Genomic DNA, 57,671 nt, shown 5'->3' on the forward strand with positions numbered 1-57,671 from the left:
CCCTGCGCAATGGCTTTACGGCTTATGCCGTGATCTCCCCGGAGACGAGTTCTTGGTTGACTCCGTCGCTGCCGTTCAGCTCTCGCCTAGCCGACGGCTTGACGCCAGCAACGGGCGCCAGGACCACACGGTTTTGCCGTACGCTAAATCCACGCTGTCGTCTCAGCGTAAACCAGCGTCCACCGCAACCCGCCCAACGTCCGTGACGACGGCCGACGCCCTTCTGAGTAGGACGGGATGGCCAAAGGTATGCACCTGATTTTGGTTCTGTTAAACCGAAATATTTTTGATTCTGGGGCTTGACACGAATTCTGTAAATCGGAACTGATTTGCCCGTCGGGTTGTTTTGTCGCAGGCGACAACGACATTTGTCATTGCGGGCGATGCGACTCAAGGCGGAAGCGACACCACTCGTCGTCGTCCCTGCGAACGCAGGGACCCATACTCCGCGGCCGTAATAATACGGCAAGCCAGCAGAGATTCTTCCAACAACAAACTGCGGTGGTTATGGGTCCCTGCGTTCGCAGGGACGACGACGGAGTGTTGGACTCACGCCGCGCGGATGTTCGCCATGAAGCGGTCGAGTTCTTCGCGCAGCCGGGTGCTTTCGCTCGACAGCGTGCGCGCCGAATGCAGCACCTCTTCCGAGGCCGTGCCGCTCGGTCGCGCCGCGGTTGACCTGCATGATGCTGGCGGCGGCTTCCTCGGTGCCTTGCGCGACGTTCTGGACGCTGCGCGCGATTTCCTGCGTCGCCGTACTCTGCTGCTCGACTGCGTCCGCAATCGTCGTGGCGATGTCGGAGATCTTGCCGATGGTGCCGCCGATTTCCTTGATCGCGGCGACCGATTCCTGGGTCGCGCCCTGCATGCCCGAGATATGATTGGAGATCTCGTCGGTCGCCTTCGCGGTCTGGCTGGCGAGCGATTTGACCTCGGAGGCGACGACGGCAAAGCCGCGGCCGGCATCGCCGGCGCGGGCCGCCTCGATGGTCGCGTTCAGCGCCAGCAAATTGGTCTGCTCGGCAATCGCCGTGATCAGCTTGACCACGTCGCCGATTTCCTGTGCTGCGCGCGACAGTTTTCCGATGCGGTTATCGGTCTGTTCGGCCTGGCGCACCGCGGCTTCCGCAATCTGGCTGGATTCCTTGACGCGGCGGCCGATCTCGTCGACGGAGGCCGACAGCTCCTCGGTCGCGGATGCCACCGATTGCATGTTGCCGGAGGCTTGTTCCGAAGCGCCGGCAACCTGGCTCGACAGGCTCTGGGTGGTTTCCGCGGTTCGCGTCAGCGTTCCCGCCGAGGCTTCCAGCTGCACGGCCGAGGCCGAAACGTTGGAGACGATGGCGCCCACCGCGGTCTCGAATTCGTCGGCAAAGCGAATCAGTTCGGCGCGGCGCGCGGCGCTGCTCGCCTTGTTCTGCGCCTCTTGCGTGGCGGCGTCGCGTTCGGCCTTGGCGATCGCCTGGACCTTGAACTCCTCGACCGCGCTGGCCATTTCGCCAAGTTCGTCCTTGCGCCCGAGGCCGGGCAGCACGACGTCGAAATTGCCGGCGGCGAGTTCACGCATCGCCTTGCACATCGCCGTCATCGGCCTGGAAATGCCCTTGCCGAGCAAGAACGCCCAGACACAGCCGAGCAGGAAGCCGCCGGCCGCCAGGATCAGGATCAGCCGTTCGGTATCGCCAATGCTCGCGTTCGACTCGGCCTCGAGCCGCTTCTGATCGGCCAGCAGGCTGGACTTCATGGCGGCGGCGCCCTTGCTGATCGCGGTGACGGAATCCGTCATGTCGAGCGTCAGATCGTCGATTTCCTTGGCGTTGTGGATCAGCTTGGCGAGCGCCTCCCGGTAGGCTTCCAGAAGTCCGGCGGACTCCTTGAGGTCAGCCACCACCTTTTCATTCTTCGAGGAAATCGACTTCAGCGAGTTCTCGACGAATTTCAGACGCGCCAACGCGCTGGCGGCCACCGCCTTGTCGGCATTGATGACAAACGTGTTGACCAGTGCGGTGACGGCCTGAAACTGCTCGTAGACCTTCTTCGCACCGAGACTGACGACCTGCTGCTCGGACTCGTCGGCGTTGCTAGGGAGATCGTCGAGCTTGTAGTGCAGCGACATGCCGCTGCGGGTGAGCTGGTTCTGGGTGATCCGCGCGCTCTCGTCCTTGACCTTGACGACGTCGGCAAAGATCTTGGCAAAGGCGCGGAATTCCCGCTCCAGCTTGGCGAGCTGTTCGAGCCGGCCTGGATCGGTGGTGCCCTTCATCGAGGCGATAATGGCCGCCTTCAGGCTGGCTTCGGCCGCCAGCGTCGCCTTGCCATCCTCTTCCTTGGCCGTGACCACGAAATAGCGGGCGAGCGAGCTATAGGAAATCAGCTCGCGGTCGATGTCGCGCGCCAGATCGGCTTCCTGCACGCTGCGCCGGTAGGCGTCCACGCCTCCGGAAACGTGTTCAAATCCCATATAGGCAATGCCCATGCTGACCGCCGAGATCGCCAGCGTCACGGCAAAGCCAAGCATGATCTTGGCGCGGAATCGAAAGGTTGGGAGTTTGATCGAGAACAAGCCCGTACGTTTCTTAAGTCCCACCTCAAGCCCCCCGTTTTCATTCTGAAAACCCGGATCGGGAGGCGCCCTGCCCCCGATCCAGTGCGCAAAACTAAGGCACAATGGATAAGGCTGGGTAAATTCCGGCCCCACTCCCCCTGGGTTGCAGGACCGGAAGCACGCTTTTTTTGTCCTGGTCCCCTTCGGCCCGGACGATCTCCGCAAGTATGATGCGGTGCGGGGTAGACGAGGCCTCACCCCGTCAATCGACCTTCCGTCTCGCGCAGCGCTTTGGCTGCACCTCGACCCGCCCGCTCGAGGACGGCGCCGAAGAATCGGCTGACCGACGCCGCGTCGCCGCGAGGATGTCATCACAATGACAGGGGCGACCAAAATCCTAGTTGCAAGTTCCCCCGCCCGTGTTTCTAATTGGAATAATTATAAAACATCGGGAGGTATCACGCGTGTCTACCATCAAATTGACGGTGAACGGCAAGGCTGTCTCAGCCGACGTCGAGGACCGGACCCTCCTCGTCCATCTCTTGCGCGAAAACCTGAACCTGACCGGCACCCATGTCGGCTGTGACACCAGCCAGTGCGGCGCCTGCGTCGTCCATATCGACGGCCGGGCGGTCAAATCCTGCACCGTGCTGGCGGGCCAGGCCGCCGGGTCCAACGTCACCACCATCGAGGGCATCTCGAAGGGCGACGAATTGCACCCGATGCAGTTGGCGTTCCGCGACAATCACGGCCTGCAGTGCGGCTATTGCACCCCGGGCATGATCATGTCGTCGATCGATATCGTGCACCGTCATGGCGGCAAGCTCGACGAGGAAACCGTCCGGCAGGAGCTGGAAGGCAACATCTGCCGCTGCACCGGCTACCACAACATCGTCAAGGCGGTGCTCGACGCGGCCGGACGCATGAAGGTCTCGCAGGCGGCCGAATAGCTGCCGCAGGCCACCAAACCAGCATTCAAAGGCCGCTTCGTTTCGATGGAAATGGCGGAAACAATAACTCCGGTCGGGAGGACAGGACATGGGCGTTGAAGGCATTGGCGCAAGCGTTGTGCGCAAGGAAGACCGCCGTTTCATTACCGGCAAGGGCCGTTACGTCGACGACATCAAGATTGTGGGCCTGACCCACGCGCACTTCATCCGCAGTCCTCACGCCCACGCCAAGGTAAAGAGCATCGATACGTCAGCGGCAAAGGACATGCCCGGCGTGGTCGGCATCCTGACCGGCCAGCAGATCGTCGACGACAAGGTCGGCAATCTGATTTGCGGCTGGGCCATTACCTCGAAGGACGGCACCGGCATGAAGATGGGCGCATGGCCGGCGATGGCGCCGGAGATCGTGCGCTTTGTCGGCCAGGCGGTCGCGGTCGTGATCGCCGAGACCAAGAACCAGGCCAAGGACGCCGCCGAAGCCGTCGTCGTCAACTACGAGGAGTTCCCGGCCGCCGCTGATATTCGCGCGGCCATCAAGCAAGGCGCGCCGCAGCTTCACCCCGAAGCGCCCGGCAACGTGATCTACGACTGGACGATCGGCGACGAGGCCGCCACCGAAGCCGCGTTCAAAGCGGCGGCGAACGTGGTTTCGCTCGACATCACCAACAACCGCCTGGTGCCGAACGCCATGGAACCGCGGGCGGCGATCGGCGAATATAATGAGGCGGAAGAGCACTTCACGCTCTACACCACCTCGCAAAATCCGCATGTCGCCCGTCTTGTGCTGTCGGCGTTCTATAACATCGCCCCGGAGCACAAGCTGCGGGTGGTGGCGCCCGACGTCGGGGGCGGCTTCGGCTCCAAGATCTTCATCTACCCTGAAGAGATGGTGGCGCTGTGGGCCTCCAAGAAGGTGGGGCGTCCGGTGAAGTGGACCGGCGATCGCACCGAGGCCTTCCTGACCGACGCCCACGGCCGCGATCATTTGACCAATGCCGAACTGGCGCTCGACGCCAACAACAAGATCACCGGCTTGCGGGTCAAGACCTATGCCAATCTCGGCGCCTACATGTCGCTGTTCTCGTCGTCGGTGCCGACCTATCTCTACGCGACGCTGCTGTCGGGCCAGTACAACATCCCCAACATCTTCGCCGAGGTGATCAGCGTCTACACCAACACCACCCCGGTCGACGCCTATCGCGGCGCGGGCCGGCCCGAAGCGAGCTTCGTGGTTGAACGGCTGCTGGAGACGGCGGCGCGGCAGCTGAAGGTCGATCCGGCGGAATTGCGCCGCAAGAACTTCATCACCCAATTCCCGCATCAGACGCCGGTCATCATGGCCTACGACATCGGCGATTTCGGCGCCTCGCTGGACTCGGCGATGAAGGCGATCGACTACGCCGGCTTCCCGGCCCGCAAGGCGAAGGCCAAGTCCGAAGGCAAGCTGCGCGGCATCGGCCTGTCCTGCTACATCGAGGCCTGCGGCATCGCGCCGTCGAAAGCGGTCGGCAGCTTAGGGGCCGGCGTCGGCCTGTGGGAATCCGCTGAGGTCCGCGTCAACCCGGTCGGCACCATCGAGATCCTCACCGGCTCGCACAGCCACGGCCAGGGCCATGAAACCACGTTCTGCCAGCTGGTGGCCGAACGCCTCGGCGTTCCCATCAGCCAGGTGCAGATCGTCCATGGCGACACCGACAAGGTGCAGTTCGGCATGGGCACCTACGGTTCGCGCTCGGCCGCCGTCGGCCTGACCGCGATCCTCAAGGCGATGGAGAAGGTCGAGGCCAAAGCGAAGAAGATCGCAGCCCATGCGCTCGAAGCCTCCGAAAGCGACATCGTGATCGAGAACGGCGAGTTCAAGGTCACCGGCACCGACAAGTCGATCGCGCTGCCGATCGTCGCGCTCGCCGCCTACACCGCGCACAATCTGCCCGACGGCATGGAGCCGGGCCTGAAGGAGGGCGCGTTCTACGACCCGACCAACTTCACCTTCCCGGCCGGCGCCTATATCTGCGAACTCGAGGTCGACGCCGCCACCGGCAAGACCTCCTTCATCAACTTCGTGGCGGCGGACGATTTCGGCCGGCTGATCAACCCGATGATCGTCGAAGGCCAGGTTCATGGCGGCCTCGCCCAGGGCATCGGCCAGGCGCTGCTCGAAGGCGCGGCGTATGACAGTTCGGGTCAGCTGCTGACGGCGTCATTCATGGATTACGCCATGCCGCGCGCCGACGATCTGCCGTCGTTCAAACTGAACCACACCACGACGCTGTGTCCGGGCAATCCGCTCGGCGTCAAGGGCTGCGGCGAGGCCGGCGCGATCGGTGCATCGGCCGCCGTGATCAACGCGATCACGGATGCGATCGGCAACAACAAACTCGAAATGCCGGCGACGCCCGATCGCGTCTGGCACGCCATTCACGGTTGAGAGGGAGAGAATTATGTACGAGACAATCTATCATCGCCCCTCCTCGGTCGACGAAGCCGTGGCGCTTTTCGGCAAAGGCTCGGATTCGAAATATCTCGCCGGCGGCCACACGCTGATCCCCGTGATGAAACAGCGGCTGGCCGCGCCGTCCGACGTGATCGATCTCGGCAAGATCAAGGAACTGATCGGGATCGAAGCATCAGGCGATACCCTGACCATCAAAGCGGCCACGACCTATTTCGACATCATGCAAAGCGCCGATGTGAAGAAGTCGATCCCGGCGATCGCCTACCTCACCTCCGTGCTCGGCGATCCCGCAGTCCGCTACCGGGGCACGATCGGCGGCTCGATCGCCAACAACGACCCGGCGGCGGATTTTCCCGCGGCATTGGTCTCGCTCGGCGCCACGGTGAAGACCAACAAGCGCTCGATCACGGCGGATGATTTCTTCAAGGGCCTGTTCACGACGGCGTTGGAAGACGGCGAGATCATCACGCAGGTGTCGTTCCCGGTGCCGGCCAAGGCCGGTTACGAGAAGATGCGCCATCCCGCTTCGCGTTTCGCGCTGACCGGCGTGTTCGTGACCAAGACCAAGGCCGGTGACGTCAGGGTCGCCGCAACAGGGGCATCGCAAAACGGCGTCATGCGGGTACCGGTGATCGAGACAGCGTTGAAGGCGAACTGGTCGGCCGCCGCGCTCGACAGCGTCAAGGTCTCCGACAGCGGCATGCTCGCCGATATCCACGGCTCCGCCGCCTATCGCGCCAACCTGGTGAAGGTGATGGCGCAGCGTGCGGTGACTGCGGCGGGGTAATAACGTCTAAACACAAGTTCCAACGCAAGCGGCGCGTGCGAGCCCGGTTCTGATTTAATCAGAACCGGGCTCTGCTCTTTGTTTTGACGCGTTTTCTTCGCGCGAACCGACCCACCCCGGATCAAGTCCGGGGCAGGCTTTCGCTCAAAAACGCTATGGGTATGCGCGCCGCACTGCATTTGGTCAGATTCTCAAGCAAAGAATGCTTGCCACGCGCAGCCGGAGGCGAGACAATTTAGCTAATCAGCTAATTAAAAATACCTCTTTGGGAGAACAAGACGTGCTCGACAAACCCGCCGCCCAATCCGCAGTTCGCGCCTCCGGCCCGCTCGCAGGCTTTCGCATCGTCGAGTTCGCGGGCATCGGGCCGGGTCCGTTCGCCTGCATGATGCTGGCCGACATGGGCGCGGAGGTCGTGACGCTCGACCGCGTCGGCGCCAGGAAGAATTTGAAATCGGTGGCGGGCCGCGGCCGCAAAGTCGTCGAACTCGATCTGAAGGACAAGGCCGCGGTCGCGAGCGTGCTCGATTTACTCGCCAATGCCGACGCGCTGATCGAAGGTTTTCGTCCCGGCGTGATGGAGCGGCTGGGGCTCGGGCCTGACGTCGTGATGGCGCGCAATCCGCGCCTGGTGTTCGGCCGCATGACCGGCTGGGGCCAGGAAGGTCCGCTGGCGCGGGCTGCCGGCCATGACATCAATTACATCTCGGTCACCGGTGCGCTCGCTGCGATCGGCACAAAGGAAAAGCCGGTGCCGCCGCTCAATCTGGTCGGCGATTTCGGCGGCGGCGCGCTCTATCTCGTGGTCGGCATCCTCGCTGCGCTGCTGGAAGCGTCGAAATCCGGCAAGGGCCAGGTGGTCGATGCCGCGATGTGCGACGGCGCGGCGTCGCTGATGTCGATGTTCTTCGACATGACCGCAATCGGCCGCTGGACCGAAGGCCGCGATCAGAATTTCCTCGACGGCGGCGCGCATTTCTACGGCGTTTACGAATGCTCCTGCGGCAATTTCATTTCGATCGGATCGATCGAGCCGCAGTTCTACGCGCTGCTGCGCGAACACGCCGGCCTGACCGACGCCGATTTCGACGCCCAGATGGACCGCAACGCCTGGCCGGCGCTGAAGGAAAAACTCACAAAAGTGTTTAAGAGCAAGAGCCGCGAAGACTGGTGCAAGATCATGGAAGGCACTGACATCTGCTTCGCGCCGATCCTGACCATGGCGGAAGCGCCGAAGCATCCGCACAACGCGGCAAGAAAGATCTTTGTCGAGCGCCACGGGGTCACCCAGCCCGCGCCCGCGCCGCGCTTTTCGCGGACGCCATCGGCGATCCGGGATGCGGAGAAGGCGGATATTGCGGAGTTGACGAAAGAGTGGAAGGCGGGGCGGTAGCCTCCGCTGTCGTCCCGGCCTTGAGCCGGGACCCATACGCCGCGGCTCCTCGGTTAAGAACGGCTGTTCGTCGACCTTTCGTCTCACGAACGACGGTGGTTATGGGTCCCGGCTCAAGGCCGGGACGACACTGAGTTTGACGAACGAATTACGCCGCGTCCACCTTCAACACGCCCCTGCGAATCTGATCCTCCTCGATCGATTCGAACAGCGCCTTGAAATTACCCTCGCCGAATCCATCGTCGCCCTTGCGCTGGATGAATTCGAAGAAGATCGGCCCGATCGCGTTGGCCGAGAAGATCTGCAGCAGCACCTTGGTGTGGCCGCCTTCGACAACGCCCTCGCCGTCGATCAGGATGCCGTCGCGCTGCAGCCTTGCGACGTCCTCGCCATGGCTGGGCAGCCGTGCGTCGATCTTCTCGAAATAGGTCAGCGGCGGTGACGGCATGAACGGCAAGCCGTCGGCGCGCAGCGCCTCCACCGTGCCGTAAATGTCCCGCGCGCCGCAGGCGATGTGCTGGATGCCCTCGCCGCGATAGGTGTTGAGATATTCCTCGATCTGGCCGGAATCGCCGGCGTCCTCGTTGATCGGAATCCGGATCTTGCCGTCCGGGCTGGTCAGCGCGCGCGAGAACAGGCCGGAAGCGCGGCCTTCGATGTCGAAGAAACGGATCTGGCGGAAGTTGAACAGTTTTGCGTAGAAGCCGGTCCAGACATCCATGCGACCGCGATGAACGTTGTGGGTGAGGTGGTCGATATAGAACAGCCCGGCGCCGGCGGGACGCGGGTCTTTGGCGCCGAGCCATTCGAACTCGCGCTCATAGGCCGAGCCCTTGGCGCCGTAGCGGTCGACAAAATAAAGCAGACTGCCGCCGATGCCCTTGATGGCGGGAACGTCGAGCGTCTTCTGCGCTGACGGGATATCCGCGGGCTCCGCGCCGAGTGAAATCGCGCGTTCATAGGCCAGCTTCGCATCGACCACGCGGAACGCCATCGACGGCGCGCAGGGACCGTGGGCGGCCACGAAATTAAAGCCGTGGGTGCCGGGTTCTTCGTTGACGAGGTAGTTGATGTCGCCCTGGCGATAGACCGTGATGTTCTTGGCCTTGTGGCGGGCGACCGGCACATAGCCCATCAGCTTGAACAGCGCGTGCAGCTCTTCCGGCCTCGGATGCGCGTATTCGACAAATTCAAAACCGTCGGTGCCCATCGGATTGTCGGCGCTCACGGTGGCGGCCGGCGCGTCATGCGGAAATGGACCCATGGCGGAATCTCCTTCTTGATTTGATCCATGGAGTTTCCGCCAGATCAGGCGCAATGTGCATGCAAATGGCGGCGGGATAGGCTATAGTCATGCACAATTCGTGCATTAAATGGACATTTCGCGCATGATTCCGGTAGACGCTTTCGACCTCAAAATGCTGGCCGCGCTGCAGGACGACGGCCGGCTGACCAACCAGCAGCTGGCCGATCTGGTCGGCCTGTCGGCATCGCAATGCTCGCGGCGGCGGATGCGGCTCGAAGAAGAAAAAGTGATCGCGGGCTATCACGCCGATCTCGCCAGCGAGGCGCTCGGCTTCAACCTGATCGCCTTTATCCACATCACGCTGGCAACGCATTCGCCCGACAACGCCAAGAAATTCCGCGCGCTGGTGGGCCGCGTCGACGCGATTCAGGAGGCCTATTCGCTGACCGGCGATGCCGATTATCTCTTGAAGGCCGTGCTGCGCGACCTCAAAAGCCTGTCCGACATCGTCAACAACGTGCTGATGCCGCACCAGAGCGTGGCGCATGTGCGCTCGTCGATCGTGCTGGATCGGCTGAAGGAAAGCGCCAAGCTGCCGCTGAAGGAATTGGCGCGGTAGAGTTTGAGGGAGATGGCCGAAATCGAGGGGTATTCGCCATTCGCTTTCGACAGCCAGTTTGCGATGATCCCCTCCGAACCAACGCGAAGAGACGTTCATGGCGCTGCAACTCCGGCCGAACTGCGAATATTGCGACAAGGATCTGCCGCCGAACGCAACGGAAGCGCGGATCTGCTCCTATGAGTGCACGTTCTGCGCTGATTGTGCCGACAACAAACTCCACAATGTGTGCCCGAACTGCGGCGGCGGCTTTGCGCCGCGGCCGATCCGGCCCGCGCAGGAATGGCGGCCGGGCGTCTGCGTTGTAAAGCAGGCACCGTCAGACAAGCGCGTGCATCTGAAATTCAGCGTCGAGGATTGCGCGGTGCATTCGGCGCGGCTGAGGGATATCCCGCCGCAGAACCGCTGAACTCTCCTCGCAATGACGTGGAGAGAGCATCACCCCGCCGGCGTAATCGTGCCCTCGACCTCGCCGAAACCGACGCGGTAGCCGTCGCCCTGGCACCAGCCGCGCATCACGAGCGAATCGCCGTCTTCCAGGAACGTACGCTTGACGCCGCCGGGCAACTCGACCGGCTCGGTGCCGTTCCAGCTGATCTCGAGGAGACTGCCGCGCTGATCCTTCTCCGGGCCGGAGATGGTGCCGCTCCCTAGGAGATCGCCGACATTCATGGCGCAGCCGGATGAGGCGTGGTGCACCAATTGCTGCACCGACGACCAGTACATGTATTTGAAATTGGTGTGGCAGATGCCGGCGGCCGCGTTCATGGCGCCGGCGCGCAGGGCGACGTCGAGCTGCATGTCGTAATTGTTCGGCTGCGCCTGGCGCAGATATTCCAGCGGCTGCGGATCCTGCGCGGGACCCTGGACGCGGAACGGCTCCAGCGCCTCGCGCGTCACGATCCACGGGCTGATCGAGGTCGCGAACGCCTTGGCCTGGAACGGCCCGAGCGGCACATATTCCCATTGCTGGATGTCGCGCGCGCTCCAGTCGTTGAGGATCACAAAGCCGAAGATCATCTCCTCGGCCTGTTTTTCAGTCAGCATCTCGCCGATCGCTGAGGCCTGCCCTACGACGACCCCCATCTCCAATTCGAAATCGAGCCGTTTGCACGGCCCAAAACTCGGCACATCGGCTGTCGGCGGCTTCAATTGCCCGCGCGGCCGGCGCACCCTGGTGCCGCTGACGACGACGGTGGACGCGCGGCCGTTGTAGCCGATCGGCATATGCAGCCAGTTCGGCTGCAGCGCATTGTCCTTGCCGCGGAACATGACGCCGACATTGGTGGCGTGCTCCTTGGAGGAATAGAAGTCAGTGTAGCCGGAAATCGCGATCGGCAAATGCAGCGTGACATCCGCCATCGGCACCAGCGTGCGCTTGCGCAGTTTTTCATTGTCGCGCAGTTCGGGATGATCGTGGCGCAACAGCTCGCTGATCCGCGCCCGCGTCCGCGACCATACCTCGGGCCCGAGCGCCATGAACGCGTTGAGCGATGCGTTCGCGAACACGCCGGGTTCGACGACATCGATCCGGCAATCCTGCGCGAGCTGCCAGAGATCGAGCACATAGTCGCCGATCGCGACGCCAACGCGCGGGGCCAGCCCGTCCTTGGCGGAGAACACGCCGTAGGGGAGATTCTGGATCGGGAAATCCGAGGTCGGATCGACCGGGATGAAGGATTTCAGCTTGGGATCGTTGGGGTGGGGCACGGTGTTGTCCTGCGAATGACATGGCGAACTCTAACGTCATTCCGGGATGGTCCGAAGGACCAGACCCGGAATCTCGAGATTCCGGGTTCGTGCTTCGCACGCCCCGGAATGACGGAGGCTACGGCTTGTTCGGATCGAATCGCTTCTCCAGTCCCTGCCAGCAATCCGCGTAGTCGTCCTGCAAGGTCGCCGACTTCGCTGCGTGCGCGGTGACGCGCTGCGGGTAGCGGGTCTCGAACATGAAGGCCATGGTGCCTGTCAACTTAACCGGCTTCAGCTCGCCATTGCTGGCGTGATCGAAGGCCTGGCGATCCGGACCGTGCGGCAGCATCATGTTGTGCAGGCTGATGCCGCCGGGCACAAAGCCTTCCGGCTTGGCGTCGTAGACGCCGTAGATCAGCCCCATGAACTCCGACATGATGTTCATGTGGTACCATGGCGGACGGAAGGTATTTTCCGCGACCGCCCAGCGCTCCGGGAAGATGACAAAGTCGATGTTCGCGGTGCCTGCGGTTTCCGACGGCGAGGTCAGCACCGTGAAGATCGACGGGTCCGGATGGTCGAAGCCGATGGCGCCGACCGGCGAGAAGGTACGCAGGTCGTATTTGTAGGGCGCGTAATTGCCGTGCCACGCCACCACGTCGATCGGCGAATGCGGCAGCGTGGTCTTGAACAACGAGCCGCCCCACTTCACGAACAGTTCGGTCGGCGTGTCCTTGTCCTCATACGCCGCCACGGGGGTGAGGAAGTCGCGCGAATTGGCCAGGCAATTGGCGCCGATCGGACCACGTTCGGGCAGCGTGAAGGCGCCGCCATAGTTCTCGCAGAGATAGCCGCGCGCCGGGCCATTTGTCAGTTCGACACGGAATTTGACGCCGCGCGGGATCACGACGATCTCGCCGGGCTCGGCGTCGATGCGGCCGAACTCGGTGACAAGGCGCAGATTGCCCTGCTGCAGCACGAACATCATCTCACCATCGGCATTGTAGAAATGCTGATCGACCATCGATTTGGTGATGAGATAGACATGCGCGGCCATCCCGGCCTGGGTGTTGGCATCCCCTGCGGTCGTCATGGTCTGCACGCCCTGCAGGAAGGTGGTGTCCTCCTTCGGGATCGGCGCCGGATCCCAGCGCAATTGCGCGATCGGCAATTCATGTTCATGACACGGCGCGGTACGCCACAATCCGGCGTCGGCCTTCTCAAAACGTCCCGAGTGCCTCACCGAGGGGCGACTGCGATACAGCCAAGATCGCTCATTGGTGCCGCGCGGGGCGGTGAAGGGCGAGCCGGAAAGCTGCTCGGCATAAAGGCCATAGGCACAGCGCTGCGGCGAGTTGCGGCCGATCGGCAGCGCGCCGGGCAGCGCCTCGGTTTCAAAGCTGTTGCCGAAGCCGGACATATAGCCCGGCGTGACACCAACGGTGCTGCGCGAGATCGCATCTGGCGAGGTGTTGATATTCATGGTCATCCTCCTTCATCTTGCGCGTGATCTTGTCCGAAAACCGGTACCCACTTTTCAGGATCATGCGCCTTGCAGGGCGGCCCACATTTCCTGATCGCGCTTGTCGGTCCAGATCACGGGATCGTCGATCCCCGAAGCCTCGTCGAACGCGCGCGAGACGTTGAACGGCAGGCAGTGCTCATAAATCGCAAAGCTGGAGAATTTCGGGTCCATCACCTCACGCGTCGCCGCCATCGATTCCTTGAGGTTGCGGCCCCTGGCGACGGAGGTTTCAGCGGCGCCATAGAGCGAGGTGACAAAATCGCGAGTCATCGCGATCGCGTCGCGTCCGGTCGAAAGTCCCTTGAGCGCGTCGCCGCGGCCGGGCGCGATCGCCTTGGGATTGAAGGCGCGGATTTCGTTCAGGGTCGTCGGCCATTCGCGCAAATGCGCATCGCCGCAATAACAGGCCGAATGGTATTCGATGAGGTCGCCGGAGAACATCACTTCGGCATCGGGCACCCAGGCCACGATATCGCCAGACGTGTGCCCCGCGCCGAGCTGCATCAGCCGCACCTCGCGCTTGCCGAGATAGATCGACATCTCGCCTTCAAAGGTCAGCGTCGGCCAGGTCAGCCCGGGAATGCTCTGGGCATCCTGGAACAGGCGCGGGAAGCGGCCATACTCGGAATCCCAATCCTGCTGACCGCGCTCCTCGATCAGGCGATGGGTTTCCGCCGAGGCGACGATGCCCTGAGCCTTGTAGGCGGAAGCGCCGAGCACGCGCACGGCGTGGTAATGCGACAGCACGACATATTTGATCGGCTTGTCGGTGACGGTGCGCACCCGTTCGATCACCTTACGCGCCATCGCCGGCGTCGACTGCGCGTCGAACACCATGCAGCCATCGTCGCCGACGATGATTGCCGAGTTCGGATCGCCTTCGGCGGTGAAGGCGTAGAGATCAGTACCGATCTCGGAGAAAGTGATCTTCTTCTCCGCCATATCAGTGGTGGACGCGAAACCCTTGGCCATCAATCTAATCCTTTTCGATAACTCTATCTTCCGTCATTGCGAGGAGCGAAGCGACGAAGCAATCCACACTTGCTTTGCTGCTCGATGGATTGCTTCGCTGCGCTCGCAATGACGGCATGTTCGTACTTCTACTGTTGTTGCTGCTGTTGCTGCTGGCTGGCATCCAGCATCCGACGCTTGGCGAGCGCGATGGCTTCGTTCAGCACCGCGATGTCGCCGATATGGTTGGCGAGCACCAGAACCAGCGCGGCGTCGAGATCGGCGCTTTGCGCATCGCTTAAGCCCCGGTGCGCCTCGACGATGGCGCGGAAGGCGTCGTCGGGCTTTACAAAATTCGAACTGGTGGACAGCGTCATGACAGTCCTCGATTGAGACCGGCCGCGCGCGCCAGCGCCGCATCGAGCGCCGGCCGGGTCGGATGCCGGAAGCGCGCCGCGACATAGCCGTCGGGCCGCAGCAGATAGGCGGTGCCTGGCTCGGCGTCGTAGCGCGCACCCGCAAGACCCCTGGTGTCGGCAAGGCCGTCGTCGCCGCCGATGCGAATTGTTTCCACGCCTTCGGGCGCATCAATCGCGGCACCGTTGCCAAATTCCAGCAATGTGAATTGCGCTCCCTTGCCAACGAAGGCTTCGGTCAGAAACATCGACTGGCCGCTCGCTGCCGCAATCGGCGCATCCGGCATCGACGCGCCAGGTCGCGGGCCACCGCGCCATGCATCGCGATCGGCGGTCGACAGCGGCGTGTCATAGGTGGAAGGCACCGAGAGCCGTCCGCCATTGACCATGCGCTTGCCGAATTCGGTTTCCTTGGCCAGCGACAGCACCGCCTTGCGCAGCCGCGCCTCCTGCTGCGACACCGGCGCCATGAAATCGGTCGAGCGCGTGGACTCGCGGATGTTCTCGTCCGCCGCGGCGCTGCGCTCGGTGTGGTAACTCTCGAGCAGCGCTTCCGGCGACGACCCGCGCAACACGCGATCAAGTTTCCAGGCAATATTTTCTGCGTCTTCGAGGCCCGAATTGGCGCCGCGGGCGCCGAACGGCGAGACCTGATGCGCGGCATCGCCGGCAAAGATCACGCGGCCGTGCAAGAACTTCTCCATCCGCCGACACTGGAATTTGTACAGCGAGATCCATTCGAAATCGAACTTGTCATGGCCCAGCATGCGCGCGATCCGCGGCCGTACGTTTTCCGGGCGCTTCTCGACGACAGGATCCGCATCCGGATGCAGCTGCAGGTCGATGCGCCAGATGTCGTCCGGCTGCTTGTGCAACAACGCCGAGCGTCCGGCGTGGAACGGCGGATCGAACCAGAACCAGCGCTCGGTCGGGAACGCCGCCGTCATCTTGACGTCGGCGATCAGGAACTGATCCTCGAACACTTGCCCGGCGAATTCCGCGCCCACCATCTGCCGCAACGACGAGCGGGCGCCGTCGCAGGCGACGACGAAGCCGGCATGCAGCCGATACGGTCCGTCAGGCGTTTCGATCGTCAGCAGCACATGGTCGTTGCGCTGTTCGAGGCCGGTCACCTTGTTGCGCCAGCGCAGGTCGATGCCGGAAAGTTCCTGGACCCGATCGACCAGATAGGCCTCGGCATAGAACTGCTGCAGGTTGATAAAGGCCGGCCGCTTGTGGCCCTCCTCCGGCAGCAGGTTGAACTGGTAGAGCTGCGAGGCGCCGTGAAAGATCTTGCCGACGCTCCAGACCACGCCCTTGTCGACCATGCGCTGGCCGACGCCGAGCCGGTCCCAGAATTCCAGCGAACGCTTGGAAAAGCAGATCGCGCGCGAGCCCTCGCCGATCCGGTCGGCATCGTCGAGCAGCACCACGGATTGGCCGCGCTGCGCCAGATCGATCGCCAGCGACAGCCCGACCGGCCCGGCGCCGACCACGACGACGGGATGTTCGGCCGCAGCAGCGCCCGCCCGATCCTGGTCGGGGTGCCTGCGGTAGCCGAACTGGGTTTTGGTCTGGACCATTGGAGTTTTACTCTGGCCAAGGGTGCGCGGATTTGCTAAATTAGTCGCACCTGCAACTATCTTAAACCCGCTGGCGCCCCCGGCGTCAACTCAAATTGGAGCGATTTTGGCCAACGCGTCGTCCAGCGAGAACAGCGCCCGATCCCGATCCGCGCCCGACAGCGGCACGCGCAAAGACGGGGATAAGGACGGAACGCCATCAAAGATCGCAAAAAACGGCGGACGTCTCGACCTCTTCAAATTCGTGCCGTTCCGGCTGAACCGTCTGGCGGCGGAAGTCTCCTCGGCGCTCTCGGCCGAGTATCAGGCGCGGTACGGGCTCGACATTCCGGAATGGCGCGTGCTGGCGACGCTGGGTTTTCGCGATCACGCCTGCAGCGCGCAATACATCGCCCATTGCACCCGCACCCATAAATCGACCATCAGCCGCGCGGTCACCACGCTGATGAAACGGCAGATGATCGAGCGCGTCGAGAACGAAGAGGACCGCCGCGAATTCCGGCTGCGCATGACCGGGAAAGGCAAGGCGCTGTACGAGGAGCTGATCCCGCGCCTGCTGCGCCGGGAACAGGAGATTTTGTCGTGCCTCTCCGCGCCGGAGCGAAAGGCGCTGGCCGCGCTGCTCGGCAAGATCGAGGCAAGTCTCGACCTCGTGCAGACCAGCGCGGAGGCCGACGCGAAGGAAGCGTATTAATCTTCAACCCTCATGGTGAGGAGGCGCTCTTGCGCCGTCTCGAACCATGAGGCCACTGACGGGCCTGCATCCTTCGAGACGCTTGCTACGCAAGCTCCTCAGGATGAGGGTCTATCAGCACGGCAGCGCGCGCCCCGGAATGACAGCGGTGGCAAATTCGTCACTTCACCGCCGTCACCACGATTTCCACAATATGCGGCGGTTCGAGCTCGACGCCGAGGCAGGCGCGCATCGGCGGGTTACTCGTGTCGACCCATTCATCCCAGGCGCGGTTCATCTCGCTTTTGCGCTTCATGTCGGAGATGTAGACGATCGCTGACAGGATTTTGCTCTTGTTCGAGCCGCATAGAGCAAGGCTCTCGTCGATACGTGCAAGCGCCTTGACGCTCTGCTCGTACATCGAGGGAGAGACAGGATCGGGCGCGACCGCGACGGTGAGCACCAGATCATCGTGAACGACGGCGCGGCTGCGGGTTGGCGTGAGGCCGGGAAAGCGCTCGATCATGGCGTGCTCCTACTTCACGAATGATCGCGACGGCGCCAGATGCAAGGCAAACGCATCGACCTTGTCGCTGGCGCGCGGATAGATCTCGCTCACGATCGGATCATGGCCGGGAATGAAACGATCGGGGTGGCCGGCCAGCTTTTCGACGATCTCCCAGCCCTGCACCATGTCGCCGACATTGTAGACGATCGGAAACGGGCTGCGCTTCTGCAGGTTGGCGTAGTAATGCGCAGCGTCCGAGGCCAGCACCACCGGCCCGCGCGCGGTCTCGACCCGCACCACCTGCAAACCGTCGGAATGGCCGCCGACGCGATGCACGGTGACGCCGGGCGCGATCTCGCCATCACCATTGTGGAAGGTGACGCGCTCGCCATAGACATGGCGCACCATCAGCGTGACGTGTTCGACGGAGAATGGATGGCGGATCAGGCCGTTGCACATGCAGCGCCCGGTCGCGTAGCTCATCTCGCGATCCTGCAGATGAAACCGGGCGCCGGGGAAACGATCGAGATTGCCGGCATGGTCGTAATGCAGATGGGTGACGACGACGTCCTTGATGCTTGACGCCTTGACGCCGAACGCTTCCAGCGCGTCGACCGGATTGAGATTGAGCTTGCGCGACCGCGCCTTGGCTTCCTCGGCGTTGAAACCGGTATCGACCAGGATCTCGCGGCCGTGGCCGCGGATCAGCCAGACGAAGTAGTCGAGGTCCTGCGCCGTGGTGTCGTGCGGATCCGGTATCAGGAAGTTCAGATGAGGGGTGCGCGGCGACATCGTCGCATAGCGCAGTGCGTAGATTTCGTAGGCATTTCCCATCGGTGTCACTTTTCTTGAGGTTTGAGTTTTGGCCGACGTGCACAACAAGCCATCGTCATCCGCAAAGGTCAAACCGGCAGTGCCAATGACCATCCATAACAGGGCGGCACACCCAATGTGAGACCGGTTACGCCGACAGTGGCCGGCCGCGCACCAGAGGCCACGGCTGGTCCTGGGGAAGGGCTCACGCAACCACCGGATGATCATGCACCGCAACGTCACGACGAACGGGATTTATTCCCCTTCAATCCTCAGGGTTCGTCGCGGTGAATTGTCGCAATTAACGACGCCTTCGCAAGTGGTTGACGGCCTGCGGGGCTCGTTTGATAATGCGGTTTGCGTGGAGTATGGTCGCCGAGGCGCAAGCTGGGATCGGCGCTTTTTTGGCTGGACTGCGGTGATAATGAAAATCCGCCTTGCATTGCTTCTCACCTTGATTTTTTCCGTGGCGTCGATCGCCCCGTCATTCGGGGCCGGCGAGCGTTTTGCGCTGGTGATCGGCAATTCGAAGTATCCGGACGCCGAAGCGCCGCTGAAGGAGCCGATCAACGACGCGCGCGATGTCGCCGAAGAACTCAAGCGCGATGGCTTCAACGTCGATATCGGCGAAAACCTCACCGGCGACGGCATGCGCCGGGCTTTCGAGCGCCTGTACGGGAAGATCAAGCCCGGCTCGGTCGCCCTGATCTTCTTCTCGGGTTTCGGCATCCAGGCGAACCGCCAGAGCTACATGATTCCGGTCGACGCGCAGATCTGGGCCGAGGCCGACGTGCGCCGCGACGGCTTCAGCCTCGAGATGGTGCTGGGCGAGATCAACAGCCGCGGCGCCGGCGTCAAGATCGCCCTGGTCGACGCCTCCAGGCGCAATCCGTTCGAGCGCCGGTTCCGCAGTTTTTCCGCCGGACTTGCGCCGGTCATTGCGCCGAACGGCTCGCTGGTGATGTATTCGGCAGCCCTTTCGTCGGTCATTTCGGATAATGGCAGCGATCGCAGCCTGTTCGTGCGGGAACTGCTCAAGGAAATCCGCACCCCCGATTTGATGGCCGAGGAAACTTTGAATCGCACCCGGGTCGGCGTCACCCGCGCCTCGCGCCAGGAACAGGTGCCGTGGATTTCGTCGTCGCTGGCCGAGGATTTCTCCTTCATCCCGGGTGGTGGCACAGGGCCGAAGCCTTCGAGTCCGCCGCCGGCGCCGCCTCCGGTTGCCGCGACCCCCTCCCCGCCGCCGGTCGCCGCCGCTCCGACACCTCCTCCCGCTCCGACACCGGCGCCTGCTCCGGCGCCTCCTCCCGCCGGCGCCCAGGTGGCCATTGCGACGCCGGCGCCGCCGCCTGCACCGCCGCAGCCTCCCGCTCCGCCGCAGCCGCCCAAACAGGTCGAAGTCACAATCCCGCCGCCCGCTCCGCCGGCCAAGCCGCCCGAGAGCAACACGGCGATCGCGGCGCTGGCCGATGATCCGACCATCAAGAGCCTCACCGCCAAGCTCAACGACAACCCCGACGATGGGGCCGCGCTGTATCGGCGGGGCCAGGTCTATGCCAGCAAGGGCGCCTACGAACTCGCGATCAAGGACTTCAACAATTCGCTGCGGCTCAACCCGAAGGATGTGGAAGCCTACAACAATCGCTGTTGGGCCCGCACCGTCATCGGCGACCTGCAGGCCGCGCTGAAGGATTGCAACGAGGCGCTGCGGCTGCGGCCGAATTTCGTCGATGCGCTGGACAGCCGCGGCCTGGTCAACCTCAAGAGCGGACAGACCAAGAATGCAATTGCCGACTTCGACGCCGCGCTGAAGATCAACCCGAGATTGACCTCGTCGCTGTACGGACGGGGCATTGCCAAGAAGCGCAACGGCTCGATCCCGGAAGGCGATCTGGATATCAGCAACGCCAAGGCGATGGATCCGAATATCGTTAAGGAATTCGCCGATTACGGGGTACAGTGACGAATATTTGACGATAAGTGGCGGCCTCCTCGAACCGGCAGGCGGGCGGCTAGACTAACCGTAATAGGCCGCGACCGGATTGGTCCGGCAGCTCATTTGAATCACGTTTTGGAACCACGCGCAGGAGGGACTGGTAATGTCACAGAGCTCTGGAACAAGGACCCTGACCGGAATCCTTTCGATCGCGACGCTCGGCGCCGCCCTCTGCTTTGGCATGACGGGCGCGGTTGCCGAGGAGAAGGCCAAGAACGTGACCGAGGATCAGATCCTCCGCGCGCTGGCGCCGGAAAAGAAGCCGCTGACCCGCGGCCTGTCGGTCGGTCCGCAGCAGGTTGATCAGGCCGCAGTCGCCGCCGAAGGGCAGTTCGTCCAGAAGATCCGCGGCCGCTCGACGCGGTCGCTGACGTTCACCGAGCGTGAAGAGATCGCCGCGATCGTCAAGGACAAGCCCAAGATCGATCTGGAAATCAACTTCGACTACAACTCGGCCGATATCAGCCCGAGATCGCTGGCATCGGTTCAGGCGCTCGGCCGCGCCTTGTCCAGTTCCGACCTGAAAGGCTCGACCTTCGTAGTCGCAGGTCATACCGACGCAGCCGGCGGCGAAGGCTACAACCAGGACCTTTCGGAGCGGCGCGCCGACGCGATCAAGCGCTATCTGGTCGACAAATACAGCATCAACGGCACCGATCTGGTGACCGTCGGTTACGGCAAGAGCAAGCTGAAGGACCCGAACCAGCCGATGGCCGAAGCCAATCGCCGCGTGCAGGTTGTGAACATGGAAAACAAGGCCACTGCGTCCAAATAGCCTGTTCAAGTAGGGCGTGGCGTTGACCTAGATTTTCCGGCTACAATGCGTCCCGCAGCACCCTTGCGGGACGCATTTTGTTTTGGGTTCATTGTGATTTTTCGGTGAACCGGATGCACCCCGCTTCATTTGACTCCCAGTCTGGATTGATCCGGCGATGAGACTCTCCGAATACCTCAAACCTGCGCTCGGAGTAGCGTTCGTTGTTGTTGTGGGTGGCTTCTACTACTGGTTCGAGCACCGCTCCCGTCCCGAGCCCAAGGATACGCCCAGCCAGGCGCTGGTGATCGTGACCAAATCCACCAATGCCTGCTTCTCCGACATGGTGCGGGTCACCGGATTTATCGTGCCGCGCCGCGAAGCGCAGGTCGGCGTCGATCAGGAAGGCTCCAGGGTCACCGATGTCTTCGTCCGCGAAGGCGACATGGTGACGGACAATCAGGAATTGGCACGCCTGACCGCGCCGCCGCTGCAGCCGGGAGCTCCGGGCGGCAGAACCGGACCGATATCGCTGCGCACGCCTGGCCCAGGCCTCGTTACCGAAGTCAGGACCGCCGTCGGCGCGCCGGCCTCGCCGCAGGCCGGACCGATGTTCCGGATTTCGGTCAACAACGAGATCGAGCTGGAGGCCGAAGTGCCGAGCGTCCATCTGCTCAAGCTCAATCCCGGCGCCACGGTGCGGATCAGCCGCGACGACGCGCCCGATCTGGTCGGCAAGATCAGGCAAATCTCGCCGCAGATCGACCGCGCCACCCAGCTCGGCAAGGTCAGGATTTCGCTGAACAACAATCCCTCGCTCAAGGTCGGCATGTTTGCCCGCGCCAATATCGACGCCAAGCGCAGCTGTGGCGTCGCGGTGCCGCGTACCGCCATCGACCGCCTGACCCTACAGGTGGTCAAGGAGAACAACAGGATCGAGACGCGAAAAGTCCGGGTCGGCCTGACATCGGATACCTCTACGGAAATTCTTGAAGGCCTCGCCGTCGGTGAAACCGTCGTGGCCGATGCTGGAACCTCGCTGCATGACGGCGACCAGATCAAGACCATGTTTGCCGACGAACTCGAGCGCACGCGGACACGATAATGGCTTTGAACATCTCGGCATGGTCGATCCGGAACCCGCTTCCGTCCATCGTCTTTTCGATCATCCTTCTGGTGCTGGGATGGGTCAGCTTCACCAAGCTCGCGGTCACGCGGCTGCCGAGCGCCGACATCCCCGTGATCTCGGTGGCGGTCTCGCAGTTCGGCGCGGCGCCCTCGGAGCTTGAATCTCAGGTCACCAAGACGATCGAGGACGGCGTATCCGGCGTCGAGGGCGTGCGGCACATTTCGTCGTCGATCACCGACGGCCTGTCGCTGACCACGATCCAGTTCGCGCTCGAAACCAACACCGACCGCGCGCTGAACGACATCAAGGACGCCGTCACCCGCGTTCGCGCCAGTCTGCCGCAAAACGTCACCGAGCCGCTGATCCAGCGCGTCGACGTGATCGGCCTGCCGATCGTCACCTATGCCGCGATCTCTCCAGGCAAGACGCCGGAGCAGCTGTCCTATTTCGTCGACGACGTCGTCAAGCGCGCGCTGCAGGGTGTCCGCGGCGTCGCCCAGGTCGAGCGCATCGGCGGTGTCGAGCGCGAGATTCTGGTCTCGCTCGATCCCGACCGGTTGCAGGCCTCGGGGCTGACCGCCGTCAATGTCAGCCAGATCCTGCGCGGCACCAATGTCGACCTCGCCGGCGGCCGCGCCGGTATAGGCAACAACGACCAGGCGATCCGCACGCTCGCCGGCGCCAAGACGCTGAACGAACTCGCCGGCACCATGATCCCGCTGTTCGGCGGCGGCGAGGTGCGGCTCGACGATCTCGGCACCGTCACCGACACCATCGCCGATCGCCGGACCTTTGCCCGCTTCAACGGCGAGCCGGTGGTCGCGCTCGGCATCAAGCGCTCGAAGGGCGCCAGCGACGTGGTGGTTGCCGCCGCCGTGCAAAAACGCATCGATGCGCTGAAGGCGGCCTATCCCGATGTCGACCTGAAGATGATCGACACCTCGGTCGATTTCACCAAGGGCAATTACGAGGCGGCGATCTCGACCCTGTTCGAGGGTGCCATTCTCGCCGTCGTCGTCGTGCTGCTGTTCCTGCGCGACATCCGCGCCACGATCATCGCAGCGATCTCGCTGCCGCTGTCGATCTTCCCGGCGTTCTGGGTGATGGATCTGCTCGGCTTCTCGCTCAACCTCGTCAGCTTCCTCGCCATCACGCTGTCGACGGGTATTCTGGTCGACGACGCCATCGTCGAAATCGAAAACATCGTCCGCCACATGCGCATGGGCAAGACGCCCTATCGCGCGGCGCTGGAAGCCGCCGACGAAATCGGCCTCGCCGTGATCGCGATCTCGCTGACCATCATCGCGATCTTTGCGCCGGCGAGCTTCATGTCCGGGATCGCCGGGCAATTCTTCAAGCAGTTCGGCATCACCGTGTCGGTGCAGGTGTTCTTCTCGCTGCTGGCGGCGCGCTTCGTCACGCCGGTGCTGGCGGCCTACTTCCTCAAGGATCATCCGCATGAGGATCCGCCGCCCGGGCGCTTGCTGAAGGCTTACACCAGGCTCGTGACCTGGTCGGTGAAACACTACTTCATCACCGTGCTGGCCGGACTTGCGATATTCGCCGCCTCGATCTGGAGCATCTCGCTGCTGCCGCAGGGCTTCCTGCCGGCGCAGGACACCGCGCGCTCGCTGCTGGCGATGGAGCTGCCGCCAGGCTCGCAACTCGCCTACACCGAGAAGGTGACGGAAGAAATCGTCCAGCGCCTGCGCAAGCGCCCGGAGATCAAGAGCATATTCGTCGATGGCGGCCGGGTGCCGCCGGGTACGCAGGAAGTGCGGCGCGCCGCGCTGATCATCAACTACACGCCGAAGAAAGACCGCGACAGCAAGCACACCCAGCGCCTGCTCGAGCTCGATATCAGCAAGGAACTGGAAAACGTCCCTGACATCCGGTTCTGGTTCCTCGATGAAAACGGCCTGCGTGCGATTTCGCTGGTCGTGACCGGCATCGACAGCAACATCGTCGGCAACGTCGCCAACGAACTCGCGACCCAGATGAAGCGGATTCCGATCATCGCCAACGTGATCTCGGAAACCTCGCTCGACCGACCGGAGCTTCGGATCCGCCCAAGGGCCGAACTGGCGGCACGGCTTGGCGTCTCCACCGAAAGCCTCTCACAAACCATCCGGGTCGCCACCATTGGCGACGTCGGCCCGGCGCTCGCCAAGTTCGATGCCGGCGACCGCCAGGTGCCGATCCGCGTCCAGCTCGAGGACAGCGCGCGCGGCGACCTGCAGATGCTGCAGCAATTGCGGGTGCCGCTCGGCCAGCGCGGCGAGCGCGGCGGCGTGCCGCTGTCTGTCGTCGCCGACATCCAGCTCGACCAGGGTCCAACCAGCATCAACCGTTACGACCGGGAACGGCAGGCCACCGTCGCTGCCGACCTCGTCGGCACCGCGGCGCTGGGCGACGCGACCAAGATGATCTACGACCTACCGGTGATGAAGAGCCTGCCGAAGGGCGTCAAGGTCAGCCCGTCGGGCGACGCCGAAAGCCTGGCCGAATTGTCGGACGGCTTTGCCACCGCCATCACCGCCGGGCTGATGATGGTCTACGCCGTGCTGGTGCTGTTGTTCGGCACCTTCCTGCAGCCGATCACCATCCTGTTCTCGCTGCCGCTTTCGATCGGCGGTGCCATCGCAGCCTTGCTGCTGACCGGCAAGCAGCTGACCACGCCGGTGTGGATCGGCATCCTGATGCTGATGGGCATCGTCACCAAGAACGCCATCATGCTGGTGGAGTTCGCGGTCGAGTCGATCCGCGAAGGCAACAAGCGTGATTTTGCGATCATCGACGCCGGCATCAAGCGCGCCCGCCCCATCATCATGACCACCATCGCGATGGCGGCGGGCATGATGCCGTCAGCGCTGGCATTCGGCGCCGGCGGCGAGTTCCGTTCGCCGATGGCGCTGGCCGTGATCGGCGGCCTGCTGTTCTCGACGGTGCTGTCGCTGGTGTTCGTGCCGGCGATGTTCATGATGATGGACGATCTCGGCGCGCTGATCTGGCGCTACGGCAAGCTGCTGCTGGCCTCGGAAGCCGAAAGTGACGATGTTCCGCCGGGCGGCCATCACGCCCCGCCGCCTCCAGCCAAGGGACCGCCGCCGGTCCCGCCGGCGATGTCGCCCGCAGCGAAGTAAGGCGCGCTACTCGTTGCGCGCCACCGTCGTCAGCTTGTTCAGGTTCTGCAGCAGGATGCGCCCGCGCTGCAGGTCCAGGATGCCGTCCTTGCGCCAGGCCTGCAGTTGACGGTTGACGCTTTCGCGCGCGGCGCCGACGAACACGCCGAGCTGCTCCTGCGAAATATGCACTTCCGATCCGAAATCGGCAGCCAGCGCCACCAGCCGTCGCGCCAGCCGCACCGGCAGCGGCTGCAGCATGGATTCTTCCATCCGCTCGCTCTGCCAGCGGATGCGCTGGCACAGCAGCGTGATGATCTTGATGGCAACCTTCGGCTCACGTTCGAGGAAGGCGAGGAAATCCTCACGCCGGAGCACGAACAGTTCCGTCGCCTCGCCGGCGGTGGCGTCCGCGGTACGGCTTTGGCCGTCGAGCACGGCGACTTCGCCGAAGAGATCGCCCGAACCCATGAAGTTCAGGGTCAGGCGGCTGCCGTCGGAGGCGCCGGTCTCGATCCGGATCTGGCCGCGGCGGACCCCGTAAAGGGCGTCGCCGGGGTCCCCCTTCTGGAACAGCATCTCGCCGAGCCCCAGTTGCTGGGTGTGGCAGAGTCCGGAGATTCGCTGCAGCTCGTCGGCGCCAAGGTCCGCGAACATCGGGTTCATCTTCAAAATGACCGCAAATTCGGCCTGTTTGCTCATTGGTTTGCCTTCCAGTTCGATCCAAAACCGTCCCCAAAGGCCCTAGCAAGATTCACCCCGACCGAAGTGTGTCATAAGTCACATAGCATTGCAGCAGGCTTGGAATAATTTTGGCTTCTTTGAGCGATGTCCCCTTCCGGGATAAGCTCGCTTGTCCGGCTGTGCCCCATCGGGCGCGGCCGAAACCTATGCCGTTTGCCCGGCCTGGAAAGTCGAAATGAGAGCATTGAAATTCGCCGGGGCCGCCATCGGCGCCGTGATCGTCATCATCGGGCTGCTGCTCGTGATCGGCATCCCGTCCGGCTTCATGACGTCGCAGATCCAGGAACGGGTCGAGCGCGAGACCGGCTATAAGCTCACCATCAACGGCGGAACCAGGGTCGGGCTCTGGCCGTCGCTCAACATCACGCTGAACGACGTTGCGCTGCAGGATCCGAAAGATCGCGACATCAACCACCGCCTCACCGCGGTCAGCATCCAGGCCGACGTGACACTGGCGAGCCTGTGGTCCGGCAAACCGCAAGTGACCGAGCTCGTCATCGTTCGTCCGGTGCTGAACCTGCCGCTGCAGCGCGAACGCATCAAGGATATCCATCCGCCGTCGAAACCGGCCGCCGCGATCAAGGGCGAGGCCTTTACGATCGAGCATGTCAGCGTCACCGGCGGCACGATCGTGTTTTCCAATCTGCGCGACCGCGTCGAGAACAGGATCGAGACCATCAACGCCGACATGACGATCGATGCCGACCGCAAGATCCGGGCGACCGGCAATGCGCGCGCCGGCGAACACGCGCTGAAATTCGACATCAAGGCGGTGGCCCCGGCGCCGCCGCTCGAACGCCAGAACATCCCGACCGAATTCAAGATCGACGCACCCGGCTTCCTGCACGGGCAGCTGTCGGGCAAGGCGGAAGTCCGGCTCAACGGCCCGGTGGTGATGGTCAACGGCCTGACCGGAACGCTCGGCGACGGCGCGTTCAATGGCTGGGCCTCGGTCGATACCGCAAGCAAGCCGCTGGTGAAGCTCGATCTCGATTTCCAGCGGCTCGATGTCGCGATCGGCCGTGGTGACAGCGGTTCGGCGGCGCAGCCCTGGAGCAATGCGACGATCAATCTCAATGGCCTCAATTATGTCGACGCCCAGGCGCGGATCTCCGCGGCGGCGCTCAATATCGGCGACGCGCGTTTCGCGCCGGCGGCGATCGACGTCACGCTCAACAGCGGCGTGCTGAAGACGCAGGTTTCCAATCTCGGCGCCTATGACGGCAACACCAATGGCGATCTCACCATCGATGCCTCGACCGCCATTCCTTCGTTTGCGCTGCGGGCCGATCTCACCGGCGTGCGCGCACTGCCGCTGCTGAGGAGTCTGGCCGATTTCGACAAGCTCGACGGCAAGATGCAAGCCAAGATCAGCGTGCGTTCCACCGGCAACAGCCAGCGCGCGATCATGGCGGGCCTGCAAGGCACCGCGTTCGTCGTGTTCCAGGACGGCGCCATCAAGGGCCTCAACGTCGCCCAGATGATCCGCTCGCTCACCTCGGGCACCCTGTCCGGCTGGCAGGAGGGGCAGGAACTGAAGACGGATCTGTCGCAGCTTTCGGCGTCGTTCAAAATCGACAAGGGGCAGGCCGTCACCACCGATCTCAACCTGGTCGGCCCGCTGGTGCGGATGACGGGCGTCGGCACCATTGCGCTCGACACCAAGCAGATCGGGTTCCGCGTCGAACCAAAGCTCGTGATGACCACCGAAGGCCAGGGCCGCGCCAGCGAGCCGGTCGGGTTCGGTATCCCCGTGATGATCGAGGGGCCGTGGGGCGCGCCGAAAATCTATCCGGACATGCAGGGCATTCTGGATAATCCCGACGCCGCCTATGCCAAGCTCAAGGAGATGGGCAAGGGGCTGTTCGGCCCCAATGGCGGCGGCCTCGGCTCCGCCCTCGGCGGCCTGCTCGGCGGACAACAGGGTGTTCCGGGTGGACAACCGGGCGGACCGGGTGGCCAGCAAGGCAGCGGGCTTGAGGGGATTCTGGGTGGACTGCTCGGCGGCGGCCAGCCGGCGGGACAGGGTGGCCAAGGTGGCCAAGGCGGCGGCAGGCCTAACGATCCGCTCGGCGGCCAGCTGGGCGAGGCCATCGGCAATCTGCTGCAGCAAGGCCTGAATGGCGGTCAAGGCGGTCAGGGCAGACCCGCTCAAGGGAGTGCCGGCCAAGCCGCGCCGCGGCCGAACAGCCCGCGCAGCATTCCGATTCCCGGCCAGCAGCCCGCGGATGCCGAGCCCGCGGCGCCCGCCGCCCCGACGGCGCAATATGACGCAGCTCCGCAAGCTGACAGCCAGCCGATGAACGACGTCTTGCGGCAGCTGTTTAATCGCTGAGGCGTCCGTCATGGCCGGGCATAGCCGTCGGAGGGACGGCGTCGCTTCCGCTCGCCTATGCCCGGCCATCCACGTCTTCCTTTCCAACGGCGCAACAAGACGTGGATGCCCGGGACAAGCCCGGGCATGACGGGAATCCCGGGTTATCCGCCTAAAATCGGGGCTAACCATGTGTGGGATAGGCCACCTGCTCGGCCCCGCAAATCGTGCTAAAAAGGCCCAACCGCGGCGGCTCCCTGGCCAGGGATTGCTGCCACCGACACACCGATGCGCGCACACCACGCGTGAGCGCATGAGGGTTACGGATGTGAGCGCCGTCAAGGACAAAGTCAGGTTCCTGCGTGAGGGCCTGTTCGCGAAATACGTCGTCGCGCTGGTCGGCCTCGTCGTGTTCGTGCTCGCCGTCAACGGCGCGATGGAAATCTGGATCAGCTATCGCGGCATCAAGTCTTCGCTGACCGACGGCATGTCGGAGAAGGCGGAAGCCACCGCCAAGCGCATCCAGCAATCGATGTCGGACCTCGAACGGCAGATCAACTGGGTGACGCGGACCTCTTCCTACAAGATCGAGGACCGCCGCGCCGACTATGCACAATTGCTCACCCAGGTGCCCTATGTGAGCCAGCTGACGCTGCTCTCAGCCCAGGGCCGCGAGCAGCTCCGCCTGACGCGCCAGACGGTCCATTACGGCAGCAACGCCGATTTCTCCCGCGACCTGCGCTTCACCGAGTCCGCTTCCCGCGGCACCAGCTTTGCGACGCCCTATTTCCGGGACGGGCGGCCGTTCACGTCGATCTCGTTGCCGCATTCGGATTCCCAGGTCACGGTCGCCGAAATCAATCTTGGCTTCCTGCAGGATTTCTTCGGCGATACCGAGGTCGGCAGGACAGGCTTTGCCTATATCGTCGACAGCAAGGGCCAGGTGCTGGCGAGTTCGTCGAAGGGCCCCGAAATCGGCAAGGACGTCTCGAGCCTGCCGCAGGTCGCCGCCATCAAGGGCTCGCTGCTGTCGGAGGGCACCGACATTGCCGGCAACGACGTGCTGACGGCGGTGAGCGCGGTGCCGCGGATCGGCTGGTTCGTGTTCTTCGAGCAGCCGACGGCGCAGGCGCTGACGCCGATCCGCGAGCAACTGTTGCGCATCGCGCTTTTGATCGCGATGGGCCTCGTGACCGCGATCATCGCCGGCACCGTGATGGCGCGGCGGATGCTGGTGCCGATCAACGCGCTGCGAGCCGGCGCACATCGGCTCGGCGGCGGCGATTTCAGCCACCGCATCGAGGTGAAAACATCCGACGAGCTGGAAGAGCTCGCCGACCAGTTCAACGGCATGGCGAGCCAGCTTGCGGAAACCTATTCCGGCCTCGAGGCCAAGGTGAAGGAGCGGACGCGGGATCTGGCGCAGTCGATCAACGAGCTGAAAGTGCTGGAAGAGGTCGGCCGCGCGGTGTCGTCCTCGCTCGACCTCAACGCCGTGCTGCCGACGGTCGCCGCCCGCGCGCTCGAGATCACCCATGCCGATGCGGTCTTGATTTACGGCTATGACGCCGCGAACCGCCAATTCAACCTCACCGAATCGATCGGCATCGACAAGGCGGCCGAAGGCAAGCACCTTGCGATCGAGGCCGACAACTCGCCGCTCGGCGAAGCCGCAGCAAAGGGCGAGCCGATCGCGATCCCCGATCTCGACGCGACGGCGGATCATCCGCTGCGCACCGTCGTCATGGAAGCCGGTTTCCATTCGGTGCTGGTGGTGCCGCTGGTCGACCAGCAGGGCATCCTGGGATCGCTGGTGGTGCTGCGGCAAAACGCCGGCGAGTTTTCCGACAACCTCATCGGCCTGATGAAGACCTTTGCGCACCAGAGCGTGCTCGCAATGCGCAACGCGCGGCTGTTCAGCGAAGTCGACCACAAGAGCCGCGAGCTGGAGATGGCGAACGCCACCGTGCGCGAGCAGGCCGACAAGCTGCTGGAGCAGACCGACCAGCTCAAGGACTGGAACAAGTCGCTGGAGGAGCGGGTCGAGACCCAGCTCGGCGAAATCGAACGCATCCGCCGCCTGGAGCGTTTCCTGGCGCCGCAGGTGGCGCAGCTGATCGCCTCCGGCGACGGCCATGAAGGCCTGCTCGACAGCCACCGCCGCGAGGTCACCGTCGTGTTCTGCGACATGCGCGGCTTTACCTCGTTCACCGAGACTACCGAGCCGGAAGAGGCGATGAACGTGCTGCGCGAGTATCATGCAGCATTGGGCGCGCTGATTTTCAAATACGAAGGCACGCTCGACCGCTATGCTGGCGACGGCGTGATGATCCTGTTCAACGCGCCGATCCAGTTCGAGGACCATGTCAAGCGCGCGGTGAAGATGAGCGTGGAGATGCGCGACACGGTGGGCGCGCTGACCGAGAAGTGGCGCAACCGCGGCCACAATCTCGGCTTCGGCATCGGCATTGCGCTGGGCTATGCGACGCTCGGCCAGATCGGCTTCGAGCAGCGGCTGGAATATGCTGCGATCGGCAGCGTCACCAACCTTGCCTCTCGCCTGTGCGACGAAGCCAAGGCCAACCAGATCGTGGTGTCGAGGCGCGTCTACGGCATGGTCGAGCAATGGGTCGAGGGCCGGCCGATTGATGATCTCAATTTGAAGGGCTTTAACCATCCGATTCTGGCGGCGGAAATTACGAGCTGGCGGGAAGAGGTGGATAACGTCGTGGATGCGGCGTCTGCGGCGCGAAGGCAGAAGAAGTCGTAGCGAAGTCGCCTCCTCGTCATTGCGAGCGAAGCGAAGCAATCCATAGCCCGGCATAACGGATAGATGGATTGCTTCGTCGCTTCGCTCCTCGCAATGACGGGGCGAGACTGCGTTCCCTCCCCCCTTGCGGGGGAGGGTTAGGGAGAGGGGTGACGGCATCGGGACTGCCCGTGTGGCCCCCTCTCCCCAGCCCTCCCCCGCAAGGGGGGAGGGAGCCGACCATCCGTGCGGCACGGTCCCAACTCCCAACCGACAAATCGTCGCAGCACGCAAAAACATCATTCCTCATCCACCTCGCATAGAACCCGGTGCCCGCTGGATGCGACAAACGGCGGTCAGTTCGCATTCGAGGTCGCGGCCTGGACAGTCCCCAAACACCAGGAGCTTCCCGATGCTTTCCCGCGCCACCTATGTATCCGTCATCACCCTTGCCGCCGCCGCAGCCAGCCTTGCCACCGCTTCGGTCGCGCAGGCCGGGATGATCGGCAATTCCAACTTCGCCGGCTCGAAAACCGTGATCAACCGTCCGATGCCGACGCCGCCGCGCGTTCAGCCGACGCGGCCGATGATCAATTCGAATCTCAAGCTGCATTGCCATAAGTACGTCGATCGTACCACCAATCCGGGCCACCCCGTGATGGCCACCACCTGCCACTAGGCGATCCAGAACGACAGACGACATGGAACGATCATGCTCCATGTCGTCGTCGGCCCGTCGTGACGAAGGTCAAAAGTTGCACTTCGCCGCGTTGACGACCTTGATGCCACCGGTCTTGGGATCGAACTTGGCCTGCTTGCCGACGACGCAACCCTTGCCGTCGAGCTTGCCGTCATCGAACAGCTTCTTGCCGTTCGAATCGTAGATCGCCATGCGGTGCTTGCCCCTTGCGTAAGCGCCCGAGGAAGCGGTGAGCGCGACGGCAACGGCAGCGGTGAGGATGAGAGCTGAGCGGAACATTGGTGTAGACCTTTCGTGTTGAAAATCTCCCCATCGGAGACAGCGCAAACGTAAGGTGCTCTGTCGTTCCGCACTGTGCGTGGAGTCACATCGGGTGTGTGTCGCTCGTTAGTTTCCCCGTCATTGCGAGCGAAGCGAAGCAATCCATCGCGCCGCATGCGGAGGAATGGATTGCTTCGTCGCTTCGCTCCCTTGCACAAACGCTTCGCGTTTGTTGCAGGCAATGACGGCTGAACATAAATTCGCGTTCTCGCGACGCATTGCGCCCGAGCTTTGCCTGGAAGTTCCTTACCCTCCAATAAGAGGGCGCAGGGAAGACCGGGTGCGCGCTGCACCCGCGGTCTCGCGTGCGGTTTGCACAAAAAAATGTGCACGCGAGCATACAGGTCCAGCGGAGAACACCCGGCCTTCCCTGCGCAGTGGCTTTACGGCTTATGCCGTGATCTCCCCGGAGACGAGTTCTTGATTGACTCCGTCGCTGCCGTTCAGCTCTCGCCTACCCGACAGCTTGACGCCTGCAACGGGCGCCAGGACCACACGGTTTTGCCGTACGCTTAGTCCACGCCATCGTCTAAGCGTAAACCAGCGTCCACCGCAACCCGTCCAACGTCCGTGACGACGGCCGACGCCCTCTGAGTGGGACGGGATGGCGATAGATGCGCACTGATTTGGGTCGGACGACAACAGAAATATTTTTGATTTGCAGAAATTTTCTGCTTGACACGATTTCCGTAAATCGGAAGTGATTTGCCCGTCGCGCCAATTTGCCGCGCACCCTCCGTTCCCTCTCCCCTTGCGGGAGAGGGTTAGGGAGAGGGGTGGCGTCATCGACTGCCCGTGTGAACCCCTCTCCCCTACCCTCCCCCGCAAGGGGGGAGGGAGCCGACCGTTCGCGCCGTGCGAGCTTGAACACACGCCTCAATCCGCCTCAATCCGCCTGTTCCCCAGGGAACAGCGCCGGCCGGCCTTCCCTGCGATGTTCTCCGTCACAGGCAAGCCCATTCCGGGCGGCCGGCACAGAGGGAACACGACGATGATCTATCCTTGGAAGCCTTTCAACAAGCTGGATTACGCCGAACAACAATCCGAACTGACCCAGGACGATGCGCGCGACGGTTTTCAGAATCTCGGCAGCGGCAACAACTTTCACTTCCAGCTGACGGGGACCGCCCCCAAGCTCGTCAACGGCCAGGGCGGCAACGACACCATCATCCTGGACGGCAACTCCGCCGACACGGTGTTCGGCGGCTCCGGCAACGACACGATCGACGGCGGCGCAGGCAACGACACGCTCAAGGGCCAGGCGGGCGAGGACCACATCTTCGGTGGCGCCGGCGCGGACAACATCAGCGGCGGCAGCGACAACGACTATCTGGTCGGCGACAATGACGCGGTTGCGTCCAACCTGCATGGCATCGACACGATGTACGGCGGCAGCGGCGAAGACACGCTCTACGGCGGCGGCAAGGCCGACGTGATGTCGGGCGGCACGGGCAACGACAATTTCGTCTACTTCGTCGGGTTGGGCACCGAGAACGAGAGCGCGGTCGGCGCCGCGGACCGCATCACCGACTTCCAGGTGGGCGACAAGATCGACGTCTCCTTCATGGACGCCGACGGCAACTCCGCCAACGGCAACAGCGCCTTCACGTTCTCGTCCAGCGGTGCGACCACCCAGGCCGGCAAGTTCTGGTTCGAGATCCACGACGACGGCCAGCACGTGTTCTTCAACATCAACGGCGGCGCGGCGGATATGGAGATCATCTCGACCAACAGCCACCAGTTCACGACGGCGGACTTTATTCTGTGAGGTGGGATCGTTCGGTGCGATGAGTGCCGGATAAGGACCGCCAGCTCGAAAGGGCTGGCGGTCTATGTTCGGAGGGCTTCCGTCAGGCCGCGTCGGCCACCGCGCGCACGCGCAGACGAACGCCCGTCTCGGCCTGTAGCAGGCTGATGACGCCGAGCAGGTTCTCAGCCGTCGGATTGCCCGACGGTCCGAACATGCGCATCAGGCTCTTCGGCGACCTGCCGAGCGCGCCACCGAGCTTTTCGAAGCCGACCGTGGCGTTGATACACGAGCGCAGTGCGGCCCGCCCCTCCTCCAGATCACCATCGAGCAGCGCCTGCATCCCCTCGGCGAGCAATGCCTGCCGAAACTTGACGTCGCGGCGAGCGCGCGCCTGAACCGTCTCGCGAAAACTTCTCGTCAAGGGCATGGTCAGTTCCTTCTTGTCCGTCCGGCCGCCTTGCGAGCCTTATAAGCGCGCCAGTGGCGCAACGCGCTCTGGATATCGTTCTGCTGTCGCTTCTTGGTGCCAACCCTCGATTGCATTGCGCACAGGCTGGAACAGCAAACAATTTGGAGAAGACGAAGCGCTTCGGCAGACTATGGGCGCAGACGTTGGAATTACCCCCTACCCCAACCCCGCCCTTCTAAACCCCTCCAGATAATGCTCCCGCTCCACCTCATGCTCATACGGCATTTCGGTGGATAGCCAGGCCAGCGAGATGTTGGGCTGGACGTTGCGCAGGCCTTCCAGCGCCGCGGCGGCGGCCTGGGTGAAGCCGGACATGCCGAGGGAGGCCGTCAGCACGCGGTGGGCGCCGACGAAATCGGGGCGCTGGCGCAGGGCTTCGCGGGAGAGGCGGATCGCCTCCTCGTAGTTGCGGCCGACATACTGGCAATAGGCGGCGACGCCGCAATAGATGCCGGCAAAGGGATCGCGCGGGGAAAAGCGCAGCGCCTGCCGGGCGGCGGCGTCGCCGTCCTCCCAGCGCCCGCGATAGGACAGCGCCACGCCATAGATGCCGCGCGCCGGCGAAAAATTCGGATTGAGCCGCAGCGCCAGCTCGAACTCGGCGATGCAATCGTCAAAGCGGCGGTTGAACAGATAGACGCTCGCCAGCGCATAATGCGCCCAGGCATCCTCAGAGTCGGCGCGGATCGCCGCCAAGGCGGCGCGTTCCGCGGCCCGCACCGCAATCGGCATGTCCTCCCAGCCCATATGGGCCGCAAACATATGGCAGGCCGCGAGCAGGCTGAGCGCCTGGCCGTAGCCGGGATCGACCGCAATGGCTTTTTCGAGCAGCGCCTGCGCCACCAGATTGTCCGATCGCGTCACCCGCCAGTAATGCGACAGCGCGCGCATGACGAGATCCCAGGCGTCCATATTGTCCGGCGTCTTGCGCTGGCTGCGGAAATTCTCGGCGGCATAGAGCTGCGGCTCGATCGCGGCGACCACGGCCTGCGTGATCTCGTCCTGCACCGCGAACACGTCGGCGAGGTTGCGGTCGTAGCGCTCGGCCCACAGGTGACTGCCGGTGACGACGTCGTTGAGCTGCGCGGTGATGCGCACATGGTCGCCATCCTTGCGCACCGAGCCCTCGACGACATAGCCGACGCCGAGCTCCTCGCCGATCTGCTTCAGATGCACCTGACGGCCGCGATAGACGAAAGAGGAGTTGCGGGCGATGACATAGAACCAGCGCAGCTTTGACAGCGCGGTGATGATGTCCTCCGAAATGCCTTCGGAAAAATATTCCTGCTCGGGCTCGCCGGAGATGTTTTGAAACGGCAGCACGGCGATCGCGGGGCGATCGAGCGGCGGCAGGGAGTGCGCGGGCTCGGGTGCGGGGGTGATCGCCGGGGATGCAGTGGTCGCGCTTTGCGGCGCAAGGACGCCGCTGAGCGCGGGTCGCGCCGCAACTGCGCCGCTGACATCCCCGACAAACCGAAAACCCTTGCGCGCGATGGTGCGGATCAGCGCCTGGTCCTTGCCGCTGTCGCCGATGGCGGTACGCGCGGCGTTGATGCGGCTGGTCAGCGTGGATTCGGAGACGATGCGGCCGTGCCAGATGCTCTCGATCAGATCGTCCTTGGTCACGACGTGGTCGCGGTGCTCGACCAGGTACATCAGGATATCGAACACCTGCGGCTCGACTGCGACAATTTGGCCATCGCGGGTCAATTCGCGCACGGCGGTGTCGAGCACATGGTTTGAGAAATGAAACTGCACGCGAGCATCCCCGTGGCCGGTTGATCGGACCCCCTTGACGCCCGGTTTTGCCGGGTTCTGCTGGCGGGGCCGCTCAATTAGCGCGCTCAAATCAGCCATGACGTGCGCTACCTCACAGAAAAATCAGGGTGGCCTCAAGGCAAAATCAGCCCTGTCTCAGAGTCTTTAGGTCCTCCGAGCGGCATGTTCGGTTCAGCGCGGTCACCCCCGTGACCGCATGCCACAGAGGAGGAAACTGCATGGCCACGACAGCTACCGCCACAATGCCGGCTTCAACCGCCACCCCCGCCCCCGATCTTGCCGCGCTGAAGACCAGGCAGCAGGCGGCGTGGTCGTCAGGCAATTACGCCATCGTCGGTTCCACGCTGCAGATCGTCGGCGAGCAGCTTTGCGAGGCAATTGATCTCAAGGCCGGCGCCAAGGTGCTGGATGTCGCCGCCGGCAACGGCATGGCCTCGCTCGCCGCCGCGCGCCGCTGGTGCGACGTCACCTCGACCGATTACGTGCCGGCGCTGCTGGAGCGCGGCCGGGCGCGCGCCAATGCCGAAGGCATGACGATGGAGTTTCGCGAGGCCGATGCGGAGAACCTGCCGTTCGACAACAACAGTTTTGAAGTGGTGCTGTCGACCTTCGGGGTGATGTTCACGCCGAACCAGGACAGAGCGGCGTCTGAATTGTTGCGTGTGTGCAAGCCGAAGGGCCAGATCGGCCTCGCCAACTGGACGCCGGACGGCTTCATCGGCCAGGTGTTCAAGACGCTCGGCAAGCATCTGCCGCCGCCCGCGGGCGCGAAATCGCCGGCGATGTGGGGCACGCGCGCGCGGCTCACCGAAATGTTCGACGCCGGCGCGGCCTCGATCAAGGCCGAGTCGCGGCTGTTCAATTTCCGCTACCGCTCGGCCGAACATTTCCTCGACGTGTTCAAGACGTTTTACGGCCCGGTGCTGAAAGCGTTCGCCGCGCTCGAGCCCGCAAAACAGGAAGAGCTGCACAACGATTTGCACGCGCTGATCGTCCGCATGAACCGCGCCACCAACGGCAGCATGGTGGTGCCGAGCGAATATCTCGAAGTGGTGATTACGAAGCGATGACGATCCACTTCCACACACCCCGCTCGCCTCTTCTTACCTCTCCCCGCTTGCGGGGAGAGGTCGGATCACATCGCAGATGTGATCCGGGTGAGGGGGTACAGGTCGCTCCATTGGCACAAGCGCCCGCGGTGAGAGCCCCTCACCCCGACCCTCTCCCCGTGAAGAACGGGGAGAGGGAGAACGGGCACAACTCACAGGATTGCTTCGATGAACATTTTGACTCCAATACCTTCACGCAAAAGCGCCACCGCTTGCGTCGGCGCGCTGCATTGCTCGCTCGGTTCGGGACGCCAATGGGCAAAACTCGCCGCCGAATTTGGGCCCGGCACCAAGCTCCTCGCGCCGGATCTGATCGGCTATGGCAATAAGCCTGGAACGTTCGACCTGCCGCTGACGCTGGCGCAGGAAGTGCAATGCCTGCGCGCGACGCTGGATCAGGCCGATGGGCCGATTCATCTGGTCGGGCATTCCTATGGCGGCGCCATCGCGTTCAAGGTCGCGACCGATCCGGCGTATGAACATCGCATCCAGAGCCTCTCGCTGATCGAGCCGGTGCTGCCGACGCTGCTGCTTGAAAGCGCCCCGGATCGGCGGCTGCACGACCAGTTCGCCGAACTCGCAGCAAGGGTGCGCCAGGATATCTGGAACGGGTCAGTGCTGGAGGCGATCGACAAGTTTTCCGAGTTCTGGTGCGGCTCCGGCCCGCGCGAGGACATGTCGCCGGCCGCGCGCATCCGCATGATCGAACATGCCGAAAGACTTCCGTACGATTTCGCCGCCGCCTTCGCCGAAGAGGATGTGACGATCGCGGCGGCCTCGTTGCGGGTGCCGACGCTGCTGTTGTCCGGCGGCCAATCGCCGAACCTGACCCAGCGCATCGTCCGCCGGCTGGCCGCGGTCATCGACGGCGCCGAACTGCGCCATCTGCCGGATGCCGGGCATATGCTGGCCATGACCCATGCCGGCATCATCAACCCCGTGATCGCGGCCCACATCGCCCGCGCCGATGAACTCGCCGGCGTGTCGCTGGCGGCCGGTCAGCCGGCGCCGAAGCTGGTCAGCCTGGCAGGCGGTTGAGCGGCGGTTTGGGCCTTCTTGGTGGTCTTCTTGCCGCTTGGCGCGCCGGTCGGGCATCTGGTATCCATTTCTGGTATTTATGGGCCCGAAACTGGAAATGAAACGCCGATGATCACCGCGCGCGACCTCAAGCTGCCTGCCCTGATGCTTGCGGGGGCACTCAGCCTGGCCGCGCCGCCGGCGTTTGCCGCCGACGAGGAAACGGCGCCCAAGGGCGCGGCGGTCACCGTGTTCAAGGCCGCGAAATCCTGCTTCGGCAACAATGTCGAGGTGTCCGGCACCATCATCGCGCGCGAGGAAACGCAGGTGCGGCCCGAGCGCATGGGGCTGAAGGTCGCCGAAGTGCTGATCGATGCAGGCGATACCGTCACCGCGGGCCAGACGCTGGCCCGGCTGACGCTCCCCGAAGGCGGCACGGTGCTGGTGCAGGCGCCCGTCGCCGGGCTGGTTTCGGCCTCGACGGCCGCGGTCGGCGCCATGGCGTCCGGCAAGGGCGAGGCGCTGTTTTCGATCATCGCCCGCAGCGAATTCGACCTGGTCGGCTTGGTGCCGACCCGCGACATCGCAAAACTTCAGATCAACCAGAGCGCACGGATCAAGGTGATCGGCGCCGGCGAAGTCGATGGCAGGGTGCGGCGGCTGTCGACCACGGTCGAGCCCAACAGCCAGCTCGCCCAGGTGTTCATCGCCGTCACCACCAACCGCCGGCTTCTGGTCAACTCCTCCGGGCGGGCGCAGATCAAGACCGGCCAGAGCTGCGGCATCTCGGTGCCGCTGACGGCGATCCTCTACGGCAATGCCGGCACCGTGGTGCAGGTGGTGAAACGCCAGCGCGTCGAGACGCGGCGGGTGGAAACCGGATTGATGCAGCAGGGCCAAGTCGAGATCCGCGAGGGCATCGTCGAAGGCGATATCGTGGTCGCCCGCGCCGGCGCCCTGCTGCGCGAAGGCGATCCGGTGCGCCCGGTGATGGTGGCCGCGGACGCGAAGTGACGGCGCAGCCGTCATGGCCGGGCATAGCCGTCCGAAGGACGGCGTCGCTTCCGCTCGCCTATGACCCGGCCATCTATCGATCCTTGAGAGAATTTTGCTTGATGGATGCGCGGGTCAAGCCCGCGCATGACGAGGGGTGCTCAGCCGCCGAGGCTGACGTCTTCGAGCAGCGAGGACGACACCGAGGGAACCTGCTCGCCTTCGCTGGCGCGGGAGATCGAGACGCGGGTCTTGTTGAAGGCGGTCTCGGCACCGGCCTGCGCGGCGAGGTTGTTGAGCAGCTCGGACATCAGCACGCTGTACTGGCCCTTGGAATCGTCGACCACCTTGCCCGGCGTCGCCGAAGACAGGATCAGCGCGTTTTCGGGCGCCGAGATCGGCGCCAGGCCGTGCGAGTAGGAACGGAAACGGCGCTCATAGGGGTTGCGGCGGGAGGCGTCGACCACGACGAGTTTGACCTTGGCGCCCTGCTCCTTCATCGCGTCGAGCACGGCCTCGATGCTGACGCCGTCGCGGCGGACATCGGCTTCCTTCCAGATCGCGGCATCGACCGGGATCATGTAGCTCTGGCGGCCGACCTGGACGCCGTAGCCGCCGAAGAACAGCATCACCACGCTGTCGGGCGTGATCTTGGACTTGAGCCGGCCGATGGCGCGGGCCATGTCGTCCTTGGTGGCGTCTTCCACCACGTCGACGTCAAAGCCCTTGCCGCGCAACGCCGCGGTCAGGCCGCGGGCGTCATTGATCGGCTGCGCCAGCGGCGCCGAGGCGTCGGGATAGTGGCCGTTGCCGATGACCAGTGCGACGCGGGAAGTCTTGGTAGCGACGTCGGAATTCTGTTCGGTCGCGATCGCCTTGGCGGCATCGAGCGAACGCTTGTTGAGCGCAGCATGGGCGCCGATCGCCAGCGACACCAGGCCGACCAAAGCGGCGGCCACGGTCACCGTGCGGCGGGAGATGCTTGGCTTGCTACCGTCCATTGTTTCAATTCCCAATCGTTGACCAGGGCGCGCCAGTTAGTCGCGCCAGTGCCGTTTAGGTTTGAGGGGTTGCGAATTGTGTGCCGTCGAATTGTGGCAATTTGCGGCACCGCAACAAAGAAACCCTTAACCCGCACGGCCATTGCGGGCAACCTCCTTTGGCGCATGACGTTCCCCAGAAGAATGATGGTGCCAAATCGGGACATTTTCTGTGACATCGGTCACATTTGTATTTCCCGCTGATTTGTATCATTTTCAATGGCTTGCAGGCCGGCGGTGGATTCGACGGCCCTCGGTTCACGGTTCCGGCGAAAAGAGACTGCATGGGCTTTCAATATTTCGCCGGCGCCGCCTACCGCGCGCTGACCGCCCGCAAGGACGGGCCGTCGCTGTATGACGTCTGCGATCCCCTGCTGCTGAACTATACCGGCGGCGATCCCCATCTCGGAAAATTCTATCGGACCGCGCTTGGCAACCCGGCGCTGCGCCCGCTGCTGCGCCGTACCGGACTGCCGCAACTGCGCGACGAAGGCCGGCTGCAGTCGCTGCGCCAGGCGCTGACCCGCGCCCGCGACGACGATGCGCCGGACTGGGAAGCGGTAGGTACACCCATCGCCGAACTGATGGAGAGCATCGAGATCCGTCATCCCAAGCCGGCTCCGGCCGTGGCGCCTGCCAAAGCGCCTGACCTCGCCGAGATCGAGCGCGTGATCCGGACCTGCGGGTCGCATCTGCTGCGCTCGTTTGCCAGCAACGGCTTCATCCCGACCTATGCCGCGTTCAACCTGCTCGGCGATGCCGACATGGGCGGGCGCGAAATGCTGATGGCGCTGACCGGGCTCAATTCGCGCGGCTACAAGAACTCGACCCTGCTGTTCAGCCTGGCGCGGATCTTCATCGCGCATTCACCGGCCCGCGCGCTGATCAACCCGCCCTGGACCGGCATCGCCGAGCCGATGTGGGAGCCGATGCAGATCCGCCACCGCTCGGCCTATTACGACGCCTTCTTCACCGAGGCGCTGCTCAGCTTCGTCGAAACCGGCCTCGCCTCCGTGGACCAGACCGCTGCGTCGCGCCGCGCGATTTCCGAGATGGTCGATTTTTGCCTCGCCACCAGCGCCGAGGAAGTGCCCTCGCATGACGGTTCCACCGTGCGCGTCATCACCGCACTGGCGCCGCTGCCGCATCCGCGCTTTTCAAAATTCTTCTCCCAGATCAAGCAGGATCTCGGCTTCGGCATCTACGTGCCGGACTGCGACACCACCGCCTGCTCATTCTCGGCGGCGACGCAGGCCGGCTCGACCGATCCGATCCTCGACCAGCCGCTACTGGATTTCTACGCCGGCTATCAGGTCCGCAGCGGCGCCAACGAGCCGCGCGTGACGGTGCCGCTGAACGACAATGTCGAGTACGAGGGCGGCGTCGTGACCTGGATCGACAACCTCGCCGGCGACCGGCCCTACGGCAACGACCTCGACCCGACGCTCAACCTCGACATCCTCGAGGTCAGTTTCCGTAACCTTGCGCGCTGGAAGATCATCGAGACGCCGTCACGGCTGGAGACGGTTCACCGCATCATCGGCTTCCAGAAGCGGCTGGTGGAAAGTGGCGCGTTCACCAATCCGCGCTCGCATATCTATTATCTGCCGGAGCTGTATTGCGCCTATTTCGGCCGCTGCTATGCGGCCTTCATCGCGCTGCCGCCGGCGGCGCGGCTGGCGATCGATCCCGAAAACACCTTCGACTTCATCCGCGGCCGCGTGCTGGCCTATGTCGAGGGCGAGTTGATCACCCACGAGATGAATGCCTTCGATGCGGCGCTGGCCCTGATGGCGCTGGCGCATCTCGGCGCCGACGCGGCAAGCTTTTCGCCTGCGCTGCATTGTATCGTCGCCGCTACAGGCGAAGGCGGCCGGCACGGTCCCTACAAGGCGTATGAGTGGAACAAGATGAAGACCCCGACGCGCATCCTGGTCGGCGGCCCCGAGGTGACCTCGGCCTTCGTGCTGATGGGGCTGGCGCTGGCGAGGGGCGTGATGATGAAAGGTCGTAGCGGTACTTAGTTTACCCTCCTCCTCCGGGGAGGGTAAGAAGAAGCGCCTCCTTCTGACGGGAAGTTGAAAGCGATGCGACCCCAGAGCACTGGCGAGCCGGCCTCAATGTCCGCACAATCCGTGCAATCATGTTGCACATTGCCGCGCCGGGATTGCCCATGAAGTCCAAGATCTGGAAATCGAAGCGGTTGAAATCGAAGGTTTGGAATTCGAAGATCTGGCTTTGCGCCGTTCTGATGTTGTTACTGCCGGCGATGGCGCATGCCGCCGACATCACCGGCGTGCCGAAAATCCGCGAAGGCGACAAGCTGCAGATCGGCAATACCCGCATTCGGCTCGGCGGCATCGACGCGCCGGCGGTGGACCAGCTCTGCCTCAACAACAAGGGCGAACGCTGGACCTGCGGCGTCGCAGCGCGTGACGAACTGATCAAGCATTTCGGCAACAAGAGCTGGACCTGCCGTACCCGCGCCGTCGATCGCCGCGGCCGCACCGTGGCGCGATGCGAGGTCGGCGGCGAGGACGTCCAGAAATGGCTGGTCGCCAACGGCTGGGCGCTGGCGTTCACCCGGATTTCCCGCGACTATGAGGCGGATGAAAAGGCCGCGCGCGAGGCCAAGGCCGGCATGTGGCAGGGCGCCTTCATCGCGCCGTGGGACTGGCGCGCGCGCGACAAGAAGACCGCCATTCTCGGCGCCGCCAAGCCGCCCGAGAACGCCATCACCATCCTGTTGGCATCGGCCTCCGGCTCGGTCGCGCCGTCGCCCGACTGCACCATCAAGGGCAACGTCAATCGCGCCGGCGAGTGCATTTTCCACCAGCCGACCAGCCGCTGGTACGCGAAGATCGAGATGAAGATCAGCAAGGGCACGCGCTGGTTCTGCTCGGTCGAAGAGGCCGAAGCAGCGGGCTGCCGCGAGACCAAACGCTAGGATCTTACCTCTCCCCGCGAAGCGCGGGGCGAGGGACAAGTGCCGCAACTCAACGAGCAACGCTGTGGCGCGCACACAAGTTGATGGACCACTGCCAAAACATCGCGGCGGGCTGCGCCGCGCGGTTACGCTCACCCTGTTCATCCTTTGCGGCTATGGCCTGCTCGCCTATCTGATCCTGCCCGGGCTGTGGACGCATTATGAGCACCAGAAAGGCCTTGCGGATCTGCCGATGGTGACGCGCACGGGACAAGGCATTCCCGGCGATCCCATGAATGTCGGCCTGATCGGCGACATCAGTGACGTGGTTTGCGCGATGCATCAGGCCGGCTGGTATCCGGCCGATCCGATCACGCTGAAATCATCGATCGAGATCATAGGCAGCGTGCTGCTCGACCGCCCCTACAAGGATGCGCCGGTCAGCAATCTCTATTATCAGGAACGCCGCGAGGATCTGGCTTACGAAAAGCCGATCGGCGCCAGCGCCGACCGCCGCAACCACGTGCGCTACTGGAAGGTGCTGGACCAGGGCGAGGAAAAACGTCCGGTGTGGCTCGGCGCGGCGACGCAAGACCGCAGCGTCGGCGTCAGCAGATACACCGGCGCGGTGACGCATCACATCAGCGCCGATCTCGACGCCGAGCGCGCGCGGCTCAGCGCCGACCTCGCAAATGCCGGCATGGTGACCGCGAAATATCAGGTGACCGGCATCGGGCCGACGATTGCGGGCTATAATGGCGGCGGCGACCTCTATTACACCGACGGCGAGATCTGGGTGCTGCGGCTGGTCGAGGCGTGCCGGAAGCGGGACGGCCCCGCGGTGACGATCCCGAGCCCGCCGGCGACCGAGTTGAAGGACCAGATCTGGCATGCGATCGCGGGGGCAATGGGAAAATAAGCTGCCATTTGCCGCCATTGCCCGCGACAAACTCGGAGCAATTGCGCAAGGGAGCAACGCCAGGAGCGATCAAGTCTTTTTGCGGCCCTGGATTGCTTCGCTGCGCTCGCAATGACGGTTTCAATCGATTATTGTCATGTTCCAGTCCTACCAAACCTCGGGCGCCTTGATTCCGCGTTCCACCGATAAGGAATAAGAAAAATGACCGTTCGCGCGGGCCGGGAATTTCTGGCCATCCCCGGACCCACCACCATGCCCGACGAAGTGCTTCAGGCGATGCACCGTCCGGCGCTCGATATCTATTCCAAAGAGATGCTCGACCTGACGCACGGCCTGCTCGGCGATCTCTCCAAGCTGTTCGCGACCAAGGGCCACTCCTACATCTACATCGCCAATGGCCACGGCGCGTGGGAAGCGACGCTCTCCAACGTGCTGTCGCGGGGCGACAAGGTGCTGGTGCTGGAAAGCGGCCGCTTCGCGATCGGCTGGGGCAATGCCGCGGCCGCGATGGGCGCTGAGGTCGAGGTCCTGAAAGGCGACTGGCGCCGCGCGATCCGCCCGGCCGAAGTGGAGGCGCGCCTCAAGCTGGACAAGGAGCACAAGATCAAGGCCATTGTCGCCGTGCAGATCGATACCGCTTCGGGCGCTTATAACGACGTCGAAGCGATCGGCAAGGCGATCAAGGCGTCGGGTCATCCCGCGCTCTTCATGGTCGACACGGTTGCCTCGCTCGGCTGCGTACCGTTCGAGATGGACGCCTGGGGCGTCGATGTCGCGATGTCCGGTTCGCAGAAGGGCCTGATGACGCCTCCGGGCCTCGGCTTCGTCGCCGCCAACGACCGCGCTCGCGAGGTGCACAAGAAGGCAAACCTGCGCACGCCCTATTGGGATTGGACCGAGCGCGATGGCAGCGAGCATTACCGCAAATATGCCGGCACCGCGCCGGTGCATCTCTTGTTCGCGCTGCGCAAGGCGATCGATATGCTCCACGCCGAAGGCCTGGAGAATGCCTTCCTGCGCCACCGGCTGCTCGCCGAAGCGGTTCGCCGCGCGGTCGCGGTCTGGGCCGAGGGCCAGGTCATCGGATTCAACATCGCCGAAGCAAACGAGCGCTCCAACACCGTGACGACGGTGACGATGAACGGCCATGACCCCGCCGCGCTGCAGCGCTATTGCAAGGAAAAATGCGGCGTGGTGCTTGGGACCGGCATTGGCGACCTCTCCGGCCAGGCGTTCCGGATCGCCCATATGGGCCACGTCAACGCGCCGATGGTCCTCGGCACGCTCGGTGTCATCGAAGTCGGACTCAACGCCCTCAACATTCCCCACGGCAAGGGCGGAACCGAAGCCGCGATTGAGTGGCTCGGCGAGAGTGTGAGCGCGTAAGGGACGCATTATATCCACCACACCGTCATGCCCGGCCAAAGCGGTCTGCCTTGCGCAGACCGCGTAAACTTGTCTGCGATGCCGGCATCCACGTCTTATCTTCACTTAAGCAAGAAAGACGTGGATGGCCGGGATATAGGCGAGCGGAAGCGACGCCGTCCTTCAGACGGCTATGCCCGGCCATGACGGCGCGTTGGCTGCCCTTCGGTCAGACTCGCGCGCATCTCTCTCACAATGTGAGAGAGCGAGACTTCGAATCGATTCAATTCGATCACGGTCTGACGCGAAGGCTTTCCCGCGCGTCGCATTTAGTGCTTATACTGCATGCCAGTGAAAGCCGGGCGCAGACTCCGGTGCAAGAAACGTTGGAGGATTCCGATTGGCGTCCGTCGAATTGCGCGGCCTGACCAAGCGATTTGGATCGCTCGCGGTGGTCGATAACGTCTCGCTGCGGATCGATCATGGTCAGCTGGTTTGCCTGCTCGGACCATCGGGTTGCGGCAAGACCACCACGCTGCGGCTGATCGCAGGCTTTTTAGAACCCTCCGACGGCGAGATCCATGTCGGCGACCGGCTGGTGTCGTCGAAGGCGCGGACGCTGCCGCCCGAACAGCGCAAGATGTCGATGATCTTCCAGAGCTACGCGCTGTGGCCGCATATGACCGTGACCGAGAACATCGTCTACGGCTTGCGCCTGCGCAAACTGGACCGCGATATCATCGCAAAGAAGCTCGCCGCGATCCTGGCGACGACGAAACTCGAGGCGCTGGCGCAGCGTTACCCCGGCGAACTCTCCGGCGGCCAGCAGCAGCGCGTGGCGCTGGCGCGCGCGCTGATCGTCGAGCCGGAAACGCTGCTGCTCGACGAGCCCTTGTCGAATCTCGACGCCAACTTACGCGAAGAGATGCGGTTCGAGATCCGCCGGCTGCATGACGAATATCGCTACACCACGATCTATGTGACCCATGACCAATCGGAAGCGATGACCACGGCCGACATGATCGCGGTCATGAACGGCGGCAAGATCGACCAGCTCGGCACCCCCGAGGACATCTATGCGCGTCCCGAATCCGAATTCGTCGCGCGCTTCATCGGCGCCAGCAACGTGATCAAAGGCACCGCGCGCGATGGCAATCATGTCTCGTTCGCGGGCGCGACCTTGCAGGTGGTCGGTGCGCCGCTGACGTCAGGCCAGAGCGCGCCGGTCGCGATCCGTCAGCACGATATCCAGCTTTCGACGCAGACGCCGGCGGCGCCGCTAAATGCGATCAAGGCCACGGTGACGCGGCAGGTCTATCTCGGCGTGGCGCGCGACTACATGGTGGAGGTGGCCGACGGCACCTCGCTGCGCGTCACCACGCCGACCGCGAACAATGTCGCCAAGGGAACCGAAGTCTGGCTCACCCTGCCGCCCGACCGCTGCCGGGCGCTCAGCCGGTAAAGAGCCTTCAGCCGACAAAGAACAAGAAGCGGAGGATGCAATGAAGCGAAAACTCTCCAGGCGCGAGGTGCTGCAGGGCTCGCTGAAGGCCTCGACGGCGCTGGCATTCGGAACCGTGTTCGCCTCGCCCGCCCGCGCGCAGGCGCCGCCGCCGGAAGCGATCACGCCGCAACTGATCGAGGCGGCAAGAAAAGAAGGCAAGGTGGTCTGGTACACCTCGATCGATCTGTCGGTATCCGAAAAGATCGCGGCTTCGTTCAAGGCGAAATTCGGCGGCATCGAGGTGCGCGTCGAACGCACCGGCGCCGAGCGCGTGTTCCAGCGCATCGGCCAGGAATATGCCAGCAACGTGCACGCCGTCGATATCGCCAATTCCTCCGATGCCGCGCATCTCCTGGCATGGAAGCGGCAAGGCATCCTGCTGCCTTATGTGCCGGAGGACGTCGCCAGGCATTACAAGCCCGAGCATCGCGATCCCGACGGGACGTTTGCCGGCTTCCGCGCCACGCTGAGCCCGATCGCCTACAACACCAAACTGGTGAAGGCCGAAGACGCGCCGACGAGTTTCAAGGACCTGCTCGATCCCAAATGGAAGGGCAAGATCGTCAAGGCGCATCCCGGCTATAGCGGCACGATCCTGACCGCGACCTTCGAGATGGTTCGCGACATCGGCTGGGCGTATTACGAGCAGCTCGCGAAACAGAACATCATGCAGGTGCAATCGGCGACCGATCCGCCGAAGAAGCTGTCGCTCGGCGAGCGCAGCGTGATGGCCGACGGCACCGAGTACAATATCTTCCTGCTCAAGGAGGCCGGCCAGCCGGTCGAGGTGGTGTACCCCACCGAGGGCACGCCGTTCATCGTCGGACCCAACGGCATCTTCAAGGCGGCGCCGAATCCCAATGCGGCAAAGCTGTTCCAGAACTATTGCTTCACGCCGGACGCGCAGCGGATCATCATCGACGCCGGCGGCCTGCGGTCGCTGCATGCCCAGGTGAAGGAACATACCGGCCGCAAGCCGCTCGCGGACATCAAGCTGATGAAGGAAGACGCCGCGGGCGCCGAGGCCCAGAGCGAGGAGATCAAGGCGCGCTATCAGAAGATTTTCCGTGTGTAGGGCGGCGTCATTGCGAGCGCAGCGAAGCAATCCATCGCGCGGCATAACGGATAGATGGATTGCTTCGCTGCGCTCGCAATGACGAAGAGAGAAATCGAGATGACAAAAAACGTCTTAAACCGCCGCGACGTCATCAAGGGCTCGGCCGCGCTCGCGCTCGGCACCGTGTTCGCGTCACCGGTTCGCGCCCAGGCGCCGGAACCGGTCGCGATCAACCCCGGCCTGATCGAAGCGGCCAAGAAGGAAGGCAAGGTCGTCCTGTATTCCTCGATGGATCTGCCGGTCGGCGAGAAGCTCGGCAAGGCGTTCGAGGCGGCTTATCCCGGCATCAGTGTGCAGATCGAGCGCTCCGGCTCGGAGCGGCTGTTCTCGCGGGTCGACCAGGAATTCGCCAGCAACATCCGCGCCGCCGACATCATCAACACGTCGGACGCCTCGCACATCATCACCTGGAAGAAAAACGGCTGGCTGATGCCGTTCCTGCCGGAAGACGTTGCCAAACATTTTCCGGAAACCTATCGCGATCCCGACGGAATGTCCGCGACCTCGCGCATCTACTTGTCGTCGATCGCCTACAACACCAACCTCGTAAAGCCCGAGGACGCGCCGAAGAGCTATGCGGACCTGCTCGATCCGAAATGGGCGGGCAGGATGGTCAAGGCTCATCCGTCCTATAGCGGCACCATCATGACCGCGACCTTCCAGCTGGTGCGTGAGCTGGGCTGGGGCTATCTCGAAAAACTATCAAAGCAGCGCGTGATGCAGGTGCAATCCTCGACCGATCCACCAAAGAAGCTCGCGCTCGGCGAACGTGCTGTCATGGCCGACGGCAATGAGTACGGCGTCGTGCTTCTGAAGGAGGCCGGCCAGCCGGTCGAGCCGTTATATCCAACCGAGGGCACACCGACGATCTCGGGGCCGACTGCAATCTTCAAGACCGCACCCCATCCGAACGCGGCCAAACTGTTCCAGACCTGGCTCCACACGCGCGAGATCCAGCAATTCTTCGTCGACTACACCGCGCAATATTCGGCTCATCCGCAGGTGCAGTCGAAACCGGGACGCCGCAAGCTTTCCGACATCAAGCTGATGAAGGAAGACGCTGCGGGCGTCGAGGCGATGACGGAAGAGATAAAGACGAAGTATGCGAAGTTGTTTCGGGTGTGAGTTTGCGTAACCGTTCTCACCCCGTCATTCCGGGATGCGCCTCTTGGCGCAGGCCCGGAATCCATTGCGCCGCCTGCTCGCTGATGAATGGATTCCGGGCTCGCGTTACGCGCGCCCCGGAATGACGGAGAAAGTTTGTAATGACCCTCGCCACCGACACCGCACCCGCCAAAGCCAAACTCGACTGGACCAAACCTATCCTGTGGCTGTTCGCGGCTGTCATGATCGTGCTGATCGTGATGCCGATGTCGTGGCTGGCGGTGTATGCCTTCACCGACAAGGCGCGAAACCCGACGCTGCAGAATTTCATCAAGCTGTTCACCGATCCGGATTTTCTGGATCCCTTGCTGACCACCGCGATCATCGCGACCACGTCGGCGACGATCTGCTGCATCATCGCCGCCCCGATCGGCTGGCTGGTGTCGCGCACCGACATGCCGGGACGGCAGACCATCCGTGCGCTGGTCACCGCCTCGTTCGTGACGCCGCCGTTTCTCGGCGCGGTCGCCTGGGAATTGCTGGCCGCGCCCAACAGCGGGCTGTTGAACCAGCTCTATCGGTTCCTGACCGGAGCCGGATCGGACGCGCATCTCTTCAATATCTATTCGCTGACCGGCATCATCTTCGTGATCTCCTGCTACACGTTTCCGTTTGTGTTCGTGCTGGTCGCCAACGCGCTCGACAACATGCCGGGCGAGCTTGAGGACGCTTCCGCCATTCTGGGCGGCAAAGCGTGGACCACGGCGCGGCGCGTCACGATTCCCCTGGCGCTGCCCGCACTGGTCGCCGGCGCCTTGATCGCCTTCCTGCAGGCGATGACGCTGTTCGGATCGCCGGCGATCCTGGCGCTGCCGGCCGGCTTCCACACCATGACCACCAAGATCTGGAGCCTGTTCCAGTATCCGCCCAAGCCCGAACTCGCTGCGGCGGCCGCGGTGCCGCTGTTGCTCTTGACGATCCTGCTGCTGCAGGGCCAGAAATTCCTGCTCGGCCGCCGCGGCTATTCCGTCGTGGGCGGCAAATATGGCGCGCCGCGCCAGGTCGAAATGAAGGCTTGGCGCTGGGTAGCGCTGGCGTTCTGCCTGATCGTGCTGCTCAATCCCGTGTTCCTGCCCTATCTGGCGCTGCTCAACGCGGCATTCTCGCCGAACGCGACCACCTTGGTGACGCCAGCGACGGCGACGCTGCACAACATCGTGTTCGTGTTCACCGAACTGTCGTCGACCCAGCTCGCGCTCAAGAACACCGTGATCCTGGGCGCCTCGACGGCGACCATCGGCACGTTACTGGCGCTGGTCATCGCCTATGTCACGACGCGGCGCGTGATCTCGGGGCATCGCTTCCTCGGCTTTCTCGCCACCGCGCCGATCGCGGTGCCCGGCATCGTGCTCGGCGTCGGCCTGTTCCTGAGCTACACGCGGCCGCCCTTCGTGCTGTACGGCACGCTGTGGATCCTGCTGCTGGCCTTCCTCACCATCAACCTGCCGTCGGCCTATCAGCAATTGCAGGCGGCGTTCGCGACCATCCACCCCGAACTCGAAGACGCCAGCCGCATCCTCGGCGCGACGCGGCTGCAGTCGCTGCGCCAGATCACCGCGCCGTTGCTGCGTACCGGCGTAATCGCGACCTGGTGCTTCATCTTCATCGGCGTGATGCGCGAATTGTCGGCGGCGATCGTGCTGTTTACGTCGCAGACCAAGGTGCTGTCGGTGCTAATCTACGACCTCAACGAAAGCGGCGACCTCGCCGCGATCGCGGTGCTCGGCATCGCGATGCTGATCATCACCTTCGCGGTGGTGCTCGCCGTCAACCGCATCCCGGGCGGCAACGCCGCGGCACGGTTGAGGAATAGCTGACCGACAACGTCTGAGCAAAGCAATCCCGTCTGGCAATTGGCGCATTCGACCCGATATAATGCCCAACAGCCTCTTGCCGTCATTGCCGGGCTTGACCCGGCAATCCATCCGCTTGAGGACGCTTTCTTTTTGATGGATGCGCGGGTCAAGCCCGCGCATGACAACATAGCAATACCGACTGAAACGAGGATCGCTTGACCGAACCCACGACTAAAGGCCGTTCACTGCAGGCGCCGGTGGCGCCGCGCCGCCCGCATTCGTTCACCACCCACGGCATCACGGTGAGCGACGATTACGCGTGGCTGAAGGACGCCAAATGGCAGGAGGTACTGCGCGACCCCTCGATCCTCGACGCCGACATCAGGCAATATCTGGAAAGCGAGAACGACTACACCGAGAGCCTGCTCGGCCACACCGCGCCGCTCCAGAAAAAGCTGGTCGCGGAGATGCGTGGGCGCATCAAGGAAGACGATTCCAGCGTGCCGTCGCCGGACGGCCCGTTCGCCTATTTGCGGAAATTCCGCGAGGGCGGCCAGCACGAGATGTTCGGCCGTACCCCGCGCAATGGCGGCGACGTTGAGATCGTGCTCGACGGCGATGCGCTGGCGGCATCCCACAGCTATTTCAAGTTCGGCGGCGCGCGACATTCGCCTGACCACAAGCTGCAGGCCTGGAGCGCCGACACCAAGGGCTCGGAATATTTTTCGATTCGCGTGCGCGACTGGGGCAGCGGCAAGGACTTTGACGACCTCGTCGAGGAGACCGATGGCGGCGTGGTCTGGAGCACGGACGGACAAAGCTTCTTCTACGTCAAGCTCGACGACAACCACCGGCCGATGCAGGTGTGGCGACATCGCCTCGGCACCCGGCAGGCGGACGACACGCTGATCTATGAGGAGCAGGATTCCGGCTGGTTCACCCATCTGCATGAGAGCTCCAGCGGGCGCTTTTGCGTGATCGCCGGCGGCGACCATGAAACCTCCGAGCAGCGCCTGATCGATCTGGCGCATCCCGAGACGCCGCCGCGGCTGGTCGCGGCGCGCGAGGAAGGCGTGCAATATTCGATCGCCGATCGCGGCGGCGAACTGTTCATCCTCACCAACGCCAATGACGCGATCGACTTCAAGGTGATGACCGCGCCGCTGGCGGCGCCGGAGCGCGCCAACTGGCGCGATTTGATCCCGCATCGCGAGGGCATCTATGTGCTCGATGTCGAGCTTTACGCCGGCCATATGGTGCGGCTGGAGCGTGCCAACGCGCTGCCCGCGATCATCATCCGCGACCTTACATCGGGCGAAGAACACGCCATCGCCTTCGATGAAGCGGCCTATTCGCTCGACACCATGGGCGGCTATGAATTCGAAACCACGAACTTGCGGTTTTCCTATTCGTCGATGACGACGCCATCGGAAGTCTATGACTATGACATGGCGTCGCGGGAGCGGGTGCTGCGCAAGCGGCAGGAGATTCCGTCCGGCCACAAACCGGCCGACTACGTCACCACCCGCATCATGGCGACGGCGCATGACGGGGCGAAGGTGCCGGTCTCGATCCTGCACCGCAAGGATCTCGTGCGCGACGGCAACGCGCCGCTGCTGCTGTACGGCTACGGCTCCTACGGCATGGCGATGCCGGCCTCGTTCGCGGCCAACCGGCTGTCGCTGGTCGATCGCGGTTTTGTCTATGCCATCGCACATATCCGGGGCGGCGCCGACAAAGGCTGGGGCTGGTACCTCGACGGCAAGCGCGAGAAGAAGACCAATACGTTCGATGATTTTGCGGCGGCAGGCCGCGCCTTGATCGAGGCCAAATACACCAGCGCAAAGCGCATCGTCGGCCATGGCGGCAGCGCCGGCGGCATGCTGATGGGCGCGGTCGCCAACCGTGCCGGCGAATTGTTCGCCGGCATCGTCGCGGAAGTGCCGTTCGTCGACGTGCTGAATACGATGCTCGACGACACGTTGCCGCTGACGCCGCCGGAATGGCCGGAATGGGGCAACCCGATCGAGAGCGAAAAGGATTTTCGGACCATCCTGTCCTATTCGCCCTACGACAACATCGAAGCCAAGGACTATCCGCTGATCCTCGCGATGGGCGGACTGACCGATCCGCGCGTGACCTATTGGGAGCCGGCGAAATGGATCGCGCGGCTGCGCGCGACCATGAAGGGCGGCGGCCCGGTGCTGCTGCGGACCAACATGGGCGCCGGCCATGGCGGCGCGTCGGGGCGCTTCAACCGGCTGGATGAGGTCGCGATCGCCTATGCGTTCGCGCTGTGGGCGGTTGGATTGGCGGATAGAGCGGACGTTTAACATTCTCCCTCGCCCGCGCTTGCCGCGTCAGACCGTCGCCAGATCAGGTGGCGGCGGCCATGTGCGCAGCGCCATCTCGGCGATCTTGCGCACCTGCTCCCGCGTGGTTCCGCCAGCCGCCTGCACTGCCATGCCCTGCAGGATCGCGGAGAGGTAGGCCGCGAGATCGGCGGCGTCGGATCCCTCGGGTAGCTCGCCTTCGGCGATCGCCCGCTCGAAGCGCTCGCGCAAATCCTGTTCGCCCTTGGCGCGGCGCGCCACCAATTCCTGCTTGATGGACTCGGCGGCATCGCCGCAGGTCAGCGCGCCCTGCACCGCCAGACATCCCGGCGGGTGGTCGGGACCGGTGACCGCGTCGGCGCTTTCATAGAGCATGTGCTCCACCACGGCGCGGATGTTCGGCTTGGCCAACGCGACCTGAAAGTAACCGCCGGGGCCGTCGACATATTTGTCGAGCGCCTTGCGAAACAGCTCTTCCTTGTTGCCGAACGCGGCATAGAGGCTCGGCTTGGTGATCCCCATGGTTTCGGTGAGATCCGCGATCGACGCGCCTTCATAGCCTTTGCTCCAGAACACCTGGAGCGCCAGGTCGAGCGCCTTGTCGACATCGAATTCGCGGGGCCGTCCCATGGCCATGATGGGGTCCTCCTCCAATTTCCTACCGATCGTTAGATAAGTGACTTGACAGGGGATGTCGATGGCCCATCTATACCGAGCGTTATGAATGTGTGCGCTGCAACGTAGACGGGGATCGGGTGTCGTGCCCGCTCCCGTCTCAAATCGGGGAACAGCGCCGAATGTCTGGGGTCATCATGAAAAATATTATAAAAAACAAACGCTTGATTGGAACCGGGCTGGTGCTGGCCGCCTTGGCCATCGCCGCCGGGGCAACTTTCCTGAGCGGTCGCGGCGGTAGCGCGCAGGCCGAGGCAGCCGCAGCAGCCCCGGCGGCGCTGCCGGTCTCGGTCTCCGTCGTGGCACCCCGGCAGACCGTCCCTTGGGACGAGTTTTCCGGCCGGCTTGAAGCCGTCGAGCGGGTCGAAATCCGCTCCCGCGTCGCAGGCGCGATCCAGGAAATTCACTTTACGGAGGGCGCGCTGGTCAAACAGGGAGACCTGTTGATCCTGATCGATCCGTCGCTCTACGCAGCCGATGTGGCGCGCGCCGAAGGCCAGGTCGCCGCGGCCAAGGCGCGCCTGATCCTCACCAAGAGCGATTTCGAGCGCGGCCAGCAATTGACGGATTCGCGCACGATCTCGCAGCGGGATTTTGACGGTCGCGTCAACGCCTACCGCGAAGCCGAAGCCAATCTGAAGGCGGCCGAGGCGACGCTGCAAACGGCAAAGCTCAATCTCGGCTATACCGAAGTGCGGGCCCCGGTCACAGGTCGGGTCGGCAAGCTCGAGATCACCGTCGGCAATCTGATCGCCGCCGGACCCGGAACGCCGGTGCTGACCACGCTGGTGTCGGTCAATCCAATTTACGCCAGCTTCAATGCCGATGAGCAGGTGGTGACGCGGGCGTTGCGGACGCTGGCGGATGAATCGACGCCATCAGAGATCGGGCGCATCCCGGTGCAGATGGGGACCGGCACCTCCGATGGCACGCCCTACAAGGGCCGGATGCAGCTGATCGACAACCAGGTCGATGCGCGCAGCGGCACGGTGCGCGTGCGCGCGGTATTCGACAACGCCGATGGACGCCTGATGCCCGGCCAGTTCGCGCGGCTGCTGATGGGACAACCCAAAGCCGAGCCGGTGTTGCTGATCAGCGAGCGCGCCGTCGGTACCGACCAGAACAAGAAATTCGTGATGGTCGTCGACAAGGACAGCAAGGCGGAATATCGCGAAGTTGCGCTCGGCGTATCGATCGACGGCATGCGCGTGGTGACCGGCGGACTGCAGGCCGGCGAGCGCATTGTGGTCAAGGGACTGCAGCGCGTGCGTCCCGGTGCGCTGGTCGCGCCCGAGGTCGTCGCGATGGGATTTGCTTCTCCTGCGACCGAGCTGGCGCAGCGTTAGCCATCTGATCCCGGTGCTCTTACGAGAGCACCGGGCAATATCAAAAAAGCAACAGAGTGAAACAGTGGGGTCGATCACGGTCGGCCGCGCCGGGACCCTTGCGCTTCGTAGCGCCGATATCAGCGAGACAATGTCATGAACTTTTCCAGATTCTTCATCGATCGACCGATTTTTGCGGGCGTGCTGTCGACGCTGATTTTCGTGGCGGGCCTGCTGTCGCTGCCGGCGTTGCCGATCTCGGAATATCCGGAAGTCGCGCCGCCGACGGTGGTGGTGCGCGCGCAATATCCGGGCGCCAACCCCAAGGTGATCGCGGAGACGGTATCGACGCCGATCGAGGAGCAGATCAACGGGGTCGAAGGCATGCTCTATATGAGCAGCCAGGCCACGACGGACGGATTGATGACGCTCAACGTCACGTTCCGGCTCGGCACCGATCCCGACAAGGCACAGCAACTGGTGCAGAACCGCGTGGCGCAGGCCGAGCCGCGGCTGCCCGCCGAAGTCCGCACCCTCGGCATCACCACGATCAAGAGCGCGCCTGACCTCACCATGGTGGTGCATTTGCTGTCGCCGAACGGCCGCTACGACATGACCTATTTGCGCAACTATGCCGTGCTCAACGTCAAGGATCGGCTGGCGCGCATCGAAGGTGTCGGCCAGGTACAGTTGTTCGGTTCCGGCGACTATTCGATGCGGGTCTGGCTCGATCCGCAGAAGGTGGCCGAGCGCGGGCTGTCGGCTTCCGACGTGGTGCGCGAGATCCGGGCCCAGAACGTGCAGGCCGCCGCCGGCGTGGTCGGCGCGTCGCCGAGCGAAGTCGGGCTCAATCTGCAGCTTTCCATCAACGCGCAGGGACGGCTGCAAACCGAGGAGGAGTTCGGCGAAATCATCGTCAAGAACGGCGCCAATGGCGAAGTCACGCGGCTGCGCGACATCGCCCGGATCGAGCTCGGTGCCGCGGACTATTCGCTGCGCTCGCTGCTGGACAACAAGTCCGCGGTCGCGGTGCCGATCTTCCAGTCGCCGGGCTCCAATGCGATCCAGATTTCCGACACCGTCCGCAAGATGATGGTCGAGCTGAAGGCGAACATGCCCGACGGCATGGATTACAGCATCGTCTATGACCCCACGCAATTCGTTCGCGCCTCGATCGAGGCGGTGGTGCACACGCTGTTGGAAGCCGTTGCCCTCGTGGTGCTGGTGGTCATCCTGTTCCTGCAGACATGGCGTGCGTCGATCATTCCGCTGATCGCGGTGCCGGTTTCCATCATCGGCACCTTTGCCGTCATGCATGTGTTCGGTTTCTCGATCAACGCGTTGACCCTGTTCGGGCTGGTGCTGGCGATCGGTATCGTCGTCGATGACGCCATCGTCGTGGTCGAGAACGTCGAGCGCAACATCGAGCAGGGGCTGACGCCAAAGGAAGCGGCGTACCAGGCGATGCAGGAAGTCACCGGACCGATCATCGCCATCGCACTGGTGCTGATCGCGGTGTTCGTGCCGTTGGCGTTCATTACGGGATTGACCGGCCAGTTCTACAAGCAGTTCGCGCTGACGGTGGCGATCTCGACGGTGATTTCGGCGTTTAATTCGCTGACGCTGTCGCCGGCGCTGGCGGCGGTGCTGCTGAAATCGCACGATGCGCCAAAGGACGCGCTGACCCGTGGCATGGACCGCGTGCTCGGCTGGTTCTTTCAACGCTTCAACCGCTTTTTCCGCCGTAGTTCCGAGGCCTATGGCGGCGGCGTCAAGCGCGTGATCTCGCGGCGCGCGATCGTGATGGTCGCCTATGTCGCGCTGATCGGCGTCACTTATGGGCTGTTCAAGGCGGTGCCAGGCGGCTTTGTGCCCGGCCAGGACAAGCAGTACCTAGTCGGCTTCGCGCAACTGCCTGACGGCGCGACGCTGGACCGCACTGAAGAGGTGATCCGTCGCATGGGCGATATCGCCTTGAAGCTGCCGGGCGTCGAAAGCGCCGTGGCGTTTCCCGGTCTGTCGATCAACGGTTTTACCAACAGCTCGAATTCGGGAATCGTGTTCGTTACTTTGAAGCCTTTTGAAGAACGCAAGGCCGCCAATCTCAGCGCGGGCGCGATCGCCGGCCAGCTCAACGGCAAGTTTTCTGCGATCCAGGAAGCCTTCATTGCCATGTTCCCGCCGCCGCCGGTGGCGGGCTTAGGCACCATCGGCGGCTTCAAGCTGCAGATCGAGGATCGCGCCGGGCTCGGCTATGAGGCGCTCAACGACGCCACCAAGGCGTTCATCGCGAAGGCCAGCGCTGCGCCGCAACTGGCGGGATTGTTCTCCAGCTATCAGGTCAACGTGCCGCAGCTTTATGCCGATATCGATCGCACCCGGGCGCGGCAGCTCAGCGTGCC

43 protein-coding genes and 1 pseudogene (1 of these 44 running past the window's edge) are annotated in these 57,671 nt (G+C 63.6%); 29 read left to right on the plus strand and 15 right to left on the minus strand.

Annotated features, from left to right (window positions below; all coding sequences use genetic code 11):
• Positions 1–549: 549 nt before the first annotated feature.
• Positions 550–2,518, minus strand: a pseudogene (locus JQ575_RS33375) (methyl-accepting chemotaxis protein).
• 491 nt (positions 2,519–3,009) lie between these two features.
• Between JQ575_RS33375 and JQ575_RS33380 the strand changes: the two are divergent.
• The 4 genes from JQ575_RS33380 (at position 3,010) to JQ575_RS33395 (ending at position 8,130) form a co-directional block, all read left to right on the plus strand.
• Complete coding sequence (locus tag JQ575_RS33380) at positions 3,010–3,495, plus strand: (2Fe-2S)-binding protein (RefSeq protein ID WP_212037418.1); 486 nt, start codon at positions 3,010–3,012, stop codon at positions 3,493–3,495.
• A gap of 88 nt (positions 3,496–3,583) precedes the next feature.
• On the plus strand, positions 3,584–5,923 hold the full coding sequence (locus JQ575_RS33385; RefSeq protein ID WP_212037419.1) for a xanthine dehydrogenase family protein molybdopterin-binding subunit: 2,340 nt from the start codon (positions 3,584–3,586) through the stop codon (positions 5,921–5,923).
• Positions 5,924–5,936: 13 nt separating this feature from the next.
• Positions 5,937–6,737, plus strand: a complete 801-nt coding sequence (locus JQ575_RS33390; RefSeq protein ID WP_212037420.1) for a xanthine dehydrogenase family protein subunit M — start codon at positions 5,937–5,939, stop codon at positions 6,735–6,737.
• 280 nt (positions 6,738–7,017) lie between these two features.
• Positions 7,018–8,130, plus strand: a complete 1,113-nt coding sequence (locus tag JQ575_RS33395) for a CaiB/BaiF CoA-transferase family protein (RefSeq protein ID WP_212037421.1) — start codon at positions 7,018–7,020, stop codon at positions 8,128–8,130.
• 148 nt (positions 8,131–8,278) lie between these two features.
• On the opposite strand, the gene hppD is transcribed toward JQ575_RS33395, so the two are convergent.
• Positions 8,279–9,394 carry a 4-hydroxyphenylpyruvate dioxygenase gene (gene hppD, locus JQ575_RS33400; protein WP_212037422.1) on the minus strand — a complete coding sequence of 372 codons (1,116 nt, stop codon included), beginning with the start codon at positions 9,392–9,394 and terminating at the stop codon, positions 8,279–8,281.
• A gap of 124 nt (positions 9,395–9,518) precedes the next feature.
• On the opposite strand from hppD, the gene JQ575_RS33405 reads away from it, so the two are divergent.
• Both JQ575_RS33405 and JQ575_RS33410 read left to right on the plus strand, forming a co-directional pair.
• Entirely contained in the window at positions 9,519–9,995 is a 477-nt protein-coding gene (locus tag JQ575_RS33405; protein ID WP_192735657.1) for an Lrp/AsnC family transcriptional regulator, read from the plus strand.
• A 97-nt stretch (positions 9,996–10,092) separates the two neighbouring features.
• On the plus strand, positions 10,093–10,404 hold the full coding sequence (locus tag JQ575_RS33410; RefSeq protein ID WP_212037423.1) for a DUF1272 domain-containing protein: 312 nt from the start codon (positions 10,093–10,095) through the stop codon (positions 10,402–10,404).
• Between the two features lie 29 nt (positions 10,405–10,433).
• On the opposite strand, the gene fahA is transcribed toward JQ575_RS33410, so the two are convergent.
• From fahA to JQ575_RS33435, 5 genes are all read right to left on the minus strand, one after another.
• The gene (gene fahA / locus JQ575_RS33415) at positions 10,434–11,705 is read right to left on the minus strand and encodes a fumarylacetoacetase (protein WP_212037424.1); all 1,272 of its coding nucleotides are present in this window, start codon (positions 11,703–11,705) and stop codon (positions 10,434–10,436) included.
• 118 nt (positions 11,706–11,823) lie between these two features.
• On the minus strand, positions 11,824–13,170 hold the full coding sequence (hmgA, locus tag JQ575_RS33420; protein WP_212037425.1) for a homogentisate 1,2-dioxygenase: 1,347 nt from the start codon (positions 13,168–13,170) through the stop codon (positions 11,824–11,826).
• 60 nt (positions 13,171–13,230) lie between these two features.
• The gene (locus tag JQ575_RS33425; RefSeq protein ID WP_212037426.1) at positions 13,231–14,184 is read right to left on the minus strand and encodes an MBL fold metallo-hydrolase; all 954 of its coding nucleotides are present in this window, start codon (positions 14,182–14,184) and stop codon (positions 13,231–13,233) included.
• A 128-nt stretch (positions 14,185–14,312) separates the two neighbouring features.
• Entirely contained in the window at positions 14,313–14,540 is a 228-nt protein-coding gene (locus tag JQ575_RS33430; protein ID WP_212037427.1) for a DUF2783 domain-containing protein, read from the minus strand.
• Positions 14,537–16,162, minus strand: coding sequence for an FAD-dependent oxidoreductase (locus JQ575_RS33435; protein WP_212037428.1), 1,626 nt, complete (start codon positions 16,160–16,162; stop codon positions 14,537–14,539). The genes JQ575_RS33430 and JQ575_RS33435 overlap by 4 nt, the downstream gene beginning before the upstream one ends.
• Before the next feature lie 205 nt (positions 16,163–16,367).
• Between JQ575_RS33435 and JQ575_RS33440 the strand changes: the two genes are divergently transcribed.
• On the plus strand, positions 16,368–16,856 hold the full coding sequence (locus JQ575_RS33440) for a MarR family winged helix-turn-helix transcriptional regulator (RefSeq protein WP_212037464.1): 489 nt from the start codon (positions 16,368–16,370) through the stop codon (positions 16,854–16,856).
• 160 nt (positions 16,857–17,016) lie between these two features.
• On the opposite strand, the gene JQ575_RS33445 is transcribed toward JQ575_RS33440, so the two are convergent.
• Positions 17,017–17,361: a RidA family protein gene (locus JQ575_RS33445; RefSeq protein WP_212037429.1), complete on the minus strand. Its 345-nt coding sequence runs from the start codon at positions 17,359–17,361 to the stop codon at positions 17,017–17,019.
• A 9-nt stretch (positions 17,362–17,370) separates the two neighbouring features.
• The gene (locus JQ575_RS33450; RefSeq protein ID WP_192735666.1) at positions 17,371–18,177 is read right to left on the minus strand and encodes an N-acyl homoserine lactonase family protein; all 807 of its coding nucleotides are present in this window, start codon (positions 18,175–18,177) and stop codon (positions 17,371–17,373) included.
• Between the two features lie 403 nt (positions 18,178–18,580).
• Between JQ575_RS33450 and JQ575_RS33455 the strand changes: the two genes are divergently transcribed.
• From JQ575_RS33455 to JQ575_RS33470, 4 genes are all read left to right on the plus strand, one after another.
• Positions 18,581–20,122 carry a caspase family protein gene (locus JQ575_RS33455; RefSeq protein ID WP_212037430.1) on the plus strand — a complete coding sequence of 514 codons (1,542 nt, stop codon included), beginning with the start codon at positions 18,581–18,583 and terminating at the stop codon, positions 20,120–20,122.
• Positions 20,123–20,258: 136 nt separating this feature from the next.
• Positions 20,259–20,930, plus strand: a complete 672-nt coding sequence (locus JQ575_RS33460; RefSeq protein WP_212037431.1) for an OmpA family protein — start codon at positions 20,259–20,261, stop codon at positions 20,928–20,930.
• Positions 20,931–21,087: 157 nt separating this feature from the next.
• Positions 21,088–22,014, plus strand: coding sequence for an efflux RND transporter periplasmic adaptor subunit (locus JQ575_RS33465; RefSeq protein WP_212037432.1), 927 nt, complete (start codon positions 21,088–21,090; stop codon positions 22,012–22,014).
• Complete coding sequence (locus JQ575_RS33470; protein WP_212037433.1) at positions 22,014–25,181, plus strand: efflux RND transporter permease subunit; 3,168 nt, start codon at positions 22,014–22,016, stop codon at positions 25,179–25,181. The genes JQ575_RS33465 and JQ575_RS33470 overlap by 1 nt, the downstream gene beginning before the upstream one ends.
• A gap of 6 nt (positions 25,182–25,187) precedes the next feature.
• On the opposite strand, the gene JQ575_RS33475 is transcribed toward JQ575_RS33470, so the two are convergent.
• Complete coding sequence (locus JQ575_RS33475) at positions 25,188–25,862, minus strand: Crp/Fnr family transcriptional regulator (protein ID WP_192735671.1); 675 nt, start codon at positions 25,860–25,862, stop codon at positions 25,188–25,190.
• Positions 25,863–26,079: 217 nt separating this feature from the next.
• On the opposite strand from JQ575_RS33475, the gene JQ575_RS33480 reads away from it, so the two are divergent.
• The 3 genes from JQ575_RS33480 (at position 26,080) to JQ575_RS33490 (ending at position 31,646) form a co-directional block, all read left to right on the plus strand.
• A complete protein-coding gene (locus JQ575_RS33480) occupies positions 26,080–28,239 on the plus strand; it encodes an AsmA family protein (protein ID WP_212037434.1) in 2,160 nt (719 codons plus the stop codon).
• A gap of 307 nt (positions 28,240–28,546) precedes the next feature.
• Positions 28,547–30,988, plus strand: coding sequence for an adenylate/guanylate cyclase domain-containing protein (locus tag JQ575_RS33485; protein ID WP_212037465.1), 2,442 nt, complete (start codon positions 28,547–28,549; stop codon positions 30,986–30,988).
• A gap of 391 nt (positions 30,989–31,379) precedes the next feature.
• The gene (locus tag JQ575_RS33490; protein WP_212037435.1) at positions 31,380–31,646 is read left to right on the plus strand and encodes a hypothetical protein; all 267 of its coding nucleotides are present in this window, start codon (positions 31,380–31,382) and stop codon (positions 31,644–31,646) included.
• Between the two features lie 69 nt (positions 31,647–31,715).
• Here the strand turns inward: JQ575_RS33490 and JQ575_RS33495 are convergent, their stop codons facing one another.
• Positions 31,716–31,946 (minus strand): hypothetical protein, encoded by a 231-nt coding sequence (locus tag JQ575_RS33495; RefSeq protein ID WP_212001010.1) that lies wholly within the window; start codon positions 31,944–31,946, stop codon positions 31,716–31,718.
• Between the two features lie 1,033 nt (positions 31,947–32,979).
• Between JQ575_RS33495 and JQ575_RS33500 the strand changes: the two genes are divergently transcribed.
• Positions 32,980–33,756: a calcium-binding protein gene (locus JQ575_RS33500; protein WP_212037436.1), complete on the plus strand. Its 777-nt coding sequence runs from the start codon at positions 32,980–32,982 to the stop codon at positions 33,754–33,756.
• Between the two features lie 82 nt (positions 33,757–33,838).
• Here JQ575_RS33500 and JQ575_RS33505 read toward each other — a convergent pair whose 3' ends face one another.
• Both JQ575_RS33505 and JQ575_RS33510 read right to left on the minus strand, forming a co-directional pair.
• Positions 33,839–34,165: a DNA-binding protein gene (locus JQ575_RS33505; RefSeq protein ID WP_212037437.1), complete on the minus strand. Its 327-nt coding sequence runs from the start codon at positions 34,163–34,165 to the stop codon at positions 33,839–33,841.
• Positions 34,166–34,363: 198 nt separating this feature from the next.
• Positions 34,364–35,965: a winged helix-turn-helix domain-containing tetratricopeptide repeat protein gene (locus tag JQ575_RS33510; RefSeq protein ID WP_212037438.1), complete on the minus strand. Its 1,602-nt coding sequence runs from the start codon at positions 35,963–35,965 to the stop codon at positions 34,364–34,366.
• Between the two features lie 239 nt (positions 35,966–36,204).
• On the opposite strand from JQ575_RS33510, the gene JQ575_RS33515 reads away from it, so the two are divergent.
• From JQ575_RS33515 to JQ575_RS33525, 3 genes are all read left to right on the plus strand, one after another.
• On the plus strand, positions 36,205–37,056 hold the full coding sequence (locus JQ575_RS33515; protein WP_249167078.1) for a class I SAM-dependent methyltransferase: 852 nt from the start codon (positions 36,205–36,207) through the stop codon (positions 37,054–37,056).
• A 207-nt stretch (positions 37,057–37,263) separates the two neighbouring features.
• Positions 37,264–38,133 (plus strand): alpha/beta fold hydrolase, encoded by an 870-nt coding sequence (locus tag JQ575_RS33520; protein ID WP_212037439.1) that lies wholly within the window; start codon positions 37,264–37,266, stop codon positions 38,131–38,133.
• 108 nt (positions 38,134–38,241) lie between these two features.
• Complete coding sequence (locus tag JQ575_RS33525) at positions 38,242–39,126, plus strand: efflux RND transporter periplasmic adaptor subunit (RefSeq protein WP_212037440.1); 885 nt, start codon at positions 38,242–38,244, stop codon at positions 39,124–39,126.
• A gap of 140 nt (positions 39,127–39,266) precedes the next feature.
• Here JQ575_RS33525 and JQ575_RS33530 read toward each other — a convergent pair whose 3' ends face one another.
• Positions 39,267–40,106, minus strand: coding sequence for a caspase family protein (locus tag JQ575_RS33530; protein ID WP_212037441.1), 840 nt, complete (start codon positions 40,104–40,106; stop codon positions 39,267–39,269).
• 323 nt (positions 40,107–40,429) lie between these two features.
• On the opposite strand from JQ575_RS33530, the gene JQ575_RS33535 reads away from it, so the two are divergent.
• The 9 genes from JQ575_RS33535 (at position 40,430) to JQ575_RS33575 (ending at position 53,269) form a co-directional block, all read left to right on the plus strand.
• Positions 40,430–42,169: a hypothetical protein gene (locus tag JQ575_RS33535; protein ID WP_212037442.1), complete on the plus strand. Its 1,740-nt coding sequence runs from the start codon at positions 40,430–40,432 to the stop codon at positions 42,167–42,169.
• Between the two features lie 227 nt (positions 42,170–42,396).
• Positions 42,397–43,092, plus strand: a complete 696-nt coding sequence (locus JQ575_RS33540) for a thermonuclease family protein (RefSeq protein WP_249167084.1) — start codon at positions 42,397–42,399, stop codon at positions 43,090–43,092.
• 64 nt (positions 43,093–43,156) lie between these two features.
• Positions 43,157–43,990, plus strand: coding sequence for an LssY C-terminal domain-containing protein (locus JQ575_RS33545; RefSeq protein WP_312016068.1), 834 nt, complete (start codon positions 43,157–43,159; stop codon positions 43,988–43,990).
• Positions 43,991–44,191: 201 nt separating this feature from the next.
• A complete protein-coding gene (locus JQ575_RS33550; RefSeq protein WP_212037444.1) occupies positions 44,192–45,376 on the plus strand; it encodes an alanine--glyoxylate aminotransferase family protein in 1,185 nt (394 codons plus the stop codon).
• 379 nt (positions 45,377–45,755) lie between these two features.
• Complete coding sequence (locus tag JQ575_RS33555; RefSeq protein WP_212037445.1) at positions 45,756–46,817, plus strand: ABC transporter ATP-binding protein; 1,062 nt, start codon at positions 45,756–45,758, stop codon at positions 46,815–46,817.
• 40 nt (positions 46,818–46,857) lie between these two features.
• Complete coding sequence (locus tag JQ575_RS33560) at positions 46,858–47,934, plus strand: ABC transporter substrate-binding protein (RefSeq protein ID WP_212037446.1); 1,077 nt, start codon at positions 46,858–46,860, stop codon at positions 47,932–47,934.
• A 99-nt stretch (positions 47,935–48,033) separates the two neighbouring features.
• A complete protein-coding gene (locus JQ575_RS33565) occupies positions 48,034–49,101 on the plus strand; it encodes a substrate-binding domain-containing protein (protein ID WP_212037447.1) in 1,068 nt (355 codons plus the stop codon).
• Positions 49,102–49,241: 140 nt separating this feature from the next.
• On the plus strand, positions 49,242–50,957 hold the full coding sequence (locus JQ575_RS33570; RefSeq protein WP_212037448.1) for an iron ABC transporter permease: 1,716 nt from the start codon (positions 49,242–49,244) through the stop codon (positions 50,955–50,957).
• 194 nt (positions 50,958–51,151) lie between these two features.
• The gene (locus JQ575_RS33575; protein ID WP_249167079.1) at positions 51,152–53,269 is read left to right on the plus strand and encodes a S9 family peptidase; all 2,118 of its coding nucleotides are present in this window, start codon (positions 51,152–51,154) and stop codon (positions 53,267–53,269) included.
• A gap of 27 nt (positions 53,270–53,296) precedes the next feature.
• Here the strand turns inward: JQ575_RS33575 and JQ575_RS33580 are convergent, their stop codons facing one another.
• Entirely contained in the window at positions 53,297–53,905 is a 609-nt protein-coding gene (locus JQ575_RS33580) for a TetR/AcrR family transcriptional regulator (RefSeq protein ID WP_212037449.1), read from the minus strand.
• 176 nt (positions 53,906–54,081) lie between these two features.
• On the opposite strand from JQ575_RS33580, the gene JQ575_RS33585 reads away from it, so the two are divergent.
• A complete protein-coding gene (locus JQ575_RS33585) occupies positions 54,082–55,290 on the plus strand; it encodes an efflux RND transporter periplasmic adaptor subunit (RefSeq protein WP_212037450.1) in 1,209 nt (402 codons plus the stop codon).
• A 135-nt stretch (positions 55,291–55,425) separates the two neighbouring features.
• Positions 55,426–57,671, plus strand: the 5' portion of a protein-coding gene (locus JQ575_RS33590; protein WP_212037451.1) for an efflux RND transporter permease subunit. Its footprint extends 943 nt past the window's final position; 2,246 of the gene's 3,189 nt are visible here — the first part of the coding sequence; its start codon is at positions 55,426–55,428; its stop codon lies off the right edge, out of view.

It is taken from the genome of Bradyrhizobium sp. JYMT SZCCT0428 (assembly GCF_018131075.1).
Taxonomy (GTDB): Bacteria; Pseudomonadota; Alphaproteobacteria; order Rhizobiales; family Xanthobacteraceae; genus Bradyrhizobium.

Coding starts and splice junctions, on each gene's coding strand:
- JQ575_RS33385 (WP_212037419.1), top strand. CDS start 3,584: ATGGGCGTTGAAGGCATTGGCGCAAGCGTTGTGCGCAAGGAAGACCGC.
- JQ575_RS33390 (WP_212037420.1), top strand. CDS start 5,937: ATGTACGAGACAATCTATCATCGCCCCTCCTCGGTCGACGAAGCCGTG.
- hppD (WP_212037422.1), bottom strand. CDS start 9,394: ATGGGTCCATTTCCGCATGACGCGCCGGCCGCCACCGTGAGCGCCGAC.
- JQ575_RS33405 (WP_192735657.1), top strand. CDS start 9,519: ATGATTCCGGTAGACGCTTTCGACCTCAAAATGCTGGCCGCGCTGCAG.
- JQ575_RS33410 (WP_212037423.1), top strand. CDS start 10,093: ATGGCGCTGCAACTCCGGCCGAACTGCGAATATTGCGACAAGGATCTG.
- hmgA (WP_212037425.1), bottom strand. CDS start 13,170: ATGAATATCAACACCTCGCCAGATGCGATCTCGCGCAGCACCGTTGGT.
- JQ575_RS33425 (WP_212037426.1), bottom strand. CDS start 14,184: ATGGCCAAGGGTTTCGCGTCCACCACTGATATGGCGGAGAAGAAGATC.
- JQ575_RS33430 (WP_212037427.1), bottom strand. CDS start 14,540: ATGACGCTGTCCACCAGTTCGAATTTTGTAAAGCCCGACGACGCCTTC.
- JQ575_RS33435 (WP_212037428.1), bottom strand. CDS start 16,162: ATGGTCCAGACCAAAACCCAGTTCGGCTACCGCAGGCACCCCGACCAG.
- JQ575_RS33445 (WP_212037429.1), bottom strand. CDS start 17,361: ATGATCGAGCGCTTTCCCGGCCTCACGCCAACCCGCAGCCGCGCCGTC.
- JQ575_RS33450 (WP_192735666.1), bottom strand. CDS start 18,177: ATGGGAAATGCCTACGAAATCTACGCACTGCGCTATGCGACGATGTCG.
- JQ575_RS33455 (WP_212037430.1), top strand. CDS start 18,581: ATGAAAATCCGCCTTGCATTGCTTCTCACCTTGATTTTTTCCGTGGCG.
- JQ575_RS33460 (WP_212037431.1), top strand. CDS start 20,259: ATGTCACAGAGCTCTGGAACAAGGACCCTGACCGGAATCCTTTCGATC.
- JQ575_RS33465 (WP_212037432.1), top strand. CDS start 21,088: ATGAGACTCTCCGAATACCTCAAACCTGCGCTCGGAGTAGCGTTCGTT.
- JQ575_RS33470 (WP_212037433.1), top strand. CDS start 22,014: ATGGCTTTGAACATCTCGGCATGGTCGATCCGGAACCCGCTTCCGTCC.
- JQ575_RS33475 (WP_192735671.1), bottom strand. CDS start 25,862: ATGAGCAAACAGGCCGAATTTGCGGTCATTTTGAAGATGAACCCGATG.
- JQ575_RS33480 (WP_212037434.1), top strand. CDS start 26,080: ATGAGAGCATTGAAATTCGCCGGGGCCGCCATCGGCGCCGTGATCGTC.
- JQ575_RS33490 (WP_212037435.1), top strand. CDS start 31,380: ATGCTTTCCCGCGCCACCTATGTATCCGTCATCACCCTTGCCGCCGCC.
- JQ575_RS33495 (WP_212001010.1), bottom strand. CDS start 31,946: ATGTTCCGCTCAGCTCTCATCCTCACCGCTGCCGTTGCCGTCGCGCTC.
- JQ575_RS33500 (WP_212037436.1), top strand. CDS start 32,980: ATGATCTATCCTTGGAAGCCTTTCAACAAGCTGGATTACGCCGAACAA.
- JQ575_RS33505 (WP_212037437.1), bottom strand. CDS start 34,165: ATGCCCTTGACGAGAAGTTTTCGCGAGACGGTTCAGGCGCGCGCTCGC.
- JQ575_RS33515 (WP_249167078.1), top strand. CDS start 36,205: ATGGCCACGACAGCTACCGCCACAATGCCGGCTTCAACCGCCACCCCC.
- JQ575_RS33520 (WP_212037439.1), top strand. CDS start 37,264: ATGAACATTTTGACTCCAATACCTTCACGCAAAAGCGCCACCGCTTGC.
- JQ575_RS33525 (WP_212037440.1), top strand. CDS start 38,242: ATGATCACCGCGCGCGACCTCAAGCTGCCTGCCCTGATGCTTGCGGGG.
- JQ575_RS33530 (WP_212037441.1), bottom strand. CDS start 40,106: ATGGACGGTAGCAAGCCAAGCATCTCCCGCCGCACGGTGACCGTGGCC.
- JQ575_RS33535 (WP_212037442.1), top strand. CDS start 40,430: ATGGGCTTTCAATATTTCGCCGGCGCCGCCTACCGCGCGCTGACCGCC.
- JQ575_RS33540 (WP_249167084.1), top strand. CDS start 42,397: ATGTTGTTACTGCCGGCGATGGCGCATGCCGCCGACATCACCGGCGTG.
- JQ575_RS33550 (WP_212037444.1), top strand. CDS start 44,192: ATGACCGTTCGCGCGGGCCGGGAATTTCTGGCCATCCCCGGACCCACC.
- JQ575_RS33560 (WP_212037446.1), top strand. CDS start 46,858: ATGAAGCGAAAACTCTCCAGGCGCGAGGTGCTGCAGGGCTCGCTGAAG.
- JQ575_RS33565 (WP_212037447.1), top strand. CDS start 48,034: ATGACAAAAAACGTCTTAAACCGCCGCGACGTCATCAAGGGCTCGGCC.
- JQ575_RS33570 (WP_212037448.1), top strand. CDS start 49,242: ATGACCCTCGCCACCGACACCGCACCCGCCAAAGCCAAACTCGACTGG.
- JQ575_RS33580 (WP_212037449.1), bottom strand. CDS start 53,905: ATGGCCATGGGACGGCCCCGCGAATTCGATGTCGACAAGGCGCTCGAC.
- JQ575_RS33585 (WP_212037450.1), top strand. CDS start 54,082: ATGAAAAATATTATAAAAAACAAACGCTTGATTGGAACCGGGCTGGTG.